Here is a 41,169-nt window from a genome sequence, read left to right on the forward strand (position 1 = left end):
CTGGCATTCTGCCGGTCTCGAACTTTAAGCAGGCGAAGAAGTTTGCCGATATGACCAATGTGCGCATTCCGGCGTGGATGTCACAAATGTTTAACGGCCTCGATGATGATGCGGAAACCCGTAAGCTGGTGGGGGCAAATATCGCCATGGATATGGTGAAAATTTTAAGCCGGGAAGGGGTAAAAGATTTTCATTTCTATACACTTAACCGCGCTGAAATGAGCTACGCGATTTGCCACACGCTGGGCGTCAGACCCGGTGTATAAAATGCCTCGGCCCTCCCCGGAGGGCTTTTTTACACCTCATTTTGATCTACATCTCTGTAACTAAAAATATAAAAGGTATCAGCTATCGAATCTGTGGATTATTTCGACTATATCTTATCTCTGTAGGTGTATATCGTAATGTAAACACTGTAAAGGGAGCATATAGATGAGCACGCCAGACGATATCCATAACCCGACGTCCGCCGGAAAATGTCCTTTCCATCAGGGCGGCTATGACCAGAGCGCTGGAGCAGGAACAACCAGCCGTGACTGGTGGCCTAACCAGCTCCGCGTCGACCTTTTAAACCAACACTCCAGTCGCTCAAACCCACTGGGTGAAGATTTCGATTACCGCAAAGAATTCAGCAAATTAGACTATGCCGCGCTGAAAGGCGATCTCAGAGCGCTTCTCACCGAATCTCAACCGTGGTGGCCTGCTGACTGGGGAACGTATGCCGGTCTGTTTATCCGCATGGCCTGGCACGGCGCAGGTACCTATCGTTCCGTTGACGGCCGCGGCGGCGCGGGTCGTGGACAGCAGCGTTTCGCTCCCCTGAACTCCTGGCCGGATAACGTGAGCCTGGATAAAGCACGTCGTCTGCTGTGGCCTATCAAGCAAAAATACGGTCAAAAAATTTCCTGGGCAGACCTGTTTATTCTGGCGGGTAATGTCGCGCTGGAAAACTCGGGCTTCCGTACCTTTGGTTTCGGTGCAGGTCGTGAGGACGTCTGGGAACCGGATCTGGATGTGAACTGGGGCGATGAGAAAACGTGGCTTGCCCACCGTGATCCGGAAGAACTGGCAAAACGTCCTTTAGCCGCCACCGAGATGGGGCTGATCTACGTTAACCCGGAAGGCCCTAACGCCAGCGGTGAACCGCTTTCTGCAGCTTCAGCGATTCGTGCCACCTTTGGCAACATGGGGATGAACGATGAAGAAACCGTCGCGTTGATTGCGGGCGGTCACACATTGGGTAAAACTCACGGCGCCGGCCCGGCGACGCACGTCGGCCCGGACCCGGAAGTGGCGCCGATCGAAAACCAGGGTTTAGGCTGGAAAAGCGATTTTGGTAGCGGTGTAGGCGCGGATGCGATTACATCCGGACTGGAAGTGGTCTGGACGCAAACCCCAACCCAGTGGAGCAACTACTTCTTCGAGAACCTGTTCAAATATGAGTGGGTACAGACGCGTAGTCCGGCTGGTGCCATCCAGTTTGAAGCGGTTGATGCGCCAGAAATTATTCCTGATCCGTTCGACCCGTCGAAAAAACGTAAGCCGACGATGCTGGTCACCGACCTGACGCTGCGTTTTGATCCGGAATTCGAGAAAATTTCCCGTCGCTTCCTGAACGATCCGCAGGCATTTAACGAAGCCTTTGCCCGTGCGTGGTTCAAACTGACCCACCGCGATATGGGGCCGAAAGCGCGTTACATCGGACCGGAAGTGCCAAAAGAAGATCTGATTTGGCAGGATCCGCTGCCGCAACCCACCTTCAATCCAACGGAAGAAGATATCCTGAGCCTGAAGTCTGCCATTGCTGATTCCGGCCTCTCTGTGGGCGAACTGGTGTCCGTTGCGTGGGCGTCTGCGTCGACCTTCCGCGGTGGTGATAAACGTGGCGGGGCGAACGGCGCGCGTCTGGCATTAGCGCCGCAGCGCGGCTGGGATGTCAATGCGATTGCTACACGTGCGCTGCCGGTTCTGGAGAAAATCCAGCGTGATTCCGCTAAAGCGTCACTGGCCGATATCATCGTTCTGGCGGGTGTCGTGGGGGTTGAAAAAGCCGCCAGCGCTGCAGGTGTCAGCATTCATGTGCCGTTTACTCCAGGTCGTGTGGACGCACGTCAGGATCAGACGGATATCGAGATGTTTGAACTGCTTAAGCCAATCGCCGATGGTTTCCGTAACTATCGCGGTGAACCTGGCGCGGCAACAACAGAGTCTCTGTTGATCGATAAAGCGCAGCAGTTGACCCTGACCGCGCCGGAAATGACCGTGCTGGTGGGTGGTCTGCGCGTGCTTGGCGCGAACTACGATGGCAGTAAGCACGGCGTCTTTACCGATCGTCCGGGCGTACTCAGCAATGACTTCTTCGTTAACCTGCTGGATATGCGTCACGAATGGAAACCGGTTGATGAGTCAAACGAACAGTTTGAAGGTCGCGATCGTCAGACTGGTGAAGTGAAATACACCGCTTCCCGTGCGGATCTGGTCTTTGGCTCTCACGCGGTATTACGTGCTCTGGCGGAAGTGTATGCCGGTAGCGATGCGCATGTGAAGTTTGTGAAGGACTTCGTCGCGGCATGGGTGAAAGTGATGAACCTGGACCGCTTCGACCTGCAGTAATCCCGATTCTGACGTAATCTGCACCCACATCAGCGACTGCTTGCAGTCGCTGATGTGCATCAGTAGGGGTATAGTGTCCGCAGGAAACGTCAATCTACTGGATCTATCATGTCTGTCTCAGGAAAGGGCAATCCACTGGCAATCGGTGGTCTTATTTTGCTTACCCTTATCTGGAGCTATAGCTGGATTTTTATGAAGCAGGTCACGAGCTATATCGGCGCGTTCGACTTCACTGCATTACGCTGTATCTTCGGAGCGTTACTATTATTCATCGTCCTCCTGTTGCGTGGCCGCGGTCTGCGCCCGACGCCGTTTCGGTTTACGCTGGCGATAGCGCTGTTGCAGACCTGCGGAATGATTGGTTTTGGCCAGTGGGCGCTGGTCAGCGGCGGGGCGGGAAAGGTCGCGATCCTGACCTACACCATGCCGTTCTGGGTCGTCATTCTGGCGGCGCTGTTCCTGGGTGAACGACTGCGACGCCTGCAATATGTCGCGATCGCTATTGCCGCAGCAGGGCTAGTGCTGGTGCTGCAACCGTGGCAACTGAATGTATCCACGCTGAAGAGCGCTCTGCTGGCGATTCTCTCCGGAGTCAGTTGGGGAGCGAGCGCCATTGTCGCTAAACGTCTGTATGTCCGCCATCCACGCGTCGATTTGCTGTCATTAACGGCCTGGCAGATGTTGTATGCCGCGCTGGTGATGAGTGCGGTGGCCTGGCGGGTGCCGCAGCGGGAAGTCGACTGGCAGCCGGTGGTTCTCTGGGCGCTGGGATATAGCGCGATTCTGGCGACGGCGCTGGCCTGGAGTTTGTGGCTGTTTGTCCTGAAGAATTTGCCAGCCAGCATTGCCAGCTTAAGCACCCTGGCGGTGCCGGTCTGTAGTGTGCTGTTTTCCTGGTGGTTGCTGGGGGAAAACCCCGGTCCCGTTGAAGGTGGGGGAATCGTACTGATCGTGATGGCGCTGGCCATTGTCAGCCGGAAAAAGCGTGAGCGACAGGCAGTCGAACGGGCCTGATGAGATGAGAAACACTCCCGGCCATGCCGGGAGTGCAGCGCGGATTATTCCCACTCTTGCAGATAGCGCTGACCGTACTGGTCGGCAACCAACAGCGCGGCATAAACCTGATCCGGCGTTATGCCGCCAGGCATGTTGTGCATGGTTTCACCTTCCGCACAGGAGGCTTCCGCCACGATACGCATCTTCGCCGGGATATCCTGTTTAATATCCAGTTGCGCCAGCGTAATCGGCAGACCGACGGAGTGGCACAGCGCGGCAACGGTCTCAATCTCTTCAACCGGCGCGTTTTCCAGAATCAGCTGAGTCAGCGTACCAAACGCCACTTTTTCACCGTGGTAGTAGTGGTGCGCATCCGGGATTGCTGTCAGACCGTTGTGAACCGCGTGTGCGGCAGCCAGACCGCCGCTTTCAAAGCCGACGCCGCTCAGATAGGTATTGGCCTCAATCACGCGCTCAAGCGCCGGAGTCACGACGTGCTGCTCGGCGGCGAGCATCGCTTTTTCACCCTCTTCGAGGAGCGTGTTGTAGCACAGTTCAGCCAGCGCCAGTGCCGCCTGAGTGCATTGGCCGCCCGCCATAGTGATCGCGCCGCTGCGTGAACAGGCGCGAGCTTCAAACCAGGTTGCCAGCGCATCACCAATCCCTGCGGCTAACAGACGCGCCGGAGCACCGGCAACGATTTTGGTGTCAACGATAACCATATGCGGGTTATGCGGTAACAGCAGATAACGATCAAATTCACCGGCATCGGTGTAGATAACGGAAAGGGCACTACATGGCGCATCGGTTGAGGCGATGGTCGGCGCGATCGCCACAGGCAGGTTCATAAAGTGGGCAAGGGCTTTCGCGGTATCCAGCGTTTTACCGCCGCCGATGCCGAGCACGGCGCCACATTGTGCGTTTTCCGCCACGCTGCGCAGACGGTCGATCTCGTTTTGCGAGCATTCACCGCCAAATGGCGCAACTTCCAGCGTCAGCCCTGCATTTTTAAAGCTTTCTTCCAGTTCGCCCTGAGCGAAACCGAGAACAAATTTGTCGCCGACAACCAGCCAACGTTCAGCCAACGGCTTGAGGTATTCGCCAAGACGAGTGATGACATCTGCACCCTGGATGTACTTACCAGGTGATTGAATAATGCGATCCATACTTTATCTCCCTTACAGGTTGATGTTACCGAATGCGTTTTTCCAGTCTTGCTCAAACTTCTCAACAGCCGACTGTACCGCAGGGGTATTGAGCATTTGTTGCGCTACATCTAAAGGAAGGGTGATCGCTTCACAACCCGCCAGTAGACAATCCAGCGCCTGGCGCGGGGTTTTGAAACTGGCAGCCAGCACTTTGCTTTTTGGCGCATGACGTTCCAGTAGCGTCTGTAATTCCTGAACGGTGCGGATACCGTCCCCGCCCTGGGCATCAACACGATTGACATAAGGCGCGACATATTTCGCCCCCGCCAGTGCGGCAAGCAGTCCCTGAGACGCGCTGTACACCGCGGTTCCCAGGGTGACTATGCCCTCTTTTTTCAACTGTTTGATGGCGACCAGTCCTTCAGAGGTGACCGGGATTTTCACCACAATTCCCGGAACGGCATTGTTCAGCCGTTTAGCTTCGTTCACCATTCCCTGCGCATCGCGACTCATGGTCTGGGCAAACAGAACGCCGTTTTCGCCAATCACCTTTTGCAGACGCGGCAGAACATCCCAGATGGATTCTTTGCTTGCCGCGACAATACTCGGGTTGGTCGTCACCCCGGCGATTGGGAAGATGCGGGCCAGACGTTCGACTTCCGCCACGTTGGCGCTATCCAGATACAGTTCCATTTTGCTTCCTCTTAAAGTTCAAGCTCATGTTGCAGCAGGTTGGCAATCGCGTCGGCAGACGCGGCATTCACCAGCGCATTGCGAAATTCTTCGTGCATAATGCGACGGGCCAGGCGCGAGAAGATACGCATGTGCTGGTCCCCCGCAGCGTGTTTATTGAGCGTCAGCATAATGATGAACTGCGCCTCATCATCTCCCCAGCGGACGGGCGCTTTCAGGCGCGCGACGCTTATCGTGGACTGCTCAATATGTTCAGATTTGCTGTGCGGAATAGCGAAGCTAAAGCCCAGCCCCGTAGAGAACACCGCCTCGCGCGCCCACAGATCGGCTTCCAGTTTGCGGGGGTAGCGGCAGCGGCTGGCGAGCAGTAGGTTGTCGGTCATCCCTTTGATCACCTCTTCTTTGCTGCGCCAGTCGCTGTCGAGGGTGATGCACTGGGCGGTGACCAGCGGGGCGTCCTGCTGCGTCATGCGGAACTGCGCCAGCAGATGCTCCACTTCCAGCGACGTGCGACAGGCCATCGCCTGATTCAGCAACTGTCGGCAGGCGCGACTGTCGAGTTGTGCCATTCGCGCTTTGGCGGCAGGAATGGAGGGCGCGCTCATGCTGATTTCATCCAGTCCCAGCCCGACCAGCAGCGGCAGAACGGAGCCTTTTGCCCCGAGTTCGCCACACAGGCCGATCCATTTCCCCTGACGATGGACCGCCTGCACCGCGAAATCCAGCGCTCGCAGGAAGGCCGGGTTCAGGCTGTTGTAGTGGCGAGTGACTTTGGCGTTATCGCGGTCAACAGCCAGCAGGTATTGCGTCAGGTCGTTACTGCCAATGCTAAAGAAATCAATCTCTTCACAACACTGATCGATAATGAACATCACTGACGGGACTTCCAGCATAATGCCGAGCGGGATCTTCTCATCAAACGGGATCTGCTCATTGCGCAGTTGCTGTTTGGCTTCCGACAGTTTCTCTTTCACCCACAGGATCTCTTCCATCGAGGAGATCATCGGGATCATAATTTTCAGGCTACCGTGCGCCGATGCGCGCAGGATCGACCGTAGCTGGGTGGTAAACAGCGCAGCGTACTCTTCATAGATACGCACGGCGCGATAGCCGAGGAACGGGTTGGCTTCAGCAGGAATATTCAGGTAATCAACGGGCTTATCGCCGCCGATATCCATCGTGCGCACAATAATGCTACGCCCCTGTGCGGATTCCAGTGCCTGGCAAAAAATGTTGTACAGCTCGTTCTCTCCTGGCGCGCTGATCCGGTCCATATACAGCATTTCGGTACGGAACAGGCCAACCGCCTCCGCGCCGTTGCCGAATGCCGCCTGCGCTTCCACGGAGTGGGCGATGTTGGCGGCAACTTCCATACGGATACCATCGGCCGTGCGCGCTTCCTGGGTCAGCCAGACGCGCTGTTGTTCGCGTAGCGCCTCAAGCACGCGGGCTTCCTGCTGATAGTAACGGCTGACGGGTTCGTCAGGTGCGACCACCACTGCCCCTGCATTGCCGTCGATATAGACCTCTTGCTGCAGCCACGGGGTTAAGGCGTCAATCGCGACGCCGACCAGGGTGGGAATGTTGAATGAACGAGCAAGAATCACGGTGTGTGAAGTTGTACCGCCGCTTTTCAGCAGCAGCCCTTTGAGGAACGTTTTGTCCAGTTCCAGGAACTGGCTGGGCGTCAACTCATCCGCCATGCAGATGGTAGGTTGGGTTAGCTTTCCGGGGGCCGGAAAGCGTTTTTCGCCGTAGATGTGTTGCAACAACTGGAAGCAGACGTCGCGCACGTCCAGCGCGCGTTCCTGCAAATAGCTGCTGCTGGAACGGGCAAACTCATCGCAGAAATGGTTGGCACTGTCGACAATCGCCTGCGCGCAGCTTAAGCCACGAGAAACGCCTGCCAGCAGATGCTGACGCAAGGAGGTATCGCCTGCCAGCGAGCGGTGGGCTTCCAGAATAGCGCTGGTGGCGCCGTCACTGTCGAGTAAACGAAACGCAATGTTTTTCACGAGGAGCGTTAAGCCGCGATCCAGCGCCGACTGCTCGCTTTCCACATCGCTTGCCACCGGAAGGTCGCCGAGCGCGTTGAGATCCAGCGAAGAGAGAAGCGTCAGGATACCGCCCGCGCTGCCACTGCAAACGCTACGGGCGCGAAAAAGCCGCGGATTCAGGTGCGTTAACGAGGCCGGCAGCGGTTCTAATTCGCTGTTATTGACCTCTGCCAGCGGAGCATCGCAGTGGGGGAACTCGTCGCGCAGCCACTGGCTCAGGCGCTGATGGGCATCGGCTTCATCCGCTCCTGTAATCAGCAACTGGCAATGGTCGCCGGCCAGCGTATCTGTGCCAATCAGCGCCAGTGCGCTCTTGGCGTTGCCCTTACGATCGGTTCGCAGGTTGTGCCACTCAATGTGTGAAGTAAAGGTGTTACACAGTGTCTCAACATGGCTTGCCGGGCGTGCATGGACGCCATTGGGCAGCTCACAGGTAAATTCCACAATCAGGGCCATTGCCTCTCTCCCATAACGGTTTTCTGCCTACAGGATAAAAGGCCTTGCTTGTTCGCTGCCATGTGACAATTCTGCCAAAAACTGGACAAATGTAATGTAAGGCGGAAAGTGGGAGATAGTTCACAACTCCTCGTGGTGTCCATGAATTCTCTTATTCCTCAACTTATGAGGCGGATCTCATTTTTGTACTGACATTACAAAAATCCAGTAAATGGCCTTTTTATCCACTGTCTGCGCCCTTGCGGATTGCCTATTGTTTGCCACAACAACGTTATGGACATGGGCAAACACCTGCCCGGGAGCGACTTATGAATGAGTTGGTACAAATCCTGAAAAATACCCGTCAGCATTTGATGACGGGGGTGTCGCATATGATCCCCTTTGTGGTCGCGGGCGGCATATTACTGGCGGTCTCCGTCATGCTGTATGGCAAAGGCGCAGTGCCAGATGCCGCGACCGATCCGAATCTCAAAAAGCTGTTTGATATCGGTGTGGCCGGGCTGACGCTAATGGTGCCTTTCCTCGCGGCGTACATCGGTTATTCCATTGCCGAACGCTCCGCGCTGGCGCCCTGTGCAATTGGTGCCTGGGTGGGTAATAGCTTCGGCGCCGGATTCTTTGGGGCGCTGATTGCCGGGATTATCGGCGGTATTGTCGTGCACTACATGAAAAAAATTCCGGTCCATAAGGTGCTGCGCTCCGTGATGCCCATCTTCGTGATTCCTATCGTCGGGACCTTTATTACGGCGGGCATCATGATGTGGGGGCTGGGCGAACCCGTAGGCGCACTGACCTCCAGCCTGACCCAGTGGCTACAGGGCATGCAGCAGGGCAGTATCGTGATGTTGGCCGTGATTATGGGGCTGATGCTGGCCTTTGACATGGGGGGGCCGATCAACAAAGTTGCCTACGCCTTTATGCTGATTTGTGTGGCGCAAGGGGTTTACACCGTGGTGGCCATTGCGGCTGTTGGGATCTGCGTGCCGCCGCTGGGTCTGGGGCTGGCGACGCTGGTAGGGCGTAAAAACTTCTCTTCTGAAGAGCGCGAAGCCGGTAAAGCTGCGCTGGTGATGGGCTGTGTGGGCGTTACCGAAGGGGCGATTCCTTTCGCCGCCGCTGACCCGCTGCGCGTCATTCCTTCCATCATGCTGGGCTCGGCCTGTGGCGCGGTCACTGCGGCGCTGTTTGGTGCGCAGTGTTACGCCGGTTGGGGTGGACTGATTGTTCTGCCGGTAGTTGAAGGCAAGCTGGGCTATGTCGCCGCAGTGGCGGTGGGTGCGGTGGTTACCGCGGTTTGCGTGAACGTGCTGAAAAGTCTGGCGCGGAAGAATGTCTCTCAGACCGACGAGAAAGAAGACGATCTGGATTTAGATTTTGAAATTAATTAAGTGAGGAGTGGCGTCATGACGAAAATTATTGCAGTAACCGCATGTCCTTCAGGTGTTGCCCATACCTATATGGCCGCCGAAGCGCTGGAAAGCGCAGCCAAAGCAAAAGGCTGGGACGTAAAAGTTGAGACGCAGGGCTCGATTGGTCTGGAAAATGAACTGACACCCGCTGATGTGGCGCAGGCAGATATCGTCATTCTGACCAAAGATATCGGCATCAAATTTGAGGAGCGTTTTGCAGGTAAAACCATCGTGCGCGTCAACATCAGCGATGCAGTGAAACGCGCTGACGCGATCATGAACAAGATTGGTGCCCATCTGGCGCAGACTGCGTAACCGTTTTGTTTGCCGGATGGCGCTTCGCTTATCCGGCCTACGATGTTAACACCTGTAGGCCGGATAAGGTGTTCACGCCGCCATCCGGCAACAGGCTTTCTACAGGAGTCCCTCATGACTAACCGTATCCATCGTCTCAAAACCGCCCTTTTTAAAAATAACCGCGAAATCTCACTTGAACGTGCGGTGCTGTATACCGCCAGCCATCAGCAGACGGAAGGGGAGCCGGTCATTTTACGTCGGGCGAAAGCGACGGCTTATATTCTTGAGCATGTCGCGATTTCGATTCGTGATGAGGAACTGATTGCCGGCAACCGTACCGTTAAGCCGCGGGCGGGCATCATGTCGCCGGAAATGGATCCGTACTGGCTGCTCAAGGAGTTGGATCAGTTTCCGACCCGTCCCCAGGACCGTTTTGACATCAGCGAAGACGATAAACGCCTCTATCGTGATGTGCTATTCCCTTACTGGGAAAAACGGTCGATGAAGGATTTCATCAACGGTCAGATGACGGATGAGGTCAAGGCCGCCGTCAGCACCCAGATTTTTAGCATCAACCAGACGGATAAGGGGCAGGGGCATATCATCATTGATTATCCACGCCTGCTGAATCACGGGCTGGGTGAACTGGTGGCGCAGATGCGCACGCACTGCCAGCAGGAACCGGATAACGTCTTTTATCAGGCGGCGCTGCTGTTGCTGGAAGCGTCGCAGCGCCATATTCTGCGCTATGCCATACTGGCGGAAAGCATGGCTGAACGTTGCCCGGACGCCGCGCGTCGCCAGGAATTGCTGACGATTGCCGCCAACTCGCGGCACAACGCGCAGGATAAGCCGCAAACCTTCTGGCAGGCGTGCCAGTTGTTCTGGTACATGAACATTATTTTGCAGTACGAGTCCAACGCCAGTTCGCTGTCGCTGGGGCGTTTCGATCAGTACATGCTGCCGTTTTATCAGGCGTCGCTGACGCAGGGTGAAGATCCTGCATTCCTGAAAGAGTTACTCGAATCGCTGTGGGTAAAATGCAACGACATCGTGCTTCTGCGTTCGACCAGCAGCGCACGTTATTTCGCTGGCTTCCCGACGGGTTATACCGCGCTACTCGGCGGCCTGACGGAAAATGGCCGCAGTGCGGTAAACGTGCTTTCATTCCTCTGTCTGGACGCCTATCAGAACGTACAGTTACCCCAGCCGAATCTGGGTGTTCGCACCAACGCGCTGATTGATACGCCGTTTCTGATGAAAACCGCCGAGACCATTCGGCTGGGAACCGGCATTCCGCAGATCTTTAATGACGAAGTGGTGATCCCGGCATTCCTCAACCGGGGCGTCTCGCTGGAAGATGCGCGTGATTATGCGGTGGTGGGGTGCGTGGAGTTGTCGATTCCGGGCAGAACTTACGGCCTGCATGATATCGCCATGTTCAACCTGTTGAAGGTTATGGAAATTAGCCTGTACGAGAATGAAGGTAATGGCGAGCTGACTTACGACGGTCTGCTGGCGCATATTCGCGCCAAAATCAGCCACTACATCACGCTGATGGTCGAAGGCAGCAATATTTGCGATATCGGTCATCGCGACTGGGCGCCGGTGCCGCTGCTCTCTTCATTTATCAGTGACTGTCTGGAGAAGGGATGTGACATTACCGATGGTGGGGCGCGCTATAATTTCTCTGGTGTGCAGGGCATTGGCATTGCCAATCTCAGCGACTCTCTGCATGCGCTGAATGGACTGGTGTTTGAGCAGCAACGTATCAGTTTTGACGAACTTCTTGCGGTGCTAAAGGCTAACTTTGCCACGCCGGAAGGGGAAAAGATCCGCGCCAGGCTGATCAACCGCTTCCAGAAATACGGTAATGACATTGATGAGGTGGATAACATCAGCGCTGAACTGCTACGTTATTACTGTAAAGAGGTGGAGAAATATCAGAATCCGCGTGGCGGTCAGTTTACGCCGGGCTCTTATACCGTTTCCGCACACGTACCGTTGGGAGCGGTGGTCGGGGCGACGCCGGACGGGCGTTATTCCGCAGAGCAACTGGCGGATGGTGGCCTGTCGCCGATGCTCGGGCAGGATATGCAGGGTCCGACGGCGGTGCTGAAATCGGTCAGTAAACTGGATAACACGCTGCTGTCCAACGGGACGTTGTTGAACGTGAAGTTCACGCCCGCCACGCTGGAAGGTGAGGCAGGATTACGCAAGCTGTGTGATTTCTTACGCGCCTTTACCCAGCTCAAATTGCAGCATGTTCAGTTTAACGTGGTGAATGCTGAAACGCTGCGGGAAGCGCAGTTGCGACCCCAGGATTTCGCCGGGCTGGTGGTTCGCGTGGCAGGGTATAGCGCCTTCTTTGTCGAGCTGTCGAAGGAGATTCAGGATGACATCATTCGCCGCACCGCGCATCAGCTGTGAGGTTGTGGAGTCGTGCGACGAGGAGGTCGCGCGTATCTTCAATATTCAACGATATTCGCTGAATGACGGTCAGGGGATCCGCACGGTGGTCTTTTTTAAAGGCTGCCCACACACCTGCCCGTGGTGCGCTAATCCGGAATCGATCTCGCCACGAATTGAAACAGTGCGACGGGAAAGCAAATGCCTGCACTGTACGCCTTGTCTGCGTGATACCGACGAGTGTCCTTCCGGGGCGTTTGAGCGGATTGGCCGCGACATCACCCTGGATGAACTGGAACGCGAGGTGATGAAAGATGACGTTTTCTTTCGCACCTCTGGCGGCGGGGTGACGCTATCAGGCGGTGAAGTGCTGATGCAGGCGGGCTTTGCCACGCGGTTCTTACAACGGTTGCGGCGCTGGGGTGTGCATTGTGCAATTGAAACGGCAGGCGATGCCCCCGCCCGTCGACTGCTTCCACTGGCGAAAGCGTGTGATGAAGTGCTGTTCGATTTAAAGATCATGGAGCCAGAACGGGCTCGTGAGATTGTGGCAATGAACATGCCGCGCGTGGTGGCTAATTTGCGGATGCTGGTGGCGGAGGGCGTTAACGTGATCCCCCGTTTGCCGCTGATCCCCGACTACACGCTTACGCATGAGAATATGCAACGTGCGCTGACGTTGCTGCTATCGCTTGGTATAAAGCAATTGCACCTGTTACCGTTTCATCGCTATGGCGAACCAAAATATCGGTTGCTCGGCCAGCATTGGGTGATGAAGGACACTCCTGCGCCAACGGAACAGGTTATTGCTCAAATGCGTGAGATGGCGGAGAACGCGGGCTTTCAGGTCACAACAGGAGGTTAATATGTCCGTTTCAACAGGGCGATTTCTGGTCGCAGTGACGGCCTGCGTAAGCGGTGTGGCCCATACCTACATGGCGGCTGAACGGCTGGAGAAGTTATGCCAACAGGAAAAGTGGTCCATCAAGATTGAAACGCAAGGGGCGCTCGGTACGGAAAATCGCTTAACCGAAGAGGATATCCGTCGGGCGGATGCTGTGTTGCTGATTACCGATATCGAACTGGCAGGCGCGGAGCGTTTTACCCAATGCCGCTATGTTCAGTCAGGTATTAACGCCTTTCTACGCGAGCCGCAGCGTGTCATGAGCGCGGTGCGTAAGTTGCTTTCTGCTCCGCAATATACCCATCTTATTCTGGAGTAACCTGCTTTTCCGTAAGCTGGCTGTGATACTGACGACGATATTCTGATGGCGAACGTTCGGTGTTTTTACGAAACAGGCGGCAAAAGTAGTTACTGTCCACAAATCCGCAGGTGTGCGCGACCTCTTTCACTTTTAAGTCGTAACCTTTCAACAGCGTTTTCGCGTGTTCCAGTCGCGTATGGTTCAGGTATTCGTTAAAGCCAACCGCTCCCGTTTTTTGAAACAGATGTGAGAGATAGTTCGGTGAGATATAGAACGCCTGCGCCACCGATTCCCGGGTGAGCGGTGAGGCGTAGCGCTCGTCAATGTAGTCGCGGATAGCCTCAAACAGCGCCTGGCTGCGTGAGGCGGTTTGAATCTGGCTGCCGAGCAGATCGCGACAGTGGCTGAGCAGGCTGGCGACAATCAATCGCGCCGTCTGCTGCTCTTGTGGTTGCATTTGCATTTCATTGAGCGTCTGCAGCAGAAAGGAGCCAATACGCGGACCGCGGCGGGCCACGTGCTGTTTGACCAGATTCTGGTACGTCTTCCCATCCCATTGCACCACGCTGAATCCCAGCTGTTGTTTACCGAACAGAATACTGAGCGTGATGACCGGCACCTGCCACTGCGGAAGATTCCAGCCGCCAGCGGGCACATAAAGGACATCGCACGGGGCGAGCGTGTCGGTGAGGCTGGCATCGGTCAGTTCACCTTCCAGCACGATTTCCAGACGGGGAAAATCAACCTGATACGCCAGCTCCGGGATAGGGGTGAGCGTACTGGCAAAGAAAATCTGGCGCAGCGGCGTGGGGCCATGAATCAGGCGAGAAAGGAGATGGCTGATGTCTTGATACATGATGATCCCTTGCGTTGCGCAGACAGGGAAACAGTAACCGCCAGGGTGAAAAAAGGCCACCCTAAAAAGCGTGGCCTGTTGAAGGATTTACTGATTTCCGACCTGATCGCCATACGGCAGCGTGTCGTAATCAATCAGCGCATTTTTCTTGTACGGGTTGCCAATCCAGCGCGTCGTTTCTTTGAACTGCGGGCTGGTGATGGAACGCGTCGGATCGAAACCGTCGTAGGTCAGACCGGCTAAGTCGGACCAGGTGTGGATCAGTTCCGAACTGCTGTACTTACGATTCACATCCTGTGAGAAATCACGCGGATGCGCGGCCTGCCATTTCTCGGATGTCCACAGCAGGAACGGCACGGTATACATGTGACGTGTTGGGTTGTCCTCATTGCGACCCTGCGTTTTATGCGGCGGGGTGTCATACACCTCTTCACCGTGGTCGGAGAAATAGAGCAGGAAACCGTTCGGATCGGTCGCTTTATAATCCTTAATCAGGCTCGAGACGACCTTATCGTTATACAGGTTAGCGTTGTCATAATCGTTATACGATTCCAGCTCCTCCGCATTCAGGCCTGGCGGGACATGGTCGGTACTGCCGTCGAACTTGCCCTGGTCTTCCGGATAGCGGAATTTGTACTTAATGTGTGTACCCAGCAAATGTACGATGATGAACTTTTTCGGTGCCGGGTCAGCCATGATTTCTTTAAATGGCGTCAGTACGTTAGTGTCATATTCGCGGGCGCTTTGTGTACGCTGCTGGTTCATATAGAACTGCTCGTCGGTCTGCTTAGAGAAGACCGTCAGCATGGTGTTACGCGCAGTCATTGTCTGCTGATTGGTGATCCAGAAGGTTTTATAGCCTGCCTGTTTCATCATGTTCATCAGCGACGGTTTCGTCAGATACAGGTCCGGGTTCTTCTCGTTCGCGAAGGTCAGCGCCTGTTGCAAGATTTCGATCGTGTAAGGGCGTGAGGTCACAACGTTATTAAACACGGTCAGATTCGGGTCTGACTGATGCAAGGCGTCCAGTTCTGGCGTGGTTTCACGCGGATAACCGTACAGACTCATGCGACCACGTTGAGTCGATTCGCCAATCACCAGCACCAGCGTGCGCGGCGCGTCGCCCGAAGTGTCTTTAAAATTACTCAGCGGAGGCAGTGCATGGTTCTGGCTCAACAGGTTGTTGAGTGAGGTTAACTGGCGCTGATACTGGTAATACCCAATGACAAACTGCCACGGCGCCGCTGGCTCCATGCGCGAGGAGAGGCCGCTTAGCGTCTTCTCATACGGTGAGTCGCCAAACGCAGAACGCACCACAAACGGGTTCAGGATCAGTCCATATAGCAACGCAAAAGAGACGAGCCAACGCCAGCGTCCGGGAATATAGACGGGGCGCAGTCGCGTCCAGAGAAATACGGCGACGACGGTATAAGCCAGCGCTATAGCGATGATTTTCAGACTGAAGTACTGGCTCAGATATTCGCTGGCTTCGTTGGCATTGGTCTCAAACATCACGAACAGGACGCTTTGCGAAAACTCTTGCCCGTAGATGACAAAATAGCAGAGCGTGGCCAGCGAAGTCGCCCACAATACGACCCCCACTACCGCAGCAATAATGCGGGTCCGACTCGGAAACAGGAAAATCGGGATCAGCCAAAGGGAACTGTAAAGCAACGAGTCACGCAGCCCGTTGGTGCCGCTAAATCCGGAAACTAAAATAATAACCTGTAGTAAAGATGAGAAAAACCAGAAATAGAGCAGCGCCCAGCCAAGGGCTTTCCAGCTAAATGATGGCGTAGACTGGAGGGTTGAGGATTGCATAGTGTTAGCCTGTCTTTAAACGTGGAGCCAAACGTAGCGACAAAACCTTAAGAGAATCTGAAGCACCGGCGCAAAGGCATAGGTTGCTCTGAAAAATCTCACGGCGGAAAAAACAGACAGAAATATAGTGAATGTGGGGGGGGTATGACAGAAATATTTCAGCCCCCTCGCGTGCAATAGCACGAGAGGGGGGGAGGGGGGAAATTAGCCGGTATTACGCATACCTGCCGCCACGCCGGCGATGGTGACCATCAGCGCCTGTTCAACGCGAGGATCGGGGTCTTTGCCCTGTTGTTCTGTCAGTCGTGAACGGTGTAACAGCTCAGCCTGCAGGACGTTCAGCGGGTCGGTGTAGATATTACGTAACTGGATAGACTCCGCAATCCACGGGAGATCGGCCATCAGATGCGAATCGTTGGCAATCGCCAGCACCACTTTGATGTCCTCTTCCAGCAGTTCGCGCAGCTCTTTGCCCAGCGGCCACAGCTCTTTCGCCACCAGACGCTGATCGTAGTATTCCGCCAGCCACAAATCCGCTTTCGAGAACACCATTTCCAGCATGCCGAGACGCGTGGAGAAGAACGGCCAGTCGCGGCACATGGCTTCCAGTTCGCTCTGCTTACCATCTTCAACCACTTTTTGCAGCGCGGTACCGGCACCCAGCCAGGCTGGCAGCATCAGGCGATTCTGCGTCCAGGCGAAGATCCACGGAATGGCGCGCAGGGATTCCACCCCACCGGTCGGACGACGTTTCGCCGGACGCGAGCCGAGCGGCAGTTTGCCCAGTTCCTGTTCCGGCGTTGCGGAGCGGAAGTATGGGACAAAGTCTTTGTTTTCACGCACGTAGCCACGGTACAGGTCACAGGAGATGACCGAAAGTTCGTCCATGATATGACGCCAGTCGTCTTTCGGCTCTGGCGGCGGCAGCAGGTTCGCTTCCAGAATGGCGCTGGTATATAGCGACAGGCTGCTGACGGTGACTTCCGGCAGACCGTATTTGAAGCGGATCATCTCGCCCTGTTCGGTCACGCGCAGACCGCCTTTCAGGCTACCCGGTGGTTGTGAAAGCAGGGCGGCATGGGCCGGCGCGCCCCCGCGACCGATGGAGCCGCCGCGGCCATGGAACAGCGTCAGTTCGATACCGGCTTTCTCACAGGTTTTGATCAGCGCATCCTGCGCCTGGTACTGCGCCCAGGAGGCGGCCATTACCCCGGCGTCTTTCGCCGAGTCGGAATAGCCAATCATCACCATCTGTTTGCCCTGAATCAGACCGCGGTACCAGTCGATGTTCAGCAGTTGGGTCATGACATCGTCGGCGTTGTTCAGATCGTCGAGGGTTTCAAACAGGGGAGCCACCGGCATGGCGAAGCCAATTCCTGCCTCTTTCAACAGCAGATGCACGGCCAGCACGTCGGACGGCGTTTTTGCCATCGAAATGACGTAAGCGGCAATTGAACCTTTCGGCGCTTCAGCAATGACTTTACAGGTGTCGAGCACTTCACGAGTGTCATCACTCGGCTCCCAGTTGCGCGGTAGCAGCGGGCGTTTGGAGTTCAGCTCGCGGATCAGGAAGGCCTGTTTGTCCGCTTCTGACCAGCTTTCGTAATCCCCGATGCCGAGGTAGCGGGTCAGTTCACCCAGCGCTTCGGTGTGGCGGGTACTTTCCTGGCGGATATCAATACGTACTAACGGAACGCCAAAACATTTCACGCGACGGAGGGTGTCGAGCAGTTCACCGTTGGCGATAATACCCATGCCGCAGGCTTGCAGCGACCGGTAGCAGGCGTACAGTGGTTCCCACAGCTGTTCGTTTTGCGTCAGCAGACCTGCCGGTTTCGGCAGCTTCTCGCCTTTCAGACGCGCTTCCAGCCAGGCCTGGGTTGCCATCAGGCGCGCGCGCAGGTTTTTCATTAGATAGCGGTAAGGCTCCGATGCGCCTTCTTCGCCGACCATCGCTAACAGCTCCGGCGTGGCATCGACCATCGACAGCTCGGAAACCAGAACATGAATATCTTTCAGGAACAGGTCGGTTGCTTTCCAGCGACTCAGCAGCAGAACGTGGCGAGTGATATCCGCGGTCACATTCGGGTTGCCGTCACGGTCACCGCCCATCCACGAGGTGAAACGTACTGGAACGAAATCAACGGGTAGCTGGTAGCCCAGATTCTCTTCCAACTGTTCATTGAGTTCGCGTAAATAGTTCGGGACGCCCTGCCACAGGCTGTTCTCGACCACTGCAAAGCCCCATTTTGCTTCATCAACCGGGCTCGGGCGCAGCTTACGAATTTCATCGGTGTGCCAGGACTGGGCAATCAACTGGCGCAGACGACGCATCAGCTGGTGGCGTTCGTATTCAACGATATCGTTGTTATCGAGTTGCTTCAGACAGGCGTTGATTTCGCCCATTTTGTGGATCAGCGTGCGACGGGTAATTTCCGTCGGATGTGCGGTCAGCACCAGCTCCAGAGACAGCGACTCCACCGCTTTTTTGATGATGGCGTCGTTCAGGTCCGGCTGGCTTTTCAGCTTACGCAGGGTGCGGGCAATCACTTCCGGGTTGCTGGCGCCTTCGCCTTTTGGCGAACTGCTGTGATATTGCTCGGCGGTGTTGGCCAGGTTCAGGAACTGGCTAAATGCGCGTGCAACCGGCAGCAACTCGTCATTTGACAGATTTTGTAACGTGGTGAGTAACTCCTGGCGATGAGCTTCATTGCCAGCGCGTGAGGATTTAGACAGCTTACGGATTGTTTCTACGCGATCAAGAATGTTCTCTCCCAGCGCATCCTTGATGGTTTCTCCCAGCACTTTGCCGAGCATACTGACATTACTACGCAACGCGGAATATTGTTCGTTCATATTAACCCAGACACCCCATCTTTAATCTATGAGTCCTGTATCTTTCGCGCCACAGCGGCGTTGGCTGCGCTCGCCCACCCAGGTCACTTACTTATGTAAGCTCCCTGGGATAGCCTCGTTTGCCGCCTTGCTGTGACACGAAATCTTTCGGACTTTGTTTATTAGTCGTCTTTTATAAAGCCACGTAAAACCCGTGGCGTCAATTGCGGCGAAATCGGTTCAGCAAACGAATAAATGCGGGTAATTTACGAAATTTAATTCACATCCAGCCAGATAAGAAATGCTTATCGGAATGTGATAATGCATTGCCGGATGGCGCTACGCGTATCCGGCCTACAATCGGAGGTAGGCCGGGAAAGCCGGTTGTTCGATCAGTGCCAGCAAAAGTGATGAACGACCTGGGTGATTAATTCCCGAGTGGGTTTGATAAAGCGCGTCTCAAGGTATTCATCCGGCTGGTGCGCCTGATTGATAGAGCCCGGGCCCAACACCAGCGTCGGACACAGTGTCTGAATAAACGGCGCTTCGGTGCAGTAGTTCACCACATCCGTTTTCTCGCCCAGTAATTTCTCTACCACCTCAACAAGCTGATGGTCCGGCGGACACTCGTAACCAGGGATCGGCGGATGGAGCTCGGAAACCGTCAGACGACCCGGCCAGCGCTCGCTCACCGGTGCCAGAGCTTCCGTCAGCAGGCCATCCAGATCGCCCAGCGTCATCCCCGGCAGCGGACGGATATCCATATGCAGTTCACAGCAGGCGCATATGCGGTTTGACGCATCGCCACCGTGCAAACTACCCAGATTAAGAGTGGGATACGGCACGGTGAAAGCATCGTAGTGATAACGTTCCTTCAGGGCGTCGCGCAGTTGCATAATGCGACCAATCGCGTCGTGCATGAGTTCGATGGCGTTCACGCCGCGTGCCGGATCGCTGGAGTGACCGGACTGGCCCATCACCCGTACCGCCGTCGAAATATGACCTTTGTGAGCGCGAATCGGCTGTAGTGACGTGGGCTCACCGATGATTGCGCAATCCGGACGAATCGACGCGTTCTCCGAGAAGTAACGTGCCCCCGCCATGCTGGTCTCTTCATCTGCTGTCGCCAGGATGTAGAGCGGTTTTTTCAGTTGTGTCACATCGACGTCGCGAAGCGCGTCGAGAATAAAAGCGAAGAATCCCTTCATATCCGCGGTACCCAGACCGTAGAGCTTATTATCATGCTCGGTGAGGGTGAAGGGATCGCGCGTCCAGCGCCCATCGTCAAACGGCACGGTATCGGTATGGCCCGTGAGCAGTAAGCCGCCCGCTCCTTGTCCGGTACTGGCCAGCAGATTGAATTTATTGCGGGTTCCCGGGACCGGTTGAATCTCAACGTTGAAACCGAGATCGCTGAACCAACCCGCCAGCAGATTGATTAAAGACTCATTGCTCTGATCCAGTGCTTCTTCGGTCGCGCTGATGGACGGCGTGGCAATCAGCGCGCGGTAGATCTCGATAAATGGCGGTAAGTTCATTTTCATTGTTGACACACCTTAGGTCGTGATAGTATCAATATTCATGCAATAAATGTGCATAAAAATACATTAACGTTGAGCATAAAGGAACCTGATGTTGAATACGCTGATTGTAGGCGCTAGCGGTTATGCGGGCGCAGAGCTTGTAAGCTACGTGAATCGCCACCCTCATATGACCATAACCGCTTTGACCGTCTCAGCGCAAAGCAATGATGCGGGAAAGTTAATTTCTGATTTGCATCCACAGCTTAAAGGCATTGTCGATCTGCCATTGCAGCCGATGTCCGATATCAACGAGTTTACCGACGGCGTCGATGTGGTGTTTTTAGCCACCGCCCACGAGGTCAGCCATGACCTGGCGCCGCAATTTCTGGCTGCCGGTTGCGTGGTCTTCGACCTTTCCGGTGCCTTCCGCGTGAACGATGCCGGGTTCTACGAAAAATACTATGGCTTTACCCATCAGCATCCCGACCTGCTCGAACAAGCGGTTTACGGCCTGGCGGAGTGGAGTGCCGACAAACTGAAAGAAGCAAATCTGATTGCGGTGCCAGGGTGCTATCCCACGGCGGCGCAGCTCTCTTTGAAACCACTGATTGATGCCGGGCTGCTGGATTTGGCGCAATGGCCGGTGATTAACGCGACCAGCGGGGTGAGCGGAGCGGGGCGTAAAGCGGCGCTGTCCAACAGCTTCTGCGAAGTGAGCCTGCAACCGTATGGTGTGTTTACCCATCGTCATCAGCCAGAGATCGCCACCCATTTGGGGACGGAGGTGATTTTCACCCCGCATCTGGGCAATTTCCCGCGTGGGATCCTGGAAACAATCACCTGTCGACTACAGCCGGGCGTAACCTCGGCGCAGATCGCGCAGGTATTGCAGCAGGCGTATGCGGATAAACCGCTGGTGCGCCTGTATGACAAAGGCGTTCCGGCGCTGAAGAATGTTGTTGGGTTGCCGTTCTGCGATATCGGTTTCGCCGTACAGGGTGAACATTTGATTGTGGTGGCAACCGAAGATAACTTGTTGAAAGGCGCCGCCGCACAGGCAGTGCAGTGCGCCAATATCCGTTTCGGCTTTGCTGAAACGCAGTCTCTTATTTAAGGGTGCAATGATGAATCCATTAATTATCAAGCTGGGTGGCGTATTACTGGATAGCGAAGAGGCGCTGGAGCGTCTTTTTACCGCGCTGGTGAATTATCGCGAGTCGCATCAGCGTCCGCTGGTCATTGTGCACGGCGGCGGTTGTGTCGTTGATGAGCTGATGAAAGGGCTCAATCTGCCCGTGAAAAAGAAAAATGGCCTGCGCGTCACGCCTGCTGACCAGATCGACATCATCACCGGGGCGCTTGCGGGGACGGCGAATAAAACGTTGCTGGCCTGGGCGAAGAAACACCAGATTGCCTCTGTCGGCCTGTATCTTGGCGATGGCGATAGCGTAAAAGTGACTCAGCTCGACGAAGAGCTTGGACACGTTGGACTGGCGCAGCCGGGTTCGCCAACGCTGATTAACACGCTGCTGGATAATGGTTTTCTGCCGGTCGTCAGCTCGATTGGTGTGACGGAAGAAGGGCAGTTGATGAACGTGAACGCGGACCAGGCGGCGACGGCGCTGGCGGCAACGCTGGGGGCGGATTTGATTTTGCTTTCTGACGTGAGTGGTATTCTCGACGGTAAAGGTCAGCGCATTGCTGAAATGACCGCCGCGAAAGCGGAACAATTGATTGACCAGGGCATTATCACCGATGGCATGATTGTGAAGGTGAATGCCGCGCTGGATGCGGCGCGGACGCTGGGTCGCCCGGTGGATATCGCCTCCTGGCGTCATGCCGAGCAGCTCCCGGCGCTGTTCAACGGCACGCCGATTGGCACCCGTATTTTGGCTTAATTATTTTGTGCCCGATGGCGGCTATGCCTTATCGGGCCTACGAAAACACAACCTGTAGGCCGGATTAGCGCAGCGCCATCCGGCAATCAAGAAATTAAGGAAGCAAGTTATGGCACTTTGGGGTGGGCGTTTTACTCAGGCAGCAGATCAGCGGTTCAAACAGTTCAACGATTCGTTGCGCTTTGATTACCGTCTGGCGGAGCAGGATATTATTGGCTCTGTGGCCTGGTCCAAAGCGTTAGTCACCGTTGGCGTATTAACCGCTGACGAACAGCGTCAACTCGAAGAGGCGCTCAATGTTCTTCTGGAAGAGGTGCGCGCGAATCCTCAGCAAATCCTTGAAAGCGACGCGGAAGATATTCACAGCTGGGTTGAAGGCAAACTGATCGACAAAGTCGGGCAGTTGGGTAAAAAACTGCATACCGGGCGTAGCCGTAATGACCAGGTTGCTACCGATTTGAAACTGTGGTGCAAAGAGACGGTGACCGAACTGCTTACTGCTAATCGCCAACTGCAAAGCGCGCTGGTTGAGACAGCGGATAACAACCAGGATGCGGTAATGCCGGGATATACCCACCTGCAACGCGCACAGCCGGTGACGTTTGCGCACTGGTGCCTGGCCTATGTCGAAATGCTGGCGCGCGATGAAAGCCGCTTGCAGGACGCGTTAACGCGTCTGGACGTTAGCCCATTAGGCTGTGGCGCCCTGGCCGGGACCGCGTATGAAATCGATCGTGAACAACTGGCGAGCTGGCTGGGCTTTGCCTCGGCCACACGTAACAGTCTGGATAGCGTTTCCGATCGCGATCACGTGCTGGAACTGCTGTCCGACGCCTCTATCGGCATGGTGCATCTGTCGCGTTTTGCCGAAGATCTGATTTTCTTTAACACCGGTGAAGCGGGCTTTGTTGAGCTTTCCGATCGGGTCACCTCCGGCTCTTCCCTGATGCCGCAGAAGAAAAACCCGGATGCGCTGGAGTTGATTCGCGGTAAATGTGGTCGTGTGCAGGGCGCCTTGACCGGCATGATGATGACGCTGAAGGGGCTGCCGCTGGCGTATAACAAAGATATGCAGGAAGACAAAGAAGGCTTGTTCGACGCACTCGACACCTGGCTGGACTGTCTGCATATGGCTGCGCTGGTGCTGGACGGTATTCAGGTGAAACGTCCGCGTTGTCAGGAAGCGGCGCAGCAGGGTTACGCAAACGCCACCGAACTGGCGGATTATCTGGTGGCGAAGGGCGTCCCGTTCCGTGAAGCCCACCATATTGTGGGTGAAACGGTCGTTGAGGCGATTCGTCAGGGGAAACCACTGGAAGACCTGCCGCTCGCCGACTTGCAGAAATTCAGTGGCGTTATCGGCGATGACGTGTATCCAATCCTCTCTCTGCAATCGTGTCTGGACAAACGTGCGGCGAAGGGCGGGGTGTCTCCTCAGCAGGTCGCACAAGCTATCAGCTACGCGAAGGCGCGTCTCGCCTGACGATTATTCGGTTTCATTCAGTTCTGTAGGCTGGTTAAGGCATCAGCCGTCATCCGGCAACAGGATTTAAGAGCCTGGTACTACGCCAGGCTTTTTTGTGCCTCCAGCCACGTCTTACTGTCCGTAATAGGCAGTCGCGCCATGTTTCCTTAAAAAATGCTTATCCAGCAGCGTTTGCTGCATGGCGGTGAGCTGGGGTTCCAGTTGCTGTGTGAACAAATTCATATAGGCGATTTCTTCCAGCACCACCGCGTTATGCACGGCGTTGGACGGGTCTGTTCCCCACGCAAAAGGTCCGTGACTGTTTACCAGGACCGCAGGAATATCACGGGAAGAGATCCCTCGTTGTTGAAAAGTTTCAATAATCACCGTGCCGGTGTCGTATTCATAGCGTCCGTTGATTTCGTCATCCCGCATGGGGCGCGTACAAGGAATGGCGCCATAAAAGTAATCTGCGTGGGTGGTCCCCAGCGGCATTAAATCTTTCCCCGCCTGTGACCAGATGGTGGCGTGGCGAGAATGGGTATGAACGATACCGCCAATATCAGGAAAGGCCTGGTACAGCGCCAGGTGAGTATCCGTATCAGACGAGGGTTTTTTATTTCCTTCAACCACTCTCCCGCTGTGTATATCAATGACGACCATATCATCCAGACTCATGTCGTTATAGTCGACTCCCGAGGGTTTGATAACCATGAGTCCTTTTTCACGATCGATACCGCTGACATTACCCCAGGTAAAAGTGACCAGTTGGTGAACTGGCAGGGATAAATTAGCGTCAAGCACATTTTGTTTCAGTGTATTCATTCTGTACTCCTGAATTATCCTTTTTAATGTTTAAAGAAAGCGGAGGTGTACGCGTTCATTAATTTGTTTATAACGAAGTAATGGTAATTTAAATTACGCCGAATAAATAAGATGTAAAATACAGACCGTTGATAAAGGAGAATAAAACAGCGAAAATGGTCAAATTCGGAACTATTCGGGCATAAATTACACTTGCCTGTATGCCCGTTAATGCCCGATGAGGGGCTTTGTTGTGGGATTATGAAAACAAAAGAGGCGTAATATGTGATTTATATCGCTTTATTTTGCTTGTTGTTGTTTTTGTTGCATAAGGCTAAGTGGGTTGTATCACATCGCTGGTTGTGTGTTATTCCTGGAAAACGAACCTTGACACGACTCACTTTAATTCACGGTAAAAGGCCTGATTATATAGTCATGATGAAAGCTGTTGTTGCGAGTCGATATTATGCTGCAGGCAGAACGTTATAAAATGATTTGTGCTCATGTTCAGAAGCAAGGAGCAGTGCGCGTTACGGAACTGTCGCAATTATGTCAAGTATCGCAGGAAACGATTCGTCGGGATCTGACAAAACTGGAAAAAAATAAGAAACTGACCCGCAGCTTTGGGGGCGCTGTCTCTCTGGATGTTCCGGATATTACGTCGGTTGCGCTTGACGATAATACCTGGCAGGTAAGCAGTGTCGATCGCGCAGAGTCATTTCGTAAGCGCACAGAAGAACATCCTGATAGTAAAGCTAAAATCGCCAAAGCAGCACTGCAGTTTATTCATCCTGGCGACTGTATTTTAATGGATAACAGTAGTACCTGTTGGTTCCTGGCCCGACAAATTCCGGATATTGATATTACCGTTGTGACCAATTCGCTTCGTATTATTCAGGCGCTGGCTTGCCGGGATAAGGTCCGTATTATTGGCGTAGGTGGAGAATATTCTGAACGTCATGACGATTTCCATGGTCCCGTTGCGGAGAGCGCCATCAGGAACTTTCAGATTAACAGTTTCTTTTTTTCCTGTCAGGGACTGAATCTGGAAAATGGGATCCGTGATGGTAGTGAAATAAATGCCAGACTGAAGCAGGTTATGCTCCAGGTTTCGGCAAAAAAAATATTGATGGTTGACTCCAGTAAGTTCGAACAGTTTGCCTTTAGTAAAATATGTATGCTGGACGAAATTGATATTATGGTCACCGACAGTTGCCCTGACGAGCGCTACCGAAGTTTGCATCCACAATTAAATGTTGTCGAAATTAATAAGTCATAGATGTAAATCGTTTACTAAATAATTGAGGTCACCTCCTGATTATTTAGCCAATGCCAGAGAAAAGTCGAAATGAATAAAAGGTCAGGCTGATATTTTTATCGGGCTTTCCTGACATATAACACTATTTCTTAAGGAAATTGCGATGAAAAACTTACTCTTACCCTGCCTGATTACGGCTGTTTTAACGTCCACTGTGGCCTGGGCGGAACAACCCGCCACACCCCAAAAAGCAAACAAACCTTTTACGATGGGAGTCGTGGTCAAAGTTGGAGGCATTCCGTGGTTTAACGTAATGGAACAAGGCATTAAGGACGAAGGAAAAGCATTGGGCGTGAATGCCTGGCAAGTCGGGCCAACCACCGCGGATCCGGCTGAGCAGGTCCGCGCCATTGAAGATTTAATTGCCAAAAAGGTCGATGTGATTGGTGTGGTGCCAAATGATGCAAAAGTGCTGGAACCAGTGCTCAAGCGCGCTCAGGAAGCAGGTATCAAGGTCATTACTCATGAGTCGCCGAACCAGGCCAACGCGGACTGGGATTTTGAACTGTTGAATACCCAAACAATGGGTGCCAACCATATGAAAGATATGGCGAAATGTATGGGAGAAGAAGGTAAGTACGCCATGTTTGTAGGCAGCCTGACCGTTCCTCTGGTCAATGACTGGGCCGACGCCGCGATTGCATATCAAAAAGAACATTACCCCAAAATGACACTGGTGGAGGATCGTTTTGGCGTGGCGGAGTCCGTGGATGACTCGATGCGTACTGCCAACGACCTGATGTCCAAGTATAAAGATCTCAAGGGCATTATGTCGTTTGGCTCTCAAGGCCCGATCGGCGCTGGCCGCGCAATTGATAAGCGCAAGAAAAACGATGCAATTTGCGTATTTGGTACGTTCACGCCAGGTCAGGGAATTAAGTTGCTGGAAAAAGGGGCCATTGACGGCGGCTATATTTCTAACCCGATGACAGCAGGTAAAGTGTTTGTCCAGGTTGCGACAGCAATGATGAACGGCGAACCAATCAAAGATGGCGTAAAACTCGGCGATATGGGGGAAATTAGCGTGCAGAATAACACTATTCTGAGCGATAACCCGGAAAAACTCGATCCTGAAAACACCCGGCGTTTAGTGAAATTAGGTTTGTAATGTGTTTGCACCGCCGGGCCGTCGCTGGCCCGGTCATCCTTTAGTCGTTCAGGAGCAGCAAGATGCCTCATAGTGCAGAGCGAAAGATGGGTGAGCCGTTAGTGACATTGAAATCACTGACTAAAAGCTTTGGCGGCCATCAGGCATTAAAAAATATTGATCTCACGTTAAACAAAGGCGAAGTCCACTGCCTGGCGGGGGCGAATGGGTGCGGTAAAAGTACGTTAATAAAAACATTAAGCGGTGTGTATACCCCGGATACCGGCAGCGAAATTATTATTGATGATAAATCCTGGTCCAGACTTTCACCGGATAAAGCGCGCGAATTAGGCATTCAGGTGATTTACCAGGATCTCTCCTTATTCCCTAATCTGACGGTAGCGGAAAATATTGCCTTTGAATACAACCTGAAAGGTTATTTGCGTTGGCACAGGAAATATTATCTGAAAGCGGTATCGCAGAAAATAATCCAGGAATTGAATTTTAATCTTGATGTGGATGCGCTGGTTCAGCATTTGCCTATTGCCCAACGCCAGCAGGTGGCGATTTGCCGTGCGCTGGTTGCGGAAGCGCGGCTGGTTATTATGGATGAACCCACAGCGTCACTGACTCGCACTGAAGTTAACCAGCTTTTACGCACGGTGAATTATCTTCGCGAGAAAAATATTACGGTGGTTTTTGTCAGCCATCGTCTGGATGAAGTGAAAGAAATTTCCGACCGAATTACGGTTATTCGTGACGGCGAGATTGTCGGTACCTGGGCTGCAGATTTACTGTCGCCGGGGAGGATTACAGAACTGATGACTGGCAAAACCATCGTTCATCAGAAAAAGTTACCGAATAGCATTGGTGGAAAAGTCGTTCTTGAATTGAATCATTTAAGCCGGAAAGGACAATTTGACGATATTTCTTTCCAGCTTCATCAGGGCGAAGTATTGGGATTATGTGGTTTATTAGGTTCCGGGAGAACTGAACTGGCATTGAGTCTTTTTGGTATTACCCATCCGGATAGCGGTGATATTTATCTGGAGGGGAAAAAAGTAGTGATTGATGATAATACGCAAGCCGTAAAGCTGGGCATTGCCTATGTCTCTGAAGATCGTCTGACACTGGGCGCTGTTTTGCCGCAGTCGGTCAGTGACAATATGGTGCTCTCAATCCTCGAACGGTTAAAAACACCGTGGCAGTGCATTGATGAAAAGCGTCAGGCGACACTTGTTAAGGAGTGGATTCAGGATCTGGATATTAAAGTCACCGATCCGGATAACCCTCTGTCTACCCTTTCTGGTGGTAATCAGCAAAAGGTGGTGTTGGCGAAATGGATTTTAACGCGTCCGAAAGTCCTGATTCTCGATGCGCCAACCGTGGGTGTAGACATTGGCGCCAAAGACAGCATTTATCAGCTTATTCATCGACTTTCCGGTGTGGGTATTTCTGTATTGCTGATTACCGATGAAGCGTCAGAAGCGTATTACAACTGCGATCGTATTTTTCATATGCAGCGTGGAAGGATTATTAATGAACTGCTGCCTTCTGGTTATACCGAACAGCAACTCGCGGAGGTGATTAATGGCTAGTAGATTGCAACTCCGGTTTCCACGTTCGGTTGAAGGTTGGCTGGGGTGGGTCATTGTTCTGATGCTGGTGTTTTTTTCTCTGATGAGCGATGAGTTCCTGTCGATTCAGAATCTGCTGGATTTGACCGAAAGCTATGCCGTCACGGGCATTTTTGCTCTCGGCTTGTTTGTCGTCCTGGTGACCGGCGGCATTGATATTTCATTTGCCGCCGTCGCTTCCGTCGTGCAGTACGTAGTGGCGTCGTTGCTGCTCAATGGAATGATTGCCAACCCCTTGTTATGTCTTGGGCTGGCGATCGCGCTGGGCGTGATATTCGGTCTGATTAACGCTGTGCTCATTTATTACCTCAATGTAGTTTCCATCATTATCACGATCAGTATGCAGTCACTGCTGTTCGGCATGTTGATGTGGCTGACGAACGGCCACAGCATTTACGACTTACCCGACTGGTGGGTGACGCAGCGATCCCTTGTTAGCTTTGGGTTTGAAGAGGAAACATATCAGATTGGATTGCCGCTGGCGGTCATGTTGGGCATGGCCTGCGTCACCTGGATAGTCATGAATAAAACGCATATTGGACGCCAGCTTTATGCCGTGGGGGGCAGTACGGAGTCAGCGCGGCGAATCGGTATCCGGGTCTCACTGATTTATTTGTTCGCCTATGGCTATCTTGGTGCGGCGGCGGCGATTGGTGGAATGCTTCAGGCGTATCGTATGAGCGAGGTCGTTCCCAATGCGTTAGTCGGAGGGGAGTTGGATGTTCTGGCGGCGGCGGTGCTGGGTGGCGCGAGCTTATCCGGTGGGCGCGGTTCAGTGATTGGCACGCTGATGGGGGTGTTCCTTATCGGTATTCTCAAAAATGGTCTCAATCTGATCGGTGTGTCCAGCTACTTCGTCAATATCGTCATTGGGGTGGTCATTGTCTCGGCGATCTGCGTCACCCATTACAAAAAACGTAAAGAAACGGACGTTGGTTTCGTCTGACAGGGGGCTTGAAATGAAAAAAACGGTATTTTTACCCATCGATGGCACCAGCTCCGGTTTATTGGCGATCTGTTTTCTGTCGGTGGTGGCATTCAGTCTGGCGATGCCCGGACGGTTTTTTACCGATAATACGTTTCTGAGTATTGCCTTCCAGTTACCGGAACTCGGGCTGCTCACCTTCGCGATGTTTGTTCCCATGTTGAGCGGCGGGTTGAATCTGGCCATTATCGGTACCGCGAATCTGACCAGTCTGTTTATGGCCTGGCTGTTAATCCAGTTTGTACCGGCGGACGCCTCTGCGGCCTCGCAGCTAGGGTGGCTTTTTCTGGCGTTACTGGGAGCGATGATGATTGCCATCGCCATTGGTGCCATGACGGGGTTGATTATTTCGCGGGTCGGGGCTCACCCGATTTTGGTTACGCTGGGCAGCATGACAATCATCAGCGGTATCGGGATTTATCTCACGAAGGGGGCTGCGCTCAGTGGAATGCCGCCTATTGTCCGCAGTATTGGATCGCAAGTGATTTATGGCATTCCGGTGCCTATGGTGATCTTTATCGTCACGACGATCATGCTGGCGCTGTTCCTCGGAAAAACCCGCACCGGGAAAGTGATCTACATGTGCGGCAGCAATATCAATGCGACCTGGTTTAGCGGTATTCGGACTGACCGGGTACTGATTGCGATTTATGCCCTCTCCAGTTTGCTTTGCGTACTGGCCGGGCTCATTATGCTGGCCCGCTTTAACTCTGCGCGTATGGGTTATGGTGATTCTTATCTCTTACTGACCGTGCTGGCGATTGTACTGGGCGGCACCGATCCGTTCGGTGGCGTCGGAAAAGTCGGTCATGTCTTTTGCGCACTGTTGGTGCTCCAGGTGATCGCCACCGGATTAAGCCTGTCTGGACTCAGTCTGCATTTCAATCTGGCCGTTTGGGGGATGACATTGATCGCCGCCCTGGCATTCAAATTCTTTAAACAGAAATGGCAGGCGCGACGTGCCATGAATAACAGCCGGAAAGCCTTTCAACAACAACTGGCCACTCGCGAGGGAAGATAATGCGTAGCCATCCATTAGGTATTTATGAAAAGGCGCTCCCCAGGAACACCAGTTGGGTAGAAAAACTGGCACTGGCGAAATCATGCGGTTTCGATTTTGTTGAGATGTCAGTGGATGAAAGTGAGGAGCGTCTGGCCCGTCTGGACTGGTCGCTTGACGAACGCATGGAGATCATCAGCGCGATTCAAAAAACAGGGGTACGTATTCCGACGTTGTGTTTATCCGCTCATCGTCGATTCCCGTTCGGCAGCCACGATAGCGATATTCGCCAGCAAGCGCGGGCGATCATGCAAAAAGCATTGAGGCTGGCGCAGGACCTGGGAATTCGAACTATCCAGCTTGCCGGATACGACGTTTACTATGAACCGCAGAATGACGATACCATCGCCTTATTTGAAGCGGCGATGGGCTGGGTGGCAGAGCAGGCTGCGGCTGCGCAAGTGATGTGTGCGGTGGAAATTATGGATACGCCCTTTATCAATTCCATCAGTAAATGGAAAGTGCTGGATGCAAAAATCAATTCTCCGTGGTTTACCGTGTATCCGGACGTTGGCAATCTCACCGCATGGGGTAATGAACTGGAGAGTGAGCTGGCGAAAGGCATTGACCGGATTGCGGCTATCCATCTTAAAGATACGTTTCCGGTGACGCCCGAGTCTCCCGGTCAATTCCGCGATGTCCCCTTTGGTGAGGGCTGTGTGGACTTCGTGAAGTTATTCAGAATATTACGCCGACTGAATTACCGTGGCACGTTCCTGATTGAAATGTGGACAGAAAAATCTACCGAACCGTTACTGGAAATTATTCACGCGCGCCAGTGGATTGAAAATAAGATGCAGGCGGCGGGATGGTATGACGATCGGTCGCTTATCACAGGATAGAGAGAAGACAATGAGCCATCACTTTATGGGCATTGATTTGGGCGGCACCGTTACCAAGGCGGGTATCTATACTGCCGAGGGTCAGGAAATCGCGGTGGCTGCGCAGACCTTACCGTTACTCAGTCCACAGCCGGGATTTTGCGAGCGCGACATGGAAGACCTTTGGCGGGCAACCTGTGAGGTGATCCGGCGTGCATTGGCTGAAAGTCACCTGTCGGCGGAACAGATTCACGGGATTGGTTTTTCTTCACATGGCAAAGGCCTTTACCTGGTGGATAAATCAGGAAAGCCGGTACGCAACGGAATTGTCTCTTCGGATTCGCGGGCACAATCTTTGGTTGCTGCCTGGAAAGCGCAGGATATCGATCGACTGGCGTATCCGCTTAGTTTTCAGCAGTTGTGGCCGTCACATCCGGCGGCGTTGCTGAGGTGGTTGAAACAGCACGAACCGGAGAACTACGCACGTACGGGCTACGTATTGATGGCCCACGATTACATCCGTTATCGTCTGACGGGGGCGTTCACCTGCGAAGAGACCAACATTTCGGGCAGTCAGTTATTTAATTTGCAGCACAACGCTTTCGACCCAACGCTGTTTGCCCTGTTCGGCATAGAAGAGATGATGGAATGCCTGCCGAAGGTGATTGGCTCGGCAGAGCAGGCGGGGGCGCTCACGCCAGAGGCGGCTGCGTTATGTGGATTGAAAACAGGAACGCCGGTCTTTGGCGGGGTGTTTGATGTGGTTGGCGCCGCCATCACTTCTGGCGTCTATGACAGTACACAGTTAAGTGCCGTCGCCGGGACGTGGTCGATTGCCACCCGTGTTTTTGATGACATTATCCCGGCCAACTATCCGTATGTATGGGGAAAATTCAGTATTCCGGGACACTATTTCGCTCATGAAGGTAGTCCTACCTCTGCCAGTAATCTGACCTGGTTTATTCAGCACTTTTTCCCGGACTTACAGGATGATCATGACACACTCAACCACTGGGTGGCGCGTGGGTATGAGAAATCCGACAGCATTCTATTTTTCCCCTGGCTATATGGCTCGAATTATTGTGATTCATTACACGGCGGGTTCTTTGGGTTGGAAGGGCATCACAGCGCAGAGGACATGGTTTTCGCAATTTATCAGGGGATCGTGTTTTCACATTTATTGCATCAGGACAAGTTGCTGCAACTTAGCGAAGGAACTCAGACCATTCGTTTTACCGGCGGGCCCACGCATTCTCGCATCTGGATGCAGATGTTTTGCGATGCCAGTAATCTCCCGCTTGAGATTGTGGACGTGGCGCAGTCTGGCTGCCGGGCGGCGGCGATGTGTGCAACGGTAGGCGCAGGGGATTATACCGGCTTTGAGCAGGCGATAAATGCGACCCAGCCGCCAGTGATTCGTCTGGAGCCTGACGCAGAGAAGCATCAACTGTTACGCCGTCGGTTCGAACGATTCAAGCGTGTGGCTGAAGCCCTGAGTTCTATTGATTGCGAGTAAAATGGTGTACCTGATTCATCATCGCCTGGCGTAAAGCCAGGCTTTTTTGTGCAAAAAAAATGCGGACCACGGGGTCCGCAAAAGTTCACGTTGGCTTTAGTTATTTGGGTATGAGAGAGACTCTCAGAACGGGCAGTGGCTTCAAGGGTTAAACGAGACCGCTCCGTTTCTGTGATGGATTATCAGACAGAAAGCTTGATAGGGATAATCGTTCGTTGCTATGCTACCTATCGCCATGAACTATCGTGGCGATGGAGGATGAATAATGAATATTCGTGATCTTGAATACCTGGTGGCATTAGCCGAACATCGCCACTTCCGGCGCGCGGCGGACTCCTGTCATGTCAGCCAGCCAACGCTGAGCGGGCAAATCCGTAAGCTGGAAGATGAGCTGGGCGTGATGCTGCTGGAGCGTACGAGTCGTAAAGTGCTGTTCACCCAGGCGGGTTTACTGCTGGTGGATCAGGCACGCACCGTGCTGCGTGAGGTCAAAGTGCTCAAGGAGATGGCAAGCCAACAGGGCGAGACCATGTCAGGCCCACTGCACATTGGTTTGATCCCTACCGTGGGACCTTACCTGTTGCCGCATATTATCCCGATGCTGCATCAGACGTTCCCGAAGCTGGAAATGTATTTGCATGAAGCGCAGACCCATCAGTTGCTGGCGCAACTGGATAGCGGCAAACTTGATTGCGTGATCCTGGCACTGGTAAAAGAGAGTGAGGCCTTTATTGAAGTGCCGCTGTTCGACGAACCGATGCTGCTGGCGATTTATGAAGATCACCCGTGGGCAAATCGCGAATGCGTACCGATGTCCGATCTGGCCGGTGAAAAACTGCTGATGCTGGAAGACGGTCACTGCCTGCGCGATCAGGCGATGGGATTTTGTTTTGAAGCCGGGGCTGACGAAGACACCCACTTCCGCGCGACCAGTCTGGAAACGCTGCGTAACATGGTGGCGGCAGGAAGCGGTATTACCCTGTTGCCCGCGCTGGCGGTTCCGCAAGAACGCAAACGTGATGGCGTGGTGTATCTGCCCTGTATTAAGCCTGAGCCGCGTCGTACGGTGGGACTGGTTTATCGCCCGGGCTCACCGCTGCGCAGTCGCTATGAGCAACTGGCAGAGGCCATCCGTGGTGCGATGGATGGCCATTTCGACAAGGCGTTAAAAAAGGCGGTTTAAGCCATTTAATGCCGCTACCCGGTAGGCTTCCGCCATGGTCGGGTAGTTAAAGGTGGTGTTAACGAAGTACTCGATTGTGTTACCGCCACCTTTTTGCTCCATGATTGCCTGACCGATATGAATAATCTCGGCTGCGCGCTCGCCAAAGCAGTGAATTCCCAGAATCTCTTTCGTTTCCCGATGGAATAAAATCTTCAGCGTGCCCACGTTCATGCCAACGATTTGCGCGCGCGCCAGATGTTTAAACTGGGCACGTCCCACTTCGTAAGGCACTTTCATTGCAGTCAGCTGCTGTTCAGTTTTGCCAACGGAACTGATCTCCGGAATGGTGTAAATGCCGGTGGGGATATCTTCAATCAGGTGCGCGTTCGCTTCGCCTTTCACTAACGCCTGAGCGGCAATGCGTCCCTGGTCGTATGCAGCGGATGCCAGGCTCGGATAACCAATCACGTCGCCTACCGCGTAAACGTGCGGCAGTGCGGTCTGGTACATGCTGTTGACCTTGAGCTGCCCACGGCTGTCGGTTTCCAGACCGATATTCTGTAACGCCAGGGAATCGGTATTCCCGGTACGACCATTGGCATACAGCAGGCAATCGGCCTTTAGTTTCTTACCGGACTTGAGGTGCATGATCACGCCGTCGTCGCAGCCTTCAATCTTCTCATACTCTTCATTGTGGCGAATGACGACGCCGCTGTTCCAGAAGTGGTAAGAGAGGGAGTCGGACATCTCCTGGTCGAGGAACGCCAGCAGACGGTCGCGGGTGTTGATAAGATCAACTTTGACCTCCATTCCGCGGAAGATCGACGCATATTCACAGCCAATTACCCCCGCGCCATAAATGATTACGTGGCGAGGTTCATGGTGCAGGCTGAGAATGGAATCGCTGTCATAAATACGCGGGTGCGAGAAATCCACGTCTGCCGGATGATAAGGGCGCGATCCGCAGGCAATGACAAATTTCTCTGCCGTCAGGGTTTCAACCGTACCGTCATGGCATTCCAGCGCCAGCGTGTGTTCGTCAACAAAATGGGCGTTGCCCTGCAAGATTTCGCAGTGGTTTCGCTCATAAAAACCCTGTCGCATTCGCGTTTGCTGGTTAATCACGTTGTCGGCATGGTTAAGAATATCGGCGAATGAGGAACGAAGCAGGCGGGAATGATCGCTGTAAAGGGGGTTTTGATTGAATTCGATAATACGACTGACTGCGTGGCGGAGCGCTTTCGATGGGATGGTGCCCCAGTGGGTGCAACCGCCGCCAACGTTATGATAACGCTCGATAACGGCAACGCGAGCTCCTTGCTTAACCAGACCCATTGCAGCGCCTTCGCCGCCGGGGCCGGAACCTATTACTATGGCATCGTAATCGTAGGAATGTGGCATGGTAAGGCTTACCTGTTCTTATACATAAAAGCAACAGAATAGTAACATCATTGCCGGGATAACCCAATTATCGTTGTGCTTTTTTGCGAAGCTGAAGCACAAACTGCGCGTAAACAATCATTCACAAAGCGGAACAAGCAGATTAACTTTGAACTCTGGTATAGTGCCAGACAAGACATGTGGAAGGATTCAGACATCGTGATGGGCGTTAGAGCGCAGCAAAAAGAAAAAACCCGGCGTTCGCTGGTTGAAGCCGCATTTAGTCAATTGAGCGCGGAGCGTAGCTTCGCCAGTCTCAGTTTGCGTGAAGTCGCACGTGAAGCGGGCATTGCGCCAACCTCCTTTTATCGTCATTTCCGTGATGTTGATGAGCTCGGCCTGACCATGGTCGATGAAAGTGGCCTGATGCTGCGTCAGTTGATGCGCCAGGCTCGTCAACGTATTGCCAAGGGCGGGAGTGTGATCCGGACCTCGGTCTCTACATTTATGGAGTTCATCGGTAACAACCCCAACGCCTTCCGTTTATTATTGCGTGAACGTTCTGGCACCTCAGCGGCGTTCCGTGCTGCCGTTGCGCGAGAAATTCAGCACTTTATCGCGGAACTTGCAGACTATCTGGAAATCGAAAACCATATGCCGCGCGCGTTTACTGAAGCACAGGCAGAAGCGATGGTAACGATTGTCTTCAGCGCAGGCGCCGAGGCGCTGGACGTGGGCGCAGAACAGCGCCGACAGTTAGAAGAGCGACTGGTACTGCAACTGCGCATGATTTCGAAAGGCGCGTATTACTGGTATCGCCGTGAACAAGAGAAGATGCCCCTCATTCCGGGTAACGTGAAGGAAGAGTAATGAAACAGTCAGTTCAGGATAAAGGTACGCTGCTGCTGGCGCTGGTCGCTGGCTTGTCGATCAATGGCACATTCGCGGCGCTGTTTAGCTCCATCGTGCCGTTCTCTGTATTCCCGATTATCTCGCTGGTGCTGACGGTGTACTGTCTGCATCAACGTTATCAGAATCGCACCATGCCTGTGGGGTTACCGGGCCTGTCTGCCGCCTGCTTTATCCTCGGCGTTCTGCTTTATAGTACCGTGGTGCGCGCGGAGTATCCGGCTATCGGTTCCAACTTCTTCCCGGCGGTACTGTCGGTCATTCTGGTCTTCTGGATTGGCGTGAAAATGCGTAATCGCAAGCAGGAAGTGTCGGAATAAGCGCGGCGGACCGGATGAGACGCGGCGCGTCATCATCCGGTACTGGAAATCACTTCTCCGTCAACAACACCCCGCACTCCATGTGGTGCGTATACGGGAACTGATCAAACAGCGCCAGACGTGACACCTTGTGCGTCTGGCACAGTGTTTGCAGATTCTTACACAGCGTCTCCGGGTTGCAGGAGATGTACAGAATACGCGGATACGCCTGCACCATCTTCTCGGTTTCGCTGTCCAGGCCGCTACGGGGCGGATCGACAAAAATCGTTTCGCACTGATAGCTTTTCAGATCGATGCCTTGCAGGCGGTTAAACTCGCGCACGCCGTTCATCGCCTGAGTAAACTCTTCTGCTGCCATGCGGATAATCTGCACATTATCAATCTGGTTCGCCGCAATGTTGTACTGCGCGGCGGCAACGGACGGCTTGGCAATTTCAGTCGCCAGGACGCGATCAAAGTTACGCGCCAGCGCGAGTGAAAAGTTGCCATTTCCGCAGTACAGTTCAAGCAGGTCGCCTTTCGATGCGCGGGTGACATCCAGCGCCCACTCCAGCATCTGAATGTTCATTGCCGCATTGGGCTGTGTAAAACTGTTTTCGACCTGGCGGTAGATCATCTCTTTGCCCGCAACCGGCAAACGTTCGTCGATGTAATCCTGGTCCAGCGCGATTTTGGTTTTCGTCGCGCGGCCAATCAGATGCACATTCAGGTTCTGCGCACGCAGAGCTTCGCGCAACGCGTCGGCGGCTTCACGCCACTCGTCGTCCAGCTTTTTATGATACAGCAGCGAAACCACCGCCTGATTGCTCATGGTGGTGAGGTAATCAATCTGGAACAGCTTATGGCGCAGTACGTGATTGTCGCGTACGCCAGCGATCATCGCGGTCATTAACTGATTGATCAGTTCACTCGCCGCCGGGAAGCTGTCGACGCGGATCCGGCTTTTGCTCTGCTGATCAAAAATGATGTGATACAGGTCGTCGCCGTCGTGCCAGATGCGGAACTCCGCACGCATGCGGTAGTGGCTGACCGGCGAGCGAAACACTTCCGGAACCAGGTCAGAAAAGGGCGCCATCATACTCTGCAAGCGCACGACTTTCTCGGCGAGCTGCGCGTCATACTGTTCTGTCGGAAGGTGTTCGGGGGTCATGATGTATCCTGAAAAATATAAGTACGCGGGGATTGTAGGGATTGCACAACAGATGTCCAGACATTGATGACTTCCAATATTTAACAAACGCGCTGGACAGTAAGATGTTACAAACTGTAGCATCCGTGTGCCGGTCCTGTGAGTTAATAGGGAATCCAGTGTAAATCTGGAGCTGACGCGCAGCGGTAAGGAAAGGTGAAATGAGAGCGTAAGCAGACACTGCCCTCGGGTGGGAAGTCTTCATTTCTATTATCTCTGACGGGGATAACCTTCCAAGCCCGAAGACCTGCCGGCTTACGTCGCAACTGGTTTTCATCATCGCGTACTATCGGTGGGACCTGCGGCATCCTTCTTATATTGTGGATGCTTTACAATGATTAAAAAAACATCGCTGTTGACGGCGCTCTCCGTCACGGCCTTTTCGGGTTGGGCACAGGATGCCACCCCTGACACGCTTGTCGTGACAGCAAATCGTTTTCAACAACCTGTTAATACCGTTCTGGCTCCTACAGATATCGTTACCCGTGAGGATATCGAACGCTGGCAGTCCCGAACCGTTCTGGATGTCATGCGCCGTCTGCCTGGCGTGGATGTCGCTCAGAATGGCGGCATGGGGCAAAGTTCTTCTCTGTTTGTGCGAGGGACTGAAGCGAAACACGTGCTGGTGTTAGTGGACGGTATTCCGGTCGCCCGTCCGGGCATTTCGAATAACTCCGATATTGATCAGATCCCTGTTTCGCTGGTGCAGCGCATCGAATATATCCGCGGCCCGCGTTCAGCGATTTATGGTTCCGGTGCGATTGGCGGCGTGGTGAACATCATCACCATGACGGGTGAGGAGCGCTCGCAGATCAATGCGGGCGTGGGGTCAAAAGGTTATCAGCAATATGACGGCACTTACCGCCAACGTTTTGGCGATACCGTGGTAACCGCGGCCGGGTCTTATCAGACCACCAAAGGCTTCGACGTTCAGCCGCGCTCCAGCTACAGCGGCGATAGCGATCGCGATGGCTATCGTAATAAGCTGTTCTGGGGAGGCGTTGAGCACAAATTTAACGATCAATTCGATGGTTACTTTCGTGGCTACGGCTATGCCAGTAATGCCGATTATGACCAGGGGAACTGGGGTTATGACGGCGGAAACGACGAGCATCAGAATTACACCCAGTCGTGGGATACAGGGCTGCGCTTCAATTCCGGTATCTACTCTTCGCAACTGGTCGCCAATTACCAGCGTATTAAGGACTATAACTACAGCAGCCTGAACGGGCGCTATGCGACCGGTTATAGCCTTGATGATATGGAACAGCGCTACGTCCAGTGGGGCAACAACGTTGTTGTCGGACACGGCGCTGTCAGTGCCGGTGCCGACTGGAAGCAAGAAAAGCTGATGTCCTTTGGCGAGTATGGGACAGACAACTATAAACGTGATAACACGGGGCTCTATCTCACCGGGCAACAGCAGGTTGATAGCGTGACCCTGGAAGCATCTGGTCGTGAAGACCATGACGACCAGTTTGGCTGGCATGGCACCTGGCAAACGGCGGCGGGCTGGCAGTTTGTTGATGACTATAAAGTAACGCTCTCTTACGGCACTGGCTTCCTTGCGCCTTCATTGGGGCAGCAGTTTGGTGCGGAGCGTTTTGGCATTGCCTCTAACCCTAATCTGAAGCCGGAAGAGTCGAAGCAGTGGGAAGCCGGGCTGGAAGGGCTAACAGGTCCGCTTGACTGGCGCCTGTCGACCTATCGCTACAAAATTCAGAATCTGATCGACTACAACAACAATACCTACTTCAACGTCAATTCCGCGACCATCAAAGGGCTGGAATGGACGGGGAACCTGACGACCGGGCCGGTCGATCATCGCTTAACGTTGCAGTATGTTGATCCGCGTGATGATGAAACCGATCAGCAGCTATACCGCCGCGCTAAACAGCAGGTGAAGTATGAGCTGAGCGGACAGGTCTACGATCTGGGCTGGGATGTGACCTATCAGTATATTGGCGAGCGTTATGATTACGACTACGACAATGCCCGTAAGGTAAAAATGGGCGGGCTGAGCGTATGGGACATCGGACTTTCATATCCAGTCACCTCACATCTCACAGTTCGTGGTAAAATAGCCAACCTGTTCGACAAAGATTACGAGACAGTTTATGGCTACCAAACTGCAGGACGGGAATACACCTTGTCTGGCAGCTACACCTTCTGATCCACGCCCCACCGTGCTGGTATTTGATTCCGGTGTTGGTGGGTTGTCGGTCTATGATGAGATTCGGCATCTCCTGCCGGATCTCCACTATATCTATGCTTTCGATAACGTGGCTTTTCCTTACGGGGAAAAAAGTGAGGCATTTATCGTTGAGCGCGTTGTTGAGATCGTGACGGCGGTACAGCAGCATTATCCTCTCTCCCTGGCGGTTATCGCCTGTAACACGGCCAGTACGGTCTCCCTTCCAGCCTTGCGTGAGAAGTTCGCCTTTCCCGTTGTGGGCGTAGTGCCAGCAATCAAACCGGCGGCGCGTCTGACGGCGAATGGTATTGTCGGGTTACTGGCAACACGTGGGACGGTGAAACGTCCTTATACGCATGAGTTGATTGCGCGCTTTGCGAATGAATGCCAGATCGCTATGTTGGGATCTGCGGAACTGGTGGAACTGGCGGAAGCGAAACTGCACGGCGAGCCGGTGCCGCTGGAAGAGCTGCAACGGATCCTGCGTCCGTGGCTGCGGATGCCGGAACCCCCTGATACGGTGGTACTCGGCTGCACCCATTTCCCTCTGTTACAGGAAGAACTCTTACAGGTTCTGCCTGAAGGGACGCGACTGGTAGATTCCGGAGCGGCCATTGCGCGTCGCACCGCCTGGTTACTGGAACATGAAGCGCCGGATGCGAAATCAGCAGATGCCAATATTGCCTATTGCATGGCGATGACGCCGGAAACTGAGCAATTATTACCCGTTTTGCAGCGTTACGGCTTTGAATCGCTCGAAAAACTGACGGTTTAAACCTGTTTTGGATAAATATTACGCACTCGGAAAATTATTTTAAATTTCCCCTTGTCAGCCCGAAATAACTCCCTATAATGCGCCTCCACTGACACGGAACAACGGCACGCAAGCCGCCGGGTCAGCGGGGTTCTCCGGTGAAAACCAGTGATGAACACCCACAGAGAAAAGCAAAATAAAGAGGAAAACGTAATATACGGGACCTCGCGACAGAGCGCTAAAGCGCGTCGCAACTGCTCTTTAACAATTTATCAGACAATCTGTGTGGGCACTCAAAGTGACATGGATTCTTAACGTCGCAAGACGAAAAATGAATACCAAGTCTCAA

At 53.6% G+C, this 41,169-nt stretch carries 33 protein-coding genes and 1 riboswitch (1 of these 34 cut by a window edge); of the genes, 23 read left to right on the plus strand and 10 right to left on the minus strand.

What is annotated here, in order from left to right:
• The 3 genes from metF to KE671_RS21045 form a co-directional block, all read left to right on the plus strand.
• On the plus strand, nt 1–266 hold the 3' portion of the coding sequence (metF, locus tag KE671_RS21035; protein ID WP_061075659.1) for a methylenetetrahydrofolate reductase. Its footprint begins 625 nt before the window's first position; 266 of the gene's 891 nt are visible here — the last part of the coding sequence; its start codon lies beyond the left edge, outside the window; it ends in the stop codon at nt 264–266.
• A 166-nt stretch (nt 267–432) separates the two neighbouring features.
• Entirely contained in the window at nt 433–2,613 is a 2,181-nt protein-coding gene (gene katG / locus KE671_RS21040) for a catalase/peroxidase HPI (RefSeq protein WP_206164592.1), read from the plus strand.
• Between the two features lie 108 nt (nt 2,614–2,721).
• Nucleotides 2,722–3,627, plus strand: coding sequence for a DMT family transporter (locus KE671_RS21045; protein ID WP_206164593.1), 906 nt, complete (start codon nt 2,722–2,724; stop codon nt 3,625–3,627).
• Nucleotides 3,628–3,671: 44 nt separating this feature from the next.
• Here KE671_RS21045 and gldA read toward each other — a convergent pair whose 3' ends face one another.
• From gldA to ptsP, 3 genes are read right to left on the minus strand one after another with little or no spacing between them, the layout of a single operon-like run.
• On the minus strand, nt 3,672–4,775 hold the full coding sequence (gene gldA, locus KE671_RS21050; protein WP_206164594.1) for a bifunctional L-1,2-propanediol dehydrogenase/glycerol dehydrogenase: 1,104 nt from the start codon (nt 4,773–4,775) through the stop codon (nt 3,672–3,674).
• Nucleotides 4,776–4,787: 12 nt separating this feature from the next.
• A complete protein-coding gene (fsa, locus tag KE671_RS21055; protein ID WP_206164595.1) occupies nt 4,788–5,450 on the minus strand; it encodes a fructose-6-phosphate aldolase in 663 nt (220 codons plus the stop codon).
• An 11-nt stretch (nt 5,451–5,461) separates the two neighbouring features.
• Entirely contained in the window at nt 5,462–7,963 is a 2,502-nt protein-coding gene (gene ptsP, locus KE671_RS21060) for a phosphoenolpyruvate--protein phosphotransferase (RefSeq protein WP_206164596.1), read from the minus strand.
• Between the two features lie 308 nt (nt 7,964–8,271).
• On the opposite strand from ptsP, the gene KE671_RS21065 reads away from it, so the two are divergent.
• The 5 genes from KE671_RS21065 (at nt 8,272) to KE671_RS21085 (ending at nt 13,301) form a co-directional block, all read left to right on the plus strand.
• A complete protein-coding gene (locus KE671_RS21065; RefSeq protein WP_206164597.1) occupies nt 8,272–9,351 on the plus strand; it encodes a PTS fructose transporter subunit EIIC in 1,080 nt (359 codons plus the stop codon).
• A 15-nt stretch (nt 9,352–9,366) separates the two neighbouring features.
• Entirely contained in the window at nt 9,367–9,687 is a 321-nt protein-coding gene (locus tag KE671_RS21070) for a PTS fructose-like transporter subunit IIB (protein ID WP_206164598.1), read from the plus strand.
• Between the two features lie 114 nt (nt 9,688–9,801).
• Nucleotides 9,802–12,099 (plus strand): formate C-acetyltransferase, encoded by a 2,298-nt coding sequence (locus tag KE671_RS21075; RefSeq protein ID WP_206164599.1) that lies wholly within the window; start codon nt 9,802–9,804, stop codon nt 12,097–12,099.
• Entirely contained in the window at nt 12,065–12,943 is an 879-nt protein-coding gene (locus KE671_RS21080; protein WP_206164600.1) for a [formate-C-acetyltransferase]-activating enzyme, read from the plus strand. Before KE671_RS21075 ends, KE671_RS21080 begins: the two co-directional genes overlap by 35 nt.
• Nucleotide 12,944: 1 nt before the next feature.
• Nucleotides 12,945–13,301 (plus strand): PTS fructose-like transporter subunit IIB, encoded by a 357-nt coding sequence (locus KE671_RS21085; protein WP_206164601.1) that lies wholly within the window; start codon nt 12,945–12,947, stop codon nt 13,299–13,301.
• Here KE671_RS21085 and KE671_RS21090 read toward each other — a convergent pair.
• The 4 genes from KE671_RS21090 to argE all read right to left on the minus strand — a co-directional run bounded on the left by KE671_RS21090 (nt 13,288) and on the right by argE (nt 20,339).
• Entirely contained in the window at nt 13,288–14,139 is an 852-nt protein-coding gene (locus tag KE671_RS21090) for a helix-turn-helix transcriptional regulator (protein ID WP_206164602.1), read from the minus strand. The genes KE671_RS21085 and KE671_RS21090 overlap by 14 nt on opposite strands.
• An 87-nt stretch (nt 14,140–14,226) precedes the next feature.
• A complete protein-coding gene (locus tag KE671_RS21095) occupies nt 14,227–15,960 on the minus strand; it encodes a phosphoethanolamine transferase CptA (protein ID WP_206164603.1) in 1,734 nt (577 codons plus the stop codon).
• Between the two features lie 204 nt (nt 15,961–16,164).
• A complete protein-coding gene (gene ppc / locus KE671_RS21100) occupies nt 16,165–18,816 on the minus strand; it encodes a phosphoenolpyruvate carboxylase (protein WP_206164604.1) in 2,652 nt (883 codons plus the stop codon).
• A 371-nt stretch (nt 18,817–19,187) separates the two neighbouring features.
• Nucleotides 19,188–20,339 (minus strand): acetylornithine deacetylase, encoded by a 1,152-nt coding sequence (gene argE, locus KE671_RS21105; protein ID WP_206164605.1) that lies wholly within the window; start codon nt 20,337–20,339, stop codon nt 19,188–19,190.
• An 88-nt stretch (nt 20,340–20,427) separates the two neighbouring features.
• Between argE and argC the strand changes: the two genes are divergently transcribed.
• The 3 genes from argC to argH all read left to right on the plus strand — a co-directional run bounded on the left by argC (nt 20,428) and on the right by argH (nt 23,699).
• Nucleotides 20,428–21,432 (plus strand): N-acetyl-gamma-glutamyl-phosphate reductase, encoded by a 1,005-nt coding sequence (gene argC / locus KE671_RS21110; RefSeq protein WP_206164606.1) that lies wholly within the window; start codon nt 20,428–20,430, stop codon nt 21,430–21,432.
• Between the two features lie 7 nt (nt 21,433–21,439).
• A complete protein-coding gene (argB, locus tag KE671_RS21115; protein ID WP_206164607.1) occupies nt 21,440–22,216 on the plus strand; it encodes an acetylglutamate kinase in 777 nt (258 codons plus the stop codon).
• A gap of 109 nt (nt 22,217–22,325) precedes the next feature.
• Nucleotides 22,326–23,699: an argininosuccinate lyase gene (gene argH, locus KE671_RS21120; protein ID WP_206164608.1), complete on the plus strand. Its 1,374-nt coding sequence runs from the start codon at nt 22,326–22,328 to the stop codon at nt 23,697–23,699.
• Nucleotides 23,700–23,813: 114 nt separating this feature from the next.
• On the opposite strand, the gene araD is transcribed toward argH, so the two are convergent.
• A complete protein-coding gene (araD, locus tag KE671_RS21125; RefSeq protein WP_206164609.1) occupies nt 23,814–24,506 on the minus strand; it encodes an L-ribulose-5-phosphate 4-epimerase in 693 nt (230 codons plus the stop codon).
• Nucleotides 24,507–24,951: 445 nt separating this feature from the next.
• On the opposite strand from araD, the gene KE671_RS21130 reads away from it, so the two are divergent.
• The 8 genes from KE671_RS21130 (at nt 24,952) to oxyR (ending at nt 34,092) form a co-directional block, all read left to right on the plus strand.
• Nucleotides 24,952–25,764, plus strand: a complete 813-nt coding sequence (locus KE671_RS21130; RefSeq protein ID WP_206164610.1) for a DeoR/GlpR family DNA-binding transcription regulator — start codon at nt 24,952–24,954, stop codon at nt 25,762–25,764.
• Between the two features lie 142 nt (nt 25,765–25,906).
• Nucleotides 25,907–26,911 (plus strand): substrate-binding domain-containing protein, encoded by a 1,005-nt coding sequence (locus KE671_RS21135; protein ID WP_206164611.1) that lies wholly within the window; start codon nt 25,907–25,909, stop codon nt 26,909–26,911.
• Nucleotides 26,912–26,973: 62 nt separating this feature from the next.
• On the plus strand, nt 26,974–28,488 hold the full coding sequence (locus KE671_RS21140) for a sugar ABC transporter ATP-binding protein (protein WP_206164612.1): 1,515 nt from the start codon (nt 26,974–26,976) through the stop codon (nt 28,486–28,488).
• Nucleotides 28,481–29,473: an ABC transporter permease gene (locus tag KE671_RS21145; RefSeq protein ID WP_206164613.1), complete on the plus strand. Its 993-nt coding sequence runs from the start codon at nt 28,481–28,483 to the stop codon at nt 29,471–29,473. The genes KE671_RS21140 and KE671_RS21145 overlap by 8 nt, the downstream gene beginning before the upstream one ends.
• A 13-nt stretch (nt 29,474–29,486) precedes the next feature.
• Entirely contained in the window at nt 29,487–30,533 is a 1,047-nt protein-coding gene (locus tag KE671_RS21150; protein WP_206164614.1) for an ABC transporter permease, read from the plus strand.
• Complete coding sequence (locus KE671_RS21155) at nt 30,533–31,414, plus strand: L-ribulose-5-phosphate 3-epimerase (RefSeq protein WP_206164615.1); 882 nt, start codon at nt 30,533–30,535, stop codon at nt 31,412–31,414. The genes KE671_RS21150 and KE671_RS21155 overlap by 1 nt, the downstream gene beginning before the upstream one ends.
• Before the next feature lie 10 nt (nt 31,415–31,424).
• Nucleotides 31,425–32,909 (plus strand): FGGY-family carbohydrate kinase, encoded by a 1,485-nt coding sequence (locus tag KE671_RS21160; protein WP_206164616.1) that lies wholly within the window; start codon nt 31,425–31,427, stop codon nt 32,907–32,909.
• Between the two features lie 265 nt (nt 32,910–33,174).
• Nucleotides 33,175–34,092 (plus strand): DNA-binding transcriptional regulator OxyR, encoded by a 918-nt coding sequence (gene oxyR, locus KE671_RS21165; RefSeq protein ID WP_042998960.1) that lies wholly within the window; start codon nt 33,175–33,177, stop codon nt 34,090–34,092.
• Here oxyR and sthA read toward each other — a convergent pair.
• Nucleotides 34,075–35,475, minus strand: a complete 1,401-nt coding sequence (gene sthA, locus KE671_RS21170) for a Si-specific NAD(P)(+) transhydrogenase (protein ID WP_042325654.1) — start codon at nt 35,473–35,475, stop codon at nt 34,075–34,077. The two genes, oxyR and sthA, sit on opposite strands and share 18 nt — an antisense overlap.
• A 198-nt stretch (nt 35,476–35,673) precedes the next feature.
• On the opposite strand from sthA, the gene fabR reads away from it, so the two are divergent.
• Together fabR and KE671_RS21180 are read left to right on the plus strand one after the other, a co-directional pair.
• A complete protein-coding gene (gene fabR, locus KE671_RS21175) occupies nt 35,674–36,324 on the plus strand; it encodes an HTH-type transcriptional repressor FabR (RefSeq protein ID WP_043001797.1) in 651 nt (216 codons plus the stop codon).
• Entirely contained in the window at nt 36,324–36,683 is a 360-nt protein-coding gene (locus KE671_RS21180; RefSeq protein ID WP_206164617.1) for a YijD family membrane protein, read from the plus strand. Before fabR ends, KE671_RS21180 begins: the two co-directional genes overlap by 1 nt.
• Nucleotides 36,684–36,732: 49 nt before the next feature.
• On the opposite strand, the gene trmA is transcribed toward KE671_RS21180, so the two are convergent.
• Entirely contained in the window at nt 36,733–37,833 is a 1,101-nt protein-coding gene (trmA, locus tag KE671_RS21185) for a tRNA (uridine(54)-C5)-methyltransferase TrmA (protein ID WP_206164618.1), read from the minus strand.
• A 114-nt stretch (nt 37,834–37,947) separates the two neighbouring features.
• Nucleotides 37,948–38,141, plus strand: a riboswitch (cobalamin riboswitch).
• 65 nt (nt 38,142–38,206) lie between these two features.
• Here trmA and btuB point away from each other — a divergent pair.
• A complete protein-coding gene (btuB, locus tag KE671_RS21190) occupies nt 38,207–40,045 on the plus strand; it encodes a TonB-dependent vitamin B12 receptor BtuB (RefSeq protein ID WP_206164619.1) in 1,839 nt (612 codons plus the stop codon).
• Nucleotides 39,990–40,841, plus strand: a complete 852-nt coding sequence (gene murI, locus KE671_RS21195; protein WP_206164620.1) for a glutamate racemase — start codon at nt 39,990–39,992, stop codon at nt 40,839–40,841. The genes btuB and murI overlap by 56 nt, the downstream gene beginning before the upstream one ends.
• Nucleotides 40,842–41,169 lie beyond the last annotated feature (328 nt).

It is taken from the genome of Citrobacter amalonaticus (assembly GCF_018252635.1).
Lineage (GTDB): Bacteria > Pseudomonadota > Gammaproteobacteria > Enterobacterales > Enterobacteriaceae > Citrobacter_A > Citrobacter_A amalonaticus_E.

What these genes read in the sequence shown, in the direction of transcription:
- katG (WP_206164592.1), top strand. Translation starts at nt 433, where the DNA reads ATGAGCACGCCAGACGATATCCATAACCCGACGTCCGCCGGAAAATGT.
- KE671_RS21045 (WP_206164593.1), top strand. Translation starts at nt 2,722, where the DNA reads ATGTCTGTCTCAGGAAAGGGCAATCCACTGGCAATCGGTGGTCTTATT.
- gldA (WP_206164594.1), bottom strand. Translation starts at nt 4,775, where the DNA reads ATGGATCGCATTATTCAATCACCTGGTAAGTACATCCAGGGTGCAGAT.
- fsa (WP_206164595.1), bottom strand. Translation starts at nt 5,450, where the DNA reads ATGGAACTGTATCTGGATAGCGCCAACGTGGCGGAAGTCGAACGTCTG.
- ptsP (WP_206164596.1), bottom strand. Translation starts at nt 7,963, where the DNA reads ATGGCCCTGATTGTGGAATTTACCTGTGAGCTGCCCAATGGCGTCCAT.
- KE671_RS21065 (WP_206164597.1), top strand. Translation starts at nt 8,272, where the DNA reads ATGAATGAGTTGGTACAAATCCTGAAAAATACCCGTCAGCATTTGATG.
- KE671_RS21070 (WP_206164598.1), top strand. Translation starts at nt 9,367, where the DNA reads ATGACGAAAATTATTGCAGTAACCGCATGTCCTTCAGGTGTTGCCCAT.
- KE671_RS21075 (WP_206164599.1), top strand. Translation starts at nt 9,802, where the DNA reads ATGACTAACCGTATCCATCGTCTCAAAACCGCCCTTTTTAAAAATAAC.
- KE671_RS21080 (WP_206164600.1), top strand. Translation starts at nt 12,065, where the DNA reads ATGACATCATTCGCCGCACCGCGCATCAGCTGTGAGGTTGTGGAGTCG.
- KE671_RS21085 (WP_206164601.1), top strand. Translation starts at nt 12,945, where the DNA reads ATGTCCGTTTCAACAGGGCGATTTCTGGTCGCAGTGACGGCCTGCGTA.
- KE671_RS21090 (WP_206164602.1), bottom strand. Translation starts at nt 14,139, where the DNA reads ATGTATCAAGACATCAGCCATCTCCTTTCTCGCCTGATTCATGGCCCC.
- KE671_RS21095 (WP_206164603.1), bottom strand. Translation starts at nt 15,960, where the DNA reads ATGCAATCCTCAACCCTCCAGTCTACGCCATCATTTAGCTGGAAAGCC.
- ppc (WP_206164604.1), bottom strand. Translation starts at nt 18,816, where the DNA reads ATGAACGAACAATATTCCGCGTTGCGTAGTAATGTCAGTATGCTCGGC.
- argE (WP_206164605.1), bottom strand. Translation starts at nt 20,339, where the DNA reads ATGAAAATGAACTTACCGCCATTTATCGAGATCTACCGCGCGCTGATT.
- argC (WP_206164606.1), top strand. Translation starts at nt 20,428, where the DNA reads ATGTTGAATACGCTGATTGTAGGCGCTAGCGGTTATGCGGGCGCAGAG.
- argB (WP_206164607.1), top strand. Translation starts at nt 21,440, where the DNA reads ATGATGAATCCATTAATTATCAAGCTGGGTGGCGTATTACTGGATAGC.
- argH (WP_206164608.1), top strand. Translation starts at nt 22,326, where the DNA reads ATGGCACTTTGGGGTGGGCGTTTTACTCAGGCAGCAGATCAGCGGTTC.
- araD (WP_206164609.1), bottom strand. Translation starts at nt 24,506, where the DNA reads ATGAATACACTGAAACAAAATGTGCTTGACGCTAATTTATCCCTGCCA.
- KE671_RS21130 (WP_206164610.1), top strand. Translation starts at nt 24,952, where the DNA reads ATGCTGCAGGCAGAACGTTATAAAATGATTTGTGCTCATGTTCAGAAG.
- KE671_RS21135 (WP_206164611.1), top strand. Translation starts at nt 25,907, where the DNA reads ATGAAAAACTTACTCTTACCCTGCCTGATTACGGCTGTTTTAACGTCC.
- KE671_RS21140 (WP_206164612.1), top strand. Translation starts at nt 26,974, where the DNA reads ATGCCTCATAGTGCAGAGCGAAAGATGGGTGAGCCGTTAGTGACATTG.
- KE671_RS21145 (WP_206164613.1), top strand. Translation starts at nt 28,481, where the DNA reads ATGGCTAGTAGATTGCAACTCCGGTTTCCACGTTCGGTTGAAGGTTGG.
- KE671_RS21150 (WP_206164614.1), top strand. Translation starts at nt 29,487, where the DNA reads ATGAAAAAAACGGTATTTTTACCCATCGATGGCACCAGCTCCGGTTTA.
- KE671_RS21155 (WP_206164615.1), top strand. Translation starts at nt 30,533, where the DNA reads ATGCGTAGCCATCCATTAGGTATTTATGAAAAGGCGCTCCCCAGGAAC.
- KE671_RS21160 (WP_206164616.1), top strand. Translation starts at nt 31,425, where the DNA reads ATGAGCCATCACTTTATGGGCATTGATTTGGGCGGCACCGTTACCAAG.
- oxyR (WP_042998960.1), top strand. Translation starts at nt 33,175, where the DNA reads ATGAATATTCGTGATCTTGAATACCTGGTGGCATTAGCCGAACATCGC.
- sthA (WP_042325654.1), bottom strand. Translation starts at nt 35,475, where the DNA reads ATGCCACATTCCTACGATTACGATGCCATAGTAATAGGTTCCGGCCCC.
- KE671_RS21180 (WP_206164617.1), top strand. Translation starts at nt 36,324, where the DNA reads ATGAAACAGTCAGTTCAGGATAAAGGTACGCTGCTGCTGGCGCTGGTC.
- trmA (WP_206164618.1), bottom strand. Translation starts at nt 37,833, where the DNA reads ATGACCCCCGAACACCTTCCGACAGAACAGTATGACGCGCAGCTCGCC.
- btuB (WP_206164619.1), top strand. Translation starts at nt 38,207, where the DNA reads ATGATTAAAAAAACATCGCTGTTGACGGCGCTCTCCGTCACGGCCTTT.
- murI (WP_206164620.1), top strand. Translation starts at nt 39,990, where the DNA reads ATGGCTACCAAACTGCAGGACGGGAATACACCTTGTCTGGCAGCTACA.